Origin of the sequence: Labrys miyagiensis (genome assembly GCF_030160835.1) — a bacterium.
Taxonomy (GTDB): domain Bacteria; phylum Pseudomonadota; class Alphaproteobacteria; order Rhizobiales; family Labraceae; genus Labrys; species Labrys miyagiensis.
This window is the reverse complement of the sequence record NZ_BSPC01000058.1, coordinates 1-56,933: the sequence shown is the minus strand read 5'-3', so window position 1 is coordinate 56,933 and position 56,933 is coordinate 1. Positions and strand designations below refer to the sequence as shown.

50 protein-coding genes and 1 tRNA gene (1 of these 51 running past the window's edge) are annotated in these 56,933 nt (G+C 63.2%); 37 read left to right on the top strand and 14 right to left on the bottom strand.

All coding sequences use genetic code 11. The features are described from left to right. The 3 genes from QQL24_RS25445 to QQL24_RS25435 form a co-directional block, all read right to left on the bottom strand. Nucleotides 1-168, bottom strand: partial view of a hypothetical protein gene (locus QQL24_RS25445; protein ID WP_284315099.1) — the start only. 177 nt of this gene lie to the left of the window's left edge; 168 of the gene's 345 nt are visible here — the first part of the coding sequence; the start codon lies at nt 166-168; its stop codon lies off the left edge, out of view. A gap of 371 nt (nt 169-539) precedes the next feature. Then, on the bottom strand, nt 540-1,829 hold the full coding sequence (locus QQL24_RS25440; RefSeq protein ID WP_284315098.1) for a glycerate kinase type-2 family protein: 1,290 nt from the start codon (nt 1,827-1,829) through the stop codon (nt 540-542). Nucleotides 1,830-1,972: 143 nt separating this feature from the next. Next, nucleotides 1,973-2,596: a CGNR zinc finger domain-containing protein gene (locus tag QQL24_RS25435; RefSeq protein ID WP_284315097.1), complete on the bottom strand. Its 624-nt coding sequence runs from the start codon at nt 2,594-2,596 to the stop codon at nt 1,973-1,975. A gap of 97 nt (nt 2,597-2,693) precedes the next feature. Here QQL24_RS25435 and QQL24_RS25430 point away from each other — a divergent pair, with 97 nt between their 5' ends. The 3 genes from QQL24_RS25430 to QQL24_RS25420 all read left to right on the top strand — a co-directional run bounded on the left by QQL24_RS25430 (nt 2,694) and on the right by QQL24_RS25420 (nt 5,232). Continuing rightward, complete coding sequence (locus QQL24_RS25430) at nt 2,694-3,635, top strand: DMT family transporter (protein WP_284315096.1); 942 nt, start codon at nt 2,694-2,696, stop codon at nt 3,633-3,635. An 806-nt stretch (nt 3,636-4,441) separates the two neighbouring features. After that, nucleotides 4,442-4,843, top strand: coding sequence for a response regulator (locus QQL24_RS25425; protein WP_284315095.1), 402 nt, complete (start codon nt 4,442-4,444; stop codon nt 4,841-4,843). Next, entirely contained in the window at nt 4,840-5,232 is a 393-nt protein-coding gene (locus QQL24_RS25420; RefSeq protein ID WP_284315094.1) for a response regulator, read from the top strand. The genes QQL24_RS25425 and QQL24_RS25420 overlap by 4 nt, the downstream gene beginning before the upstream one ends. Before the next feature lie 52 nt (nt 5,233-5,284). Here the strand turns inward: QQL24_RS25420 and QQL24_RS25415 are convergent. Continuing rightward, nucleotides 5,285-5,359, bottom strand: a tRNA-Val gene (locus QQL24_RS25415). Nucleotides 5,360-5,520: 161 nt separating this feature from the next. Then, a complete protein-coding gene (locus QQL24_RS25410; RefSeq protein ID WP_284315093.1) occupies nt 5,521-6,216 on the bottom strand; it encodes an HAD-IA family hydrolase in 696 nt (231 codons plus the stop codon). A gap of 169 nt (nt 6,217-6,385) precedes the next feature. Between QQL24_RS25410 and QQL24_RS25405 the strand changes: the two genes are divergently transcribed. The 21 genes from QQL24_RS25405 to QQL24_RS25305 all read left to right on the top strand — a co-directional run bounded on the left by QQL24_RS25405 (nt 6,386) and on the right by QQL24_RS25305 (nt 32,769). Next, entirely contained in the window at nt 6,386-6,742 is a 357-nt protein-coding gene (locus QQL24_RS25405; RefSeq protein WP_431310757.1) for a hypothetical protein, read from the top strand. Nucleotides 6,743-6,939: 197 nt separating this feature from the next. Continuing rightward, entirely contained in the window at nt 6,940-7,638 is a 699-nt protein-coding gene (rpiA, locus tag QQL24_RS25400; protein ID WP_284315238.1) for a ribose-5-phosphate isomerase RpiA, read from the top strand. A 20-nt stretch (nt 7,639-7,658) separates the two neighbouring features. Continuing rightward, nucleotides 7,659-8,342, top strand: coding sequence for a DUF2059 domain-containing protein (locus tag QQL24_RS25395; protein WP_284315092.1), 684 nt, complete (start codon nt 7,659-7,661; stop codon nt 8,340-8,342). Between the two features lie 127 nt (nt 8,343-8,469). Continuing rightward, a complete protein-coding gene (gor, locus tag QQL24_RS25390; protein ID WP_284315091.1) occupies nt 8,470-9,831 on the top strand; it encodes a glutathione-disulfide reductase in 1,362 nt (453 codons plus the stop codon). Nucleotides 9,832-9,865: 34 nt separating this feature from the next. Then, entirely contained in the window at nt 9,866-11,068 is a 1,203-nt protein-coding gene (locus tag QQL24_RS25385) for a tetratricopeptide repeat protein (RefSeq protein ID WP_284315090.1), read from the top strand. Between the two features lie 150 nt (nt 11,069-11,218). Further along, nucleotides 11,219-12,796 (top strand): toll/interleukin-1 receptor domain-containing protein, encoded by a 1,578-nt coding sequence (locus QQL24_RS25380; protein WP_284315089.1) that lies wholly within the window; start codon nt 11,219-11,221, stop codon nt 12,794-12,796. A gap of 11 nt (nt 12,797-12,807) precedes the next feature. Then, nucleotides 12,808-15,636, top strand: a complete 2,829-nt coding sequence (locus tag QQL24_RS25375) for an nSTAND1 domain-containing NTPase (protein ID WP_284315088.1) — start codon at nt 12,808-12,810, stop codon at nt 15,634-15,636. A gap of 135 nt (nt 15,637-15,771) precedes the next feature. Beyond that, nucleotides 15,772-17,157 (top strand): class II 3-deoxy-7-phosphoheptulonate synthase, encoded by a 1,386-nt coding sequence (locus QQL24_RS25370; protein WP_284315087.1) that lies wholly within the window; start codon nt 15,772-15,774, stop codon nt 17,155-17,157. 201 nt (nt 17,158-17,358) lie between these two features. Continuing rightward, nucleotides 17,359-18,255: a metallophosphoesterase gene (locus tag QQL24_RS25365; protein ID WP_284315086.1), complete on the top strand. Its 897-nt coding sequence runs from the start codon at nt 17,359-17,361 to the stop codon at nt 18,253-18,255. A gap of 186 nt (nt 18,256-18,441) precedes the next feature. Further along, a complete protein-coding gene (locus tag QQL24_RS25360) occupies nt 18,442-19,323 on the top strand; it encodes a metallophosphoesterase (RefSeq protein ID WP_284315085.1) in 882 nt (293 codons plus the stop codon). A 349-nt stretch (nt 19,324-19,672) separates the two neighbouring features. Then, nucleotides 19,673-20,593, top strand: a complete 921-nt coding sequence (gene ppk2 / locus QQL24_RS25355) for a polyphosphate kinase 2 (RefSeq protein ID WP_284315084.1) — start codon at nt 19,673-19,675, stop codon at nt 20,591-20,593. Between the two features lie 235 nt (nt 20,594-20,828). Continuing rightward, nucleotides 20,829-22,025, top strand: a complete 1,197-nt coding sequence (locus QQL24_RS25350; protein ID WP_284315083.1) for a glycine C-acetyltransferase — start codon at nt 20,829-20,831, stop codon at nt 22,023-22,025. Nucleotides 22,026-22,071: 46 nt separating this feature from the next. Beyond that, nucleotides 22,072-22,323 carry a type II toxin-antitoxin system Phd/YefM family antitoxin gene (locus QQL24_RS25345; RefSeq protein WP_284315082.1) on the top strand — a complete coding sequence of 84 codons (252 nt, stop codon included), beginning with the start codon at nt 22,072-22,074 and terminating at the stop codon, nt 22,321-22,323. Beyond that, nucleotides 22,323-22,736, top strand: coding sequence for a type II toxin-antitoxin system VapC family toxin (locus tag QQL24_RS25340; protein WP_284315081.1), 414 nt, complete (start codon nt 22,323-22,325; stop codon nt 22,734-22,736). The genes QQL24_RS25345 and QQL24_RS25340 overlap by 1 nt, the downstream gene beginning before the upstream one ends. 9 nt (nt 22,737-22,745) lie before the next feature. Beyond that, complete coding sequence (gene tdh, locus QQL24_RS25335; RefSeq protein WP_284315080.1) at nt 22,746-23,774, top strand: L-threonine 3-dehydrogenase; 1,029 nt, start codon at nt 22,746-22,748, stop codon at nt 23,772-23,774. A 254-nt stretch (nt 23,775-24,028) separates the two neighbouring features. After that, nucleotides 24,029-25,093 carry a multiple monosaccharide ABC transporter substrate-binding protein gene (gene chvE, locus QQL24_RS25330; protein WP_284315079.1) on the top strand — a complete coding sequence of 355 codons (1,065 nt, stop codon included), beginning with the start codon at nt 24,029-24,031 and terminating at the stop codon, nt 25,091-25,093. Between the two features lie 173 nt (nt 25,094-25,266). Next, nucleotides 25,267-26,799 carry a multiple monosaccharide ABC transporter ATP-binding protein gene (mmsA, locus tag QQL24_RS25325; protein WP_284315078.1) on the top strand — a complete coding sequence of 511 codons (1,533 nt, stop codon included), beginning with the start codon at nt 25,267-25,269 and terminating at the stop codon, nt 26,797-26,799. Continuing rightward, nucleotides 26,799-28,001 (top strand): multiple monosaccharide ABC transporter permease, encoded by a 1,203-nt coding sequence (gene mmsB / locus QQL24_RS25320; protein WP_284315077.1) that lies wholly within the window; start codon nt 26,799-26,801, stop codon nt 27,999-28,001. The genes mmsA and mmsB overlap by 1 nt, the downstream gene beginning before the upstream one ends. 81 nt (nt 28,002-28,082) lie before the next feature. Further along, complete coding sequence (locus QQL24_RS25315) at nt 28,083-28,430, top strand: diacylglycerol kinase (protein WP_284315076.1); 348 nt, start codon at nt 28,083-28,085, stop codon at nt 28,428-28,430. 39 nt (nt 28,431-28,469) lie between these two features. Then, nucleotides 28,470-30,203, top strand: a complete 1,734-nt coding sequence (locus QQL24_RS25310; RefSeq protein WP_284315075.1) for an NAD+ synthase — start codon at nt 28,470-28,472, stop codon at nt 30,201-30,203. A gap of 556 nt (nt 30,204-30,759) precedes the next feature. After that, nucleotides 30,760-32,769, top strand: a complete 2,010-nt coding sequence (locus QQL24_RS25305) for an SPFH domain-containing protein (RefSeq protein ID WP_284315074.1) — start codon at nt 30,760-30,762, stop codon at nt 32,767-32,769. A gap of 265 nt (nt 32,770-33,034) precedes the next feature. Here QQL24_RS25305 and QQL24_RS25300 read toward each other — a convergent pair whose 3' ends face one another. The 3 genes from QQL24_RS25300 to QQL24_RS25290 all read right to left on the bottom strand — a co-directional run bounded on the left by QQL24_RS25300 (nt 33,035) and on the right by QQL24_RS25290 (nt 36,498). Continuing rightward, nucleotides 33,035-34,990, bottom strand: coding sequence for an oxidoreductase (locus QQL24_RS25300; protein ID WP_284315073.1), 1,956 nt, complete (start codon nt 34,988-34,990; stop codon nt 33,035-33,037). Nucleotides 34,991-35,083: 93 nt separating this feature from the next. Beyond that, the gene (locus tag QQL24_RS25295; RefSeq protein WP_284315072.1) at nt 35,084-35,413 is read right to left on the bottom strand and encodes a hypothetical protein; all 330 of its coding nucleotides are present in this window, start codon (nt 35,411-35,413) and stop codon (nt 35,084-35,086) included. Between the two features lie 224 nt (nt 35,414-35,637). Beyond that, nucleotides 35,638-36,498, bottom strand: coding sequence for a MipA/OmpV family protein (locus QQL24_RS25290; protein WP_284315071.1), 861 nt, complete (start codon nt 36,496-36,498; stop codon nt 35,638-35,640). A 364-nt stretch (nt 36,499-36,862) separates the two neighbouring features. On the opposite strand from QQL24_RS25290, the gene gltX reads away from it, so the two are divergent. Next, nucleotides 36,863-38,197, top strand: a complete 1,335-nt coding sequence (gene gltX / locus QQL24_RS25285) for a glutamate--tRNA ligase (protein ID WP_284315070.1) — start codon at nt 36,863-36,865, stop codon at nt 38,195-38,197. A gap of 219 nt (nt 38,198-38,416) precedes the next feature. Then, nucleotides 38,417-38,932 (top strand): CreA family protein, encoded by a 516-nt coding sequence (locus QQL24_RS25280; protein ID WP_284315069.1) that lies wholly within the window; start codon nt 38,417-38,419, stop codon nt 38,930-38,932. A 109-nt stretch (nt 38,933-39,041) separates the two neighbouring features. On the opposite strand, the gene QQL24_RS25275 is transcribed toward QQL24_RS25280, so the two are convergent. Next, the gene (locus QQL24_RS25275) at nt 39,042-39,341 is read right to left on the bottom strand and encodes a hypothetical protein (RefSeq protein WP_284315068.1); all 300 of its coding nucleotides are present in this window, start codon (nt 39,339-39,341) and stop codon (nt 39,042-39,044) included. Between the two features lie 557 nt (nt 39,342-39,898). Beyond that, nucleotides 39,899-40,024, bottom strand: a complete 126-nt coding sequence (locus tag QQL24_RS25270; protein WP_284315067.1) for a hypothetical protein — start codon at nt 40,022-40,024, stop codon at nt 39,899-39,901. Nucleotides 40,025-40,407: 383 nt separating this feature from the next. Between QQL24_RS25270 and QQL24_RS25265 the strand changes: the two genes are divergently transcribed. From QQL24_RS25265 to cimA, 4 genes are all read left to right on the top strand, one after another. Then, entirely contained in the window at nt 40,408-40,629 is a 222-nt protein-coding gene (locus tag QQL24_RS25265; RefSeq protein WP_284315066.1) for a hypothetical protein, read from the top strand. Nucleotides 40,630-40,849: 220 nt separating this feature from the next. Continuing rightward, nucleotides 40,850-42,292, top strand: a complete 1,443-nt coding sequence (gene cysS, locus QQL24_RS25260) for a cysteine--tRNA ligase (protein ID WP_284315065.1) — start codon at nt 40,850-40,852, stop codon at nt 42,290-42,292. Beyond that, the gene (locus QQL24_RS25255; protein ID WP_284315064.1) at nt 42,292-42,795 is read left to right on the top strand and encodes a GNAT family N-acetyltransferase; all 504 of its coding nucleotides are present in this window, start codon (nt 42,292-42,294) and stop codon (nt 42,793-42,795) included. The genes cysS and QQL24_RS25255 overlap by 1 nt, the downstream gene beginning before the upstream one ends. Then, nucleotides 42,792-44,390, top strand: coding sequence for a citramalate synthase (gene cimA, locus QQL24_RS25250; protein WP_284315063.1), 1,599 nt, complete (start codon nt 42,792-42,794; stop codon nt 44,388-44,390). Before QQL24_RS25255 ends, cimA begins: the two co-directional genes overlap by 4 nt. An 88-nt stretch (nt 44,391-44,478) precedes the next feature. Here the strand turns inward: cimA and QQL24_RS25245 are convergent, their stop codons facing one another. Further along, nucleotides 44,479-44,700, bottom strand: a complete 222-nt coding sequence (locus QQL24_RS25245) for a hypothetical protein (protein WP_284315062.1) — start codon at nt 44,698-44,700, stop codon at nt 44,479-44,481. Nucleotides 44,701-44,999: 299 nt separating this feature from the next. On the opposite strand from QQL24_RS25245, the gene QQL24_RS25240 reads away from it, so the two are divergent. Beyond that, nucleotides 45,000-46,007, top strand: coding sequence for a dihydroxyacetone kinase subunit DhaK (locus QQL24_RS25240; RefSeq protein WP_284315061.1), 1,008 nt, complete (start codon nt 45,000-45,002; stop codon nt 46,005-46,007). 44 nt (nt 46,008-46,051) lie between these two features. Beyond that, complete coding sequence (gene dhaL / locus QQL24_RS25235; protein ID WP_284315060.1) at nt 46,052-46,693, top strand: dihydroxyacetone kinase subunit DhaL; 642 nt, start codon at nt 46,052-46,054, stop codon at nt 46,691-46,693. Here dhaL and QQL24_RS25230 read toward each other — a convergent pair. Beyond that, nucleotides 46,683-47,270, bottom strand: coding sequence for a YceI family protein (locus tag QQL24_RS25230; protein WP_284315059.1), 588 nt, complete (start codon nt 47,268-47,270; stop codon nt 46,683-46,685). The genes dhaL and QQL24_RS25230 overlap by 11 nt on opposite strands. Nucleotides 47,271-47,514: 244 nt before the next feature. On the opposite strand from QQL24_RS25230, the gene QQL24_RS25225 reads away from it, so the two are divergent. After that, nucleotides 47,515-47,919 (top strand): hypothetical protein, encoded by a 405-nt coding sequence (locus QQL24_RS25225; RefSeq protein WP_284315058.1) that lies wholly within the window; start codon nt 47,515-47,517, stop codon nt 47,917-47,919. Nucleotides 47,920-47,940: 21 nt separating this feature from the next. Here QQL24_RS25225 and QQL24_RS25220 read toward each other — a convergent pair whose 3' ends face one another. Both QQL24_RS25220 and QQL24_RS25215 read right to left on the bottom strand, forming a co-directional pair. Further along, the gene (locus QQL24_RS25220) at nt 47,941-48,543 is read right to left on the bottom strand and encodes an LOG family protein (protein WP_284315057.1); all 603 of its coding nucleotides are present in this window, start codon (nt 48,541-48,543) and stop codon (nt 47,941-47,943) included. 61 nt (nt 48,544-48,604) lie between these two features. Then, nucleotides 48,605-50,020 carry a COG3904 family protein gene (locus QQL24_RS25215; RefSeq protein WP_284315056.1) on the bottom strand — a complete coding sequence of 472 codons (1,416 nt, stop codon included), beginning with the start codon at nt 50,018-50,020 and terminating at the stop codon, nt 48,605-48,607. Nucleotides 50,021-50,433: 413 nt separating this feature from the next. Between QQL24_RS25215 and QQL24_RS25210 the strand changes: the two genes are divergently transcribed. The 4 genes from QQL24_RS25210 to QQL24_RS25195 all read left to right on the top strand — a co-directional run bounded on the left by QQL24_RS25210 (nt 50,434) and on the right by QQL24_RS25195 (nt 56,861). After that, complete coding sequence (locus QQL24_RS25210; protein WP_284315055.1) at nt 50,434-52,122, top strand: LysM peptidoglycan-binding domain-containing protein; 1,689 nt, start codon at nt 50,434-50,436, stop codon at nt 52,120-52,122. Nucleotides 52,123-52,305: 183 nt separating this feature from the next. After that, a complete protein-coding gene (locus tag QQL24_RS25205; protein ID WP_284315054.1) occupies nt 52,306-54,213 on the top strand; it encodes an ABCB family ABC transporter ATP-binding protein/permease in 1,908 nt (635 codons plus the stop codon). A gap of 167 nt (nt 54,214-54,380) precedes the next feature. Beyond that, nucleotides 54,381-55,478 carry a TRAP transporter substrate-binding protein gene (locus tag QQL24_RS25200; RefSeq protein WP_284315053.1) on the top strand — a complete coding sequence of 366 codons (1,098 nt, stop codon included), beginning with the start codon at nt 54,381-54,383 and terminating at the stop codon, nt 55,476-55,478. Between the two features lie 624 nt (nt 55,479-56,102). Continuing rightward, on the top strand, nt 56,103-56,861 hold the full coding sequence (locus QQL24_RS25195) for a bestrophin-like domain (protein WP_284315052.1): 759 nt from the start codon (nt 56,103-56,105) through the stop codon (nt 56,859-56,861). Nucleotides 56,862-56,933 lie beyond the last annotated feature (72 nt).

Sequence of the window (56,933 nt, the reverse complement as noted above, 5' to 3'; positions counted from 1 at the left end):
CGAGATCGGGTTCTCGCGTCTGTCGCGGGATTCCCGCATGGCGATGCGGGTGGGGTCGAAGGCTGGCTGCATGCCCCGGGCCGAGAAAATCTCGGCGGCCGAGCGTCCGTTGGTGTTGCGGGCGGCGTAGCTGGCCCAGTCATGCGGGTTCCATCTGCCGTGTCCCATGGTCTGTCTCCTTGCTCCGGCGGCTCGGTGCCGCCGATGGAGGGAGGTGTACAGTATTAAATTTCAAAATGCAATTTGTATTTTGATATTTGATGTGTGGAAAGGCACGAAAGAGGCCGAGGAGAGCGCGACGCGAGCCTCCCCCACGGAGCTGGGGGAGGTGGGCCGGCGAAGCCGGCTCGGAGGGGGTGTGGCCCGACGGGCTCGACCCAAAGGGAGAGGGTTCAGCCTCTCTCGATGCACCCGAGCCTTGTCCGGTTATTTGTCCGCAAGCGGGCCACCCCCCCTCCGTCATTGCTTCGCAATGCCACCTCCCCCAGCTTCGTGGGGGAGGCTTCCCGCGCCTCTTTCTCCAAGCGCGCCCGCTGGTCCTATCCAACCAAAATCACCCTCAGATCATTCACATTGGTGAAGGTCGGCCCAGGCGCCACGAGATCGCCGATGGCTTCGAAGAAGCCCGTCGAGTCGTTGTTGGCGAGATAGGCCTCCGGATCCACGCCCCCGGCTCGCGCGCGGGCGAGGGTGGTGGGGTCGATGATCGCGCCGGCCGGATCGGTGGCGAGGCCGCCGCCGCCATCGGTGCCGTCCGTATCAGCGGCAAGGGCGCTGATGCCGGGCTCGCCGCCCAGCGCCAGGGCGAGAGCGAGGCTGAATTCCTGGTTGGGGCCGCCGCGGCCCTTGCCGGTGATGGTCACCGTCAGCTCGCCGCCCGAGATGAGAGCGGCCTTGCGCCCGGCCGCCTTCAAGGCTCTCGCTTGCTTCGCCTGGTCGGCGGCGACGCTGCGCGCCTCGCCCTCGACATTGGCGCCGAGCACCACCGGTTCATAGCCATGCTGCGCAGCTATCTCTATCGCAGCGGCGATCATCTGGGCGGGCGTCGCGACGATGTGGAATTCGCTGTTGGCAAACACAGCATCGCCCGGTTTCGGCGTCTCATTGCCTGCGTCTTCGAAAAGGCTGCGCGCGGCGCCGAGCGGCGTGTTGAAACGATCGGCGATGGCAAGCGCCTGGGCGTTGCTGGCTGGATCCGGAACGGTTGGTCCGGAGCCGATGATGGCGGGATCATCGCCCGGCACGTCGGAGACGGCGAGCGTCAGGAGCCGTGCCGGGTGGGCCGCCTGCGCCAGCCTTCCGCCCTTGATGCGCGACAGGCGCTTGCGCACTACGTTGATCTCGCCGATCGCCGCGCCCGAGCGCAGGAGGTGGCGGGTGATGGCACGCTTGTCGTCGAGGGTGAGATCGCCTGCCGGCGCCACCAGATTGGCCGAGGCGCCACCCGACAGCAGCACGAGGACGAGATCGTCAGGCCCGGCGGAGCGAGCGGCTTCGAGCGCGCGCGTGGCGCCCTCCACGCTGCCGGCATCCGGAACGGGGTGGCCGGCCTCGATCATCGGGATGGTCTTGAGCGGGCGGCCATAGCCATGGCGCGCCACCGCAACGCCGCTGATACGTCCGGTCGGCAGGCCGAGCCCGGCATAATGGGCTTCTGCGACCTCGGCCATGCTGCCGCCGGCCTTGCCGGCCGCGATGATCACCAGGCGCCCGGTTGCCGGCAAGGACGGCAAGTGGGAAGGCAGGAAGCTGGCCGGATGGGAGGCGGCGACGGCGCCCGTGAAAATGGCATCGAGGACGGCGCGCTGCGTGTCTGCATGATCCGGCATGAGGTGGTCGGGCTCCCCTGGCTCGCTTTGCTTGTTTTCGGCGCAACGATGCGACGTCTGGCATTACCCCATGGAAGCGGGATCAAGCCAGCGCGTCCATCGCATTTTCTTGCAATGATTTTCGCCTGGTGGAAGAGGACGGCTCACGCTTCGGGCCTGTCTTTCTGGCGGAAGCGGCGCACGCGCATGGCTGTGCCACAGGTCTCCTCCGAGCACCATAGCCTGCGGCCGCTGCGCGAGGTATCGAGGAACAGCCAGCCGCAGTTCACGCCATGGCATTCGCGTATGTCGCGGCGGCTTGCGCGCGCGGCGAGCAGATCGGCCGCCTCGAAGGCGACGCGGTAGAGGACGGCGTCGAGATCAGCTTCGTCACGCCAGGCCCAGTGAAACGAGCCTGCCTCCTGCCGCAGCTCGCGATGCTCTCCGGCCTGGCGCAGGATGGCATTGAGCTGCTTCGCGTCATCCGAATTCAGGGGCGCAGCCTCGGCTTCGCTGAGGAAGAGGGCATGGAGGCTCTGCCTCAGCGCCCGTGCCCGCATCAGAGCAGCTTCAGCCTCAGCGGGAGCGTTGGCCGCCTTGGTGCGTAACACTGCCGCGAGCCCGGCACCGACAAGATCGACGCGTTCAGCCCAGGCCACCAGATCCTCATAGCGGACCAGAAAATCCGGCCCCCAGCGGTCGCGCCAGGCGTCGACCGTGTTGATGAAATCCAGCGCCGGGTGCCCGCCCAGCAGGCGGATCGCGGCAATGTCGGTGTGCGGCGTCATGGGCTCAGCTTCCTGCATGGGAACTAAAAACTCAAGCGTGTGTTGTAACGTATATAATGATATATAACCGTTACATTCGTTTGTCATGAGGCTCGTGATGCCCAATCGCAACCTGTTGCTTTTCCTGGCGCTCTGCGCGATCTGGGAGACCACCTGGATCGGTATCAAGGCAGGCGTGGAAGCCGTGCCGCCCCTGCTGTTTGCGGGCACCCGTTTCATAACCGCCGGCGCCATCCTCCTGGTGATCTCATGGCTGGGGGAAGGGCTGCCTCGCATCGCCGTCGCCGATCTGCCGCGCCTGGCGGCGACCAGCCTCCTGATGATCACCCTGTGTTATGCTGCGCTGTTCTGGGGCATGGTTCATGTCGATTCCGGCACGGGTGCGGTGCTGGAAATGTCGCTGACGCCGGTCGCGCTGATGGGATTCGCCCTGGCTCTGGGCGAGGAAGGCTTCGACCGGCGGCGGCTCGGCGCTCTCCTGCTCGGCATCGTCGGCCTCGTGATCCTGTTCGGGCCGACAGCTTGGCAAAGCTGGTCGTCGAACCGGGGTGAGGCTGCCGGCCTTCGCCTTCTGGGCGCCGGTGCGGTCGCCTCCGCGGCCGTGAGCTATGGCTGGGGCTCCGTCATCGCGCGACCTCTGCTGCGCCTCTATCCCTCGGCTCTGATTGCGGCCAGCACAACTCTCATGGGCGGTGCGATCCTGCTCGGGCTGTCGCTCGCCTTCGAGCCCGGCGCCATCGCCGCCCTGGCGGGGCGATGGGGCGCGGCGGCCTGGGCGGGCTGGCTGTTCCTGGTGCTGTTTGGATCGTTGCTCGGCTATACCATTTATATGCGCCTGCTCCGCGACATTGGCGCCACACGCGCGGGAAGCTACGCGTTCGTTTCGCCCGTTATCGCGGTGTTGCTGGGCATGGTCTCTTTCGGCGAACAGGTGCGGCTGCCCGACATCATCGGCATGAGTATCATGCTGACTGCCGCCGGACTCGCCATGTTCGAAGGAAAGCAGAAGGTCATCGCCAACACGGTGGGCAGCGGTTGACAAGAAAGCGGCCGATATTCTCTTGAATATCGGCCGCTTATCCCTGTCGTTTCAACCCCGTTCCTTACTGCTGCTGCGCCGGAGGCGTTGTGGCTGGAGGCGTTGTGGTCTGAGGCGTCGGCGTTGTGGGGGCGGGTGTTGCGGAGTTTGGCGCTGGAGCCGTCGACTTGTGCGCGATGGGTTTCTTTACATGCCTGCGGTGATGGTAGTGATGCCCCGGCTGCGATTGGCGAAGCCACTTCGGCCCCGTGTGGACGCCGGGCATGCCGTACCATTTGCAGCGTGCATTACGCTGCGGGGCGTTGCAGGTAGGATCCCGCACGGTCTGTACCAAGGATGGATTGTCCTGTGGTGCCAGCGGCATGGCAGAACTGGAGTTGGCGAGAGCAAATGTCGCCCCTGCGACTATGGCGGCGGCAAAAAGTACTTTCATGGGAGTTCCTCCGCATTGGAATGCTCAGTCCAACGCCATGTCGATATGAAAGTTCCTTAGCGGTTGTAAAAATTTCACGGATTTTTTTCTTTTTCGTGACGAAATGGTTTGGTTGCGCAGGCGTGTCCGAAGAAACCGCGCCGGCGAGGAACCGTTTAGGCAGGCTTTCATTGGCAGGCCAATGCTTCGCCCGCATAATTCTTTGTTTTATCGCGGATTCTTGCCGGAAAACCGAGGGACACTTTTCCGAAATCTGCTTAGGGTCCGGTAGAACTTGGGCCTGAAAGTCTAAGGGGCGGGATTGATTTTCCCCAGCCGTTGGAACCCCCACTCCTGTCACGGGTTTCAGCCTGACCCGGAGAATTACTCACTGATGGTGCCCCAGTCAGAGCCCCAGCACAAAAGGCCCAGCATACTCGTGGTGGAGGATGAAGCGCTGATCCGCGCCATCCTCTCCGACGAACTCAGGACCGCAGGCCTTACCGTGGTGGAGGCGACCAGTGCGGATGAAGCCTTGTCCTATCTGAAGACGGCCGGGATGGTGGATCTCATCTTCACCGACATCCAGATGCCGGGCTCGATGAACGGGCTCGAACTGGCGCGCCGCCTGCGGGCACAGAACCCCTCGCTTCCCATCATCATCACCTCCGGCAATACCGGCCCGAAGGGGGCGGAGGGCATCGGCCAGTTCATGCCAAAACCCTACGACATGGAACAGGCCGTCGAGATGATCTGCTCGACACTCGGCGTCTCGCCATCCGGAGGGCGCACATGAGCGAGGCGTGCATCCTGCTCGTCGAGGGGGATATCCTTATCCGCACGCCTCTCGCCGAATATCTGCGCGAATGCGGCTACCGTGTCGTGGAGGCGGCTGCGGCGAGCGAGGCGCGGGAGCTCCTTGTGCACGGCACCATCCCTGTCGATATCGTGATGATCGCTGTCAGCGCCGAGGAGCGCTCTGGCTTCGAGCTCGCCACCTGGGTGCGCAGCAACACGCCAGGCTGCGAGGTCGTGCTGGCCGGTACGCTGGCCAAGGCCGCGCAAAAGGCCGGCGATCTTTGTGAAGAAGGGCCAGCTCTCGGCAGGCCCTATGATCACAAATTCGTCCTGGAGCACATCAAACGCCTGATGGCGGCGAGGCAACGGGACAAGAGTGACAAATGAACGCCAGCCTGCAAAACAGGCGATGGCTATCTGATCCGATTTCAGAGATTGATGGTGGGCGCGACAGGGATTGAACCTGTGACCCCTCCCGTGTGAAGGGAGTGCTCTCCCGCTGAGCTACGCGCCCCCGAAGGGAAGCGCCTATTTGTATAAAGCCGGGCGCGCTGTCAAGCGGTTGTCGCGTCAAATATCGGGGGCGGCATCGAAAAGCGAAGAGGATAGCCGTCTCCGCCCGATCCTCTCTGCGGCCGCGATGCGCTTGCCCAATCGGGAGCCCGCTTGGGATGATCAGGAAGCTGCGACCCGTTTCGCGTACTGGGCATTGATCGCATCGATCGCCGGAATGAGCGCGTTGAAATGCGAGATCACCCGGGTGGCGCCGAGCTCGACGGCGGGAATGTCGGTATAGCCGAAATCAACGCACACCGATGGCAGGCCGGCGCTGATGGCGGTGTCGATATCCGTCTTGGAATCGCCCACCATGATGGCACTGGCCGGGTCCCCGCCCGCAGCCGCGATCGACAGAGTGAGGTGGCGGGCGTCCGGCTTGAACCAGGCGAAGGCGTCGCGCCCGCAGATCGCGCTGAAATAGGGCGAGAGCTTCAGTGCCTCGAGAAGGCGGACGGAATGGGACGTCATCTTGTTGGTGCACACGCCGAGGATCAGGCCGCGCGCCTTCAGCGCCACCAGGGCCGGCTCGACCCCTTCGAAGGCCACCGTTTCGTCGGCGAGGTGCTCGTTATAGTGGTCGAGGAAGTCGCGGTAGAGCCTATCCATGCGCGCGGTCTCGACCGCCTGGCCGTTGGCCGCGAAGCCGCGCTCCAGCAGAGCACGAGCGCCGGCGCCGAGCAGGCTATGGGCTTTCTCCACCGGCAAAGCAGGAGTACCTTCGCGGGCGAGGATGAAGTTCAGCGTGCCCATGAGGTCGCGCGCGCTGTCGACCAAAGTGCCGTCGAGATCGAAAATTACCGTTTGCGGCCGCATGCGCTATTCTCTCTAAGATTTGCTGATTTCCGGGCCGGTCTGGAAAATGCCACGAGCGGCTGGCAAGCGATCGCCAGAAGGTCCTGCGATTCGGGATAGCCCTGCTATCCCGATTCGTTCAATTCTCTGCGTTACCGAGCAGCCCGTCCCTTAAAAGAAGAGCCGCCTCATGATGATCCGTTCTTTCTGCCTTGCTGTCCTTCTTCTAGTAGGCGGGCCGGCCTTGGCGGGCGATTATGCGTTCGTGGCCGCGCCGCAAAAGGACCTCAACCGTATCTACCGCGTCGACCGGCTCACGGGCGAGGTAGGAGCCTGTCAATATGGCGTGAAGGAAGACAATAGCGGCGTGACGCTGTGTTTTCCCCCGGGCGAGGGCGCCGGCAAGCAGGAGCCGGGGGACTATACGCTAATCGCCTCCAACCATGAGAAGGAGAGCGCGGTATTCCGCGTCGAGCAGCGCACCGGCGCGATGAGTGTCTGCTATGTATGGAAGGATCAGGTGATCTGCACGCCGCCGGCGCGGTGAGAGTTCTTCCTGGGTGCGCGAACGTCCAGTCCACATTCTCGAAACGCGGCGCTTGTACGAGAGGAAGGGGCGGACGCGACGTCTGCCCACCCGGGGAAAAACCCTGTGCCTACCCGCCACATTCCCAAACTTAACTGATGCAAACCGCGGCAAAGCCGCTATAACGCCGCCTGACCCTGGAGAGGAATGCCGTGCCGATGACCCCTGACGACATGAAGCGCGAAGCAGCCCGGGCCGCGCTCACCCATGTCGAGAGCGGCATGCGGCTGGGCCTCGGCCATGGTTCCACCGCCAAGCATTTCGTCGACCTGCTCGGCGAAAAGGTTAGGGATGGCCTGCGCGTTCTCTGCGTCCCCGCCTCCGAATTCACCCATGACCAGGCGCAGGGCCTCGGCATTCCGCTGACGACGCTGGACGAGACGCCGGAACTCGACCTCTGCGTCGACGGCGCCGACGAGATCGGGCCGAACCTGTCGCTGATCAAGGGCGGCGGCGGTGCGCTGCTGCGGGAGAAGATCGTGGCGGCGGCCGCCCAGGCCATGATCGTCATCGCCGACGATTCCAAGGTCGTGCCCACTCTCGGGCGGTTTCCATTGCCGGTCGAGGTCACCCCGTTCGGTTTCGGCGCGACCAGGGTCGCCATCGAGAAGGCGGCGGCAAAACTGGGCCTTTCCGGTGCATTGACTCTGCGCACGAGGCCGGATGGCCTTGTTTTCGTCACGGATGGCGGGCACCACATCCTCGATTGCCACTTTGAAAAGATCCTCGATCCGGCTGCCCTGGCCGCCGGCCTTTCCACCATTCCCGGTGTCGTCGAACACGGATTGTTTCTCGGATATGCCAAGGGCGCCTATGTCGCCGGCAATGCGGGCGTCCGCTTCATCGGGCCAGCCTGACTTGTGATGGGAGTTCCATAATGCTTCGTCAACGCCGTATTTTTGCCTTGGCCGCCGTGGTCGCGGGCTTGCTTGCAGGCTCTGCTGTGCTGCCGGCCTATGCGCAGGATGCGACCCAGGCGCCTGCAGCCGATGTGCCGACCGCTGGAGCCCCCGCCGCGCCGGCTGCCTCCACCCAGCCCGAACCCAGCGCCGAGCGCCTAGCCCTCGCCATCCAGTTCCTGAAGGTCTCGGGCCTGACCACGGGTTTTGACGACATCATCCCCCAGTTCATGACCCAGGCGAGCCAGATCTATGCCAGCCGCCGGCCGGAACTGCGCGGCATGATCAACGATGCCGCCATCTCGCTGATCCCCGAATTCGTCAAGAAGCGCGACGATCTCGACAAGGCGCTCGCCCGTTTCTACACGACGAAGTTCAACGACGACGAGCTCAAGCAACTGGTGACGTTCTACCAGACGCCGGTGGGTGCCAAGTTCTCGAAGGAACAGCAGAATATCCTGCGTGATTCCGTTCCAGTCGTCGGAAACTGGACGCGCGATCTGCAGGACAGCATCATGCTGCGGCTGCGCCAGGAGGTGCAGAAGCGCGGCGGCCAACTCGGCGGACCCGATGATGGCGCGACCGCCCAAGGCAATGCTCCGACCGCCCCGGGCAGCACCCCGCCGGCCGGCAATGGGCAGGCTCCCGCGCAGAACCCCTGATCAGGAATGGCAGTATTGCCGTGAAGCGGGATTGATCGGCTCAGTCCCGCTTCTTATTTTCAGCTCTCCCGCAACGCGTCTCCACGCATGTCTTCTTTCTGAAGGCATCCGACCCTAGGCCCCCGCCATGTCGCAATTCGACTATGATCTCTTCGTGATTGGCGCGGGATCGGGCGGGGTGCGCGCGGCGCGTATCGCCGGCTCGCATGGTGCGCGTGTGGCGATTGCCGAGGAGTTCCGGGTCGGCGGCACCTGCGTCATCCGCGGCTGCGTGCCCAAGAAGCTCTATGTGTTGGCAAGCCGTTTCGCCGACGAATTCCGCGATGCCGCCGGCTTCGGCTGGAGCGTGCCCGAACCGGAATTCTCATGGGCCAGGCTGGTCGCAGCCAAGGAAGCCGAGATCAGCCGGCTGGAGCGGGCCTATTCCTCCAATCTGGAGAAATCCTCGGTCGCGACCTTCCCGACCCGGGCGGTAATCACCAGCCCCCACACGATCCGCCTCGATGGCGAGCGCCTCGTCACGGCCTCTAAGATCCTGGTCGCCACCGGCGGGCGACCCATCAAGCCGGCCATTCCCGGGGCAGACCTCGCCATCACGTCCAACGAAGTGTTCGACCTGCCGTCGCTGCCGGAAAGCATGCTGATCCTAGGCGGCGGCTATATCGCGGTGGAATTCGCCTGCCTCCTGCAACGCCTGGGCGTGAAGGTGACGCTGGTCTATCGCGGCGAGACCATCTTGCGCGGCTTCGACGAGGATATACGGCGCGTCGTTTCGGAGGCAATGGTTGCCGCCGGCATCGAGATACTCGTGGGAACCAATCTCGCCAGCATCGCGGCCGATGCTTCCGGGTGCAAGAAGGCCGTTCTCACCAATGGCCAGAGCCGCATTGTCGGCGAGGTGATGATCGCCACCGGTCGCCGCCCGAACACCGAGGGCCTCGGCCTGGAGACGGTGGGTGTCGAGGTGAATGCAGCCGGCGCCATTGCCGTCGACGACCAGTCGCGTACCACCGCGCCGCAGATCTGGGCCGTGGGCGATGTCACCAACCGCATCAATCTCACGCCGGTCGCCATCCGCGAGGGTCATGCCTTTGCCGATACGGTGTTCGGCAACAAGCCCTGGCTTGCCGATCACCGCCTGGTACCGAGCGCCGTGTTCTCGACGCCGGAGGTGGGCACGGTCGGTCTGACCGAGGACGAGGCGCGGGCGGAGTGCGGTGGCGGCGTCCTGATCTTCCAGACCTCCTTCCGCGCCATCAAGGCGACCCTGTCGGGCAGCGCCGACCGCGTCTTCATGAAGCTCGTGGTCGACAAGGTCAGCGACAAGGTTCGGGGCGTGCACATCGTCGGCGAGGGCGCCGCTGAGATGGCGCAGCTTCTTGGCATCAGTGTCAAGATGGGCGCCACCAAGGCTGATTTCGACGCCACGATGCCGTTGCATCCCACTGCTGCCGAGGAGTTGGTAACGCTCCGCACGCCAGTGCGCTAAAGGATCTCGGGCGGATGGCGCTGGAGAGGGCGTGATGCGGGCTGCTGCGGCGATCTTCGGCATCATAACGATAGGCCTTACCCTGCAGCTGCAGGCAGCGGCGGCTCTCAACCTCACCCCGCCGCATGGCAAACATGTCCGGCCGATGCGGGCTGAGCCGGCCAAGCCGCAGAACATCGAGCCGGTGACCGATTGCGACCGCACTGCCGCGAGCCCCGAGGACAGCCAGAAAGTGGCCGATGGCGTGCCCCTCGAAAGCCTCGACGGGGCGCTGGCCGTGGCGCAATGCCAGCAGGCCGCTGACCGCTATCCCACTATCGGGCGCTTGTTCTACCAGCTTGGCCGCGGGCAGGAAAAGCTCGGCAATGATACGCTCGCCCTGCAGTCCTATCGCAAGGCCGCCGAAACAGGCAGCCTGATTGCGGCCTTTTCCGCCGGGGTGCGCGAGCGCGACGGCATCGGCACGACGCGCGACGACCAGGAGGCCAACCGCCTCTTCAAGCTCTGCGCCGACCAGGGCGATGCGGATTGCCTCAACTCGCTCGCCTTTCAATACCAGGCGGGCAGGGGTGTTCCTGCCGACGCCGCTCAAGCGATCCAACTCTATCGCCAGGCGGCGGCCAAGGGGCTGGTGGCGGCCAATGTCAATCTCGGCTTCCTCTATCGCGACGGCGATGGCGTGCCGCAGGACTATGCCGAGGCGGCCCGCCAGTTCCAGGTGGCGGCCGACAAGGGCGATCCCGCCGGCGCCGGCAACCTCGCCCAGCTCTATCAGAACGGGCAGGGCGTACCCAAGGACGAGGCCAAGGCCGTGACCCTGTTCCAGCAGGCCGCCGACCACGGCGACGATGACGCGCTGATCAAGCTTGCCTTCGCCTATCTCAACGGCACAGGTGTGTCGAAGGACGAAGCCAAATCCGTGGCCTACTACCAGCAGGCGGCCGATCACGGAAACACCGACGGCATGGCGGGCCTTGCCTTCGCCTATGCCAATGGCCGCGGCGTTCCCGTCGATAACAAGCTGGCGGCGCAATGGATGGTGCGTGCGCTTGCGGCCGGCAACGACTACACCTACGACCAGCTCACCAATCACTGGGTGGGCTGGACCCCCGACACTCGCATGGCCATCCAGTCGATCCTGGCCGACCGGGGACTTTACAGCGGAAGGATCAACGGGGATCTCAATCGCGAGACGCTGAAGGCGATCCGTGTGCTGGCGGGGCGGGAAGGCGGATAAGTCTTCAGAAAATCCCGTTCGGACGAGCGATTCTGCCCATTCGTGATCTCAGTGTGAAACGCCGCCCCCAGAAATTGGCCGTTTGATTGCGCGGAAGAGAAATCCACAGTACTTTCCGTATAGATTACGTGTCCGTCAGCAGTGAGGCGGATGATGCCAGAAAAGCCTGTCCAGATCTTCATGTCCTATGCGCGCGACGACGACGCGCTGCCGCCTGAATTGCAGAGCAGCGAGGCTCGGGGCTTCGTCACGTCCTTGCTCGGGCAGATTGCTTATGAATGGCAGGACAAGGGCGGTCCCAGCCCCACCATCTGGTGCGACATCCGCCGCGTTGCCAGCGGCGAACCTTTCGATACTCCGATTACCAGTGCCATCGACCAGTCGTCGCTGCTGCTCGTCGTCCTGTCGCGCAACTGGATGGAAAGCGAGTACTGCCGCGGCGAGCTCGCCGCCTTCACCGAGCGCTGGAAGAGTGATCCCAACATACGCGAGAGGATCATCATCATCGGCAAGAACCATGTCGATCCCGACAAGCGCCCTGCGCTGCTGCAGAACCAGGTGGGCTATCTTTTCTACGCTCGGCAGGAAATGGACGACATCGAGCCGGAGAAAGACTTCTTCGCACGCGGCAAGGTGCGAGATGCTCGTTATTTCGAACAGGTCACTACCCTCGCAGGTTTCTTGTTGCGCCGCGCTGCGCGCCTTGCCGATCGCGAACGGCGTCCGGATCCGGAGGCGTCACCCCAGCCACCCCAGCCACCCCAGCCCTTCGCTGCCGCTCATGAGCCCCCGCAGAACCGGCGCATCGTCTATCTCGCCAAGCCGGCCGGCGACATGGTCGAGGCCTATGGCCGGCTTGTCCGTGAGCTGACCGGGGCCGGATATGGCATCGTGCCCGATCCCAAGGCGGACCTGCCTGTCGATGCCAGCGCAACCGATGTCGTCGACAAGGCGTTGGCGCAGGCCCATGTCGCCATCCATCTGCTCGGCCAGCGGCCCGGCTTTGCGCCCGAGGGACAGGAACCGATTGCAAAGCTGCAGCTCCAACGGGCAGCGCGGACGCTCACCGTGCCGGCTTCCGAAAGGCCTGATGGCATCGCCTTCAAACGCGTCGTCTGGGCACCGAAGGTCGCAAATGCCGGTGAATGGGATAACGAGCGCGACCCGCTCGCCGTTCTCTCCCAGTTCGATGGCTATGTCGAAGGTGATGTGGTGGAGGGAGCGACGCTCAGCCGTTTCGTCGAAGCCCTCGGCCATCTCATAGGAGCGCCGGTGATCCGGGCCAGGGGCTTGGACAAGCTGGAGCCGAAATCGCGCATCTATGTCTATTACGACGCTAGGGACGCCGAATTTGGCTACAACGTCGCCAAGGCACTGAAGCAACGCAACCTCACTCCCATGTGGCCGACCATCGACGGTACAGATGCCGAGAACAGCCAGGTCCATCACAACAATCTGCGCGAATGCGATTCCGTGCTGCTGTGCTGGGCTACTGCGCCCGATACCTGGGTTCGGGCAAGCTCCAGCGAACTGGCCGACTGGAAAATGCTCGGCCGCAGCCGGATGTTCGATTGGCGCGGCCTGATCGCCGGACCTCCGCCGGGCCTGCCCAAACGCATGTTCGTCGATTTCCGCTCGGGCGACGAGATCGACGTCGTCGTCGACCTGACGACTCATCAAGAGCCGCCGAAGCCAGATGACCTGAACCAGTTGCTCTCTGCCCACTGACCGGAGCAGAAATGGCCAGTTTGGAAGGATCCGGACTTTCGAAGGAACGTCCCTTCCCGGGATTACGGCCGTTCGATGCTGCCGACCATGACTATTTCTTCGGCCGCGAGAACCAAGTCTACGCGCTTTATCGCCTTGTCACCCGCAGCCATTTCTCAACCGTGGTGGGCAGTTCGGGAAGCGGAAAATCCTCGCTGGTGCGTGCCGGCCTGTTGCCGCTCCTTGCCAAGGAAGCCGGCGAGAGTGGCGGGCGCAACTGGATCTACAAGGAGATGCGCCCCGGGGACGCGCCGCTTGAGCGCCTCATCAAGATGTTCTGCAAGATCGCCGCCGACCTCTCCACACAGGACGAGCAGGCCATCGCGACAGCCCGCATGGACCGCATCGCCTATCGGCTGCGCGCATCGAGCTACGGAATTGTCGATGCACTGGCCGAGATTCCCGGTGCCGGCGACCGTTCGATCCTCCTGTTGATCGACCAGTTCGAAGAGCTGTTCCGCTTTTCGACCTCGCTGGCCGGGCGGGATCGTTCCGAGGAGGCGCGCCAGCGAGACGAGGCCGCCCATTTTGTCCAGTTGCTGCTGGAGGCGAGCCGCTGTCCCGATTACGATATCCGGGTTCTTCTCACGATGCGCTCGGATTTCATAGGCGATTGTTCGCGCTTCCACGGGCTTCCCGAGGCTGTAAGTGCGGCGCAATTCCTCGCGCCCGCCCTTGATCGTTCGCAGCGCGAGGCGACCATACGCAATCCCATCGCCAAGGCCGACGGCAGCATCGACGCCGTGCTCGTGGAGCGGCTGCTCAACGACAGCGATGACGAACTCGATCAACTCCCCGTGCTGCAGCACTGCTTGCTGTGCCTGTGGGAATGCGCCGGTCGAGCGCAGGGACGGGATGGATCTTCCGGTCGACAGATCACGCTGCCCATGTATGGGCAGATAGGCGGACTGGCAGGAGCGCTGTCGGGACATGCCAACGAGATCCTGGAGAAGGATCTGCCCAATCTCACCGCCACAGTGGAGCATGTCTTTCGTGCGCTGTGCGAGTTCGATCAGCAGGGACGGATAACACGCCGCGCCCTGCCGTTTGAGCGCCTCGTTGCAGAAACGGGAGACGAGGAGGCGGATGTACGCAAGGTGGTCGACCGCTTGCGCGCCGATGATTGCTCCTTCCTGACGCCTCCATTGTCCATGGTGCAGGAACTGGCGCCGCACACACGCATCGATGTCGGCCATGAAGCCCTGCTGCGCGGCTGGGAAAAGGTGAGCGGCGAGCCCGGGGCTACTGGGGAACGGGACGACCTCCGGGCGGCCGGCTGGCTCCGGGAGGAGCGGCGCGACGGGCAGCTCTATCAGGTTCTGCTGTCGATGGTCGACAATGATCAGCCGGATCAAGCCAGGATCCCGTCCGATCAGGTCGACCGGTTCGCGAAATGGTGGAAGAAGCGGCCACGCACGCAGGCCTGGACCGAGCGCTGGGGCGGGGATCGCGATGCCGTCGACCGCCTCATCAAGCAGAGCCTGCGTCTCCGCGACGAGGAAGAAGAGCGCCGATTAGCCGACAAGGTGGAACAGAAGCGTACGCGCAAGCTCCGTGCCGTTCTGGGCGGCGTTTGCGCGGCTTTGATCCTGGTCGGCGGAGCCAGTGTCTTCATCTGGACTCAATATCGGCGCGCCGACGCGGCCGCGACGGTGGCGAAGAAACAGGCCGAGGCAGCTGGACTGGCGATGTCCGTTGCCATCAACGCCATCTCCGATTCCTATCAGCGCGGCGCCGTGACCACCGAGAGCGCCGCTGCTATGCTCAAGAGTATCCAGGAGGCGGCCGAAGACCTGCCCGAACTGACACCCCTTGGCGCGACGCAGAAACTCGGACTTTTGCTCACCATATCCGATGCGCTGAAGTCGCTGGGCAACAATCAGAAGGCCTATGATATCGCCCAGCGCGTGAGCTTGGCCGCGGGAGGGTATGTCCAGGCCGAGCCGCACGAGCAGAAATATCAGATTCTGCTCTATTCGAGCTTGTTCCGCCTTGCGGACGCCACCACCAGCCTGAACTACTCCTCCGATAGCCTGAAGAAGGTGCTGCCGCTTTATCAGCAGGCCCAGGACATCGGCCGCCAGCTCGCCGTGGAGAACCCGGGCGACGGGAAATTTGCCGACAATGTCACTTTTGTCACCAACAAGGTCGGAGAGACGCTGATGCTGTTGGGCGATCTGGATGGCGCGCGGGCACAATATGGCGATGCGCTCGACAACGCCGGCAAGCTCGTTGTCGCGCAACCGGCCAATGACAATTGGAAAGCCTCTCTTGCTTCCACGCAGTCCAAGATGGCGACGCTTCTCCTCAAGCCTGCGACGCCCGATCTGAAGGGCGCGCTTCGGAATACCGATGCCGCGATCGCCATTCAGAAGGATCTCCTCACCCGGCACGCAGACGACAAGGTCATCTCGTCCAATCTCGCAGGCTCCTATCGAACCCGTGGGGATGTATTGAAGGCGATGGCACTCCCCAACGATGCCCTGCAGAGCTATGGCAGTGCCCTCGACATCGTTGCCAGGATTTACCAGAAGGATCCGAAAAACACCTTCTGGGGCCTCCAGCTTGCCAACAGCCACAGCCGCATCGCGGCCGTGCTCGCCGACCAGGGCAACCTCGAAGATGCGGCCAATCACTATCGCCAGGCCGTGGTCATCTGGCGCGATCTGACGAGCAAGTCTCCCGGCAGCCCGGTCTGGCTCCAGCAGCTCAAGACGGCCGAGAGCAAGCTCGCTGCGGTCGAGGCGGCCCGCCAGAACCCGCCCGCACCCGCTGCACCGGCATCTGTGCCGGATAATTGAACGGCAGGATCCTCGCAAATAGGCGCATGAGAGAGGCGCCTCAACGCTGGTTTTCGACACTGGTTTTCTTGGCCGCGTACGCGTATAGAACCCGCCTTCGCCGGCCCGGCCGGCCCCAAGACAGGATATTGAGTTATGTCCGAGCGTTGGACCCCGCAGAGCTGGCGTTCCAAGCCGATCCAGCAGGCGCCCGCCTATCCCGACGAGAAGGCGCTCAGCGATGTCGAGGCGACGCTTGCCACCTTCCCGCCGCTGGTCTTTGCCGGCGAAGCGCGCAAGCTCAAGCGCGATCTCGCCAAGGTGGCGAAGGGCGAGGCCTTCCTCCTGCAGGGCGGTGACTGCGCCGAGAGCTTCGCCGAGCATGGCGCCGACAATATCCGCGACTTCTTCCGCGTCTTCCTGCAGATGGCCGTGGTGCTCACCTTTGCCGGTTCCTCGCCGGTGGTGAAGGTCGGCCGCATCGCCGGCCAGTTCGCCAAGCCGCGCTCCGCGCCGATGGAGAAGATCGGCGATGTCGAACTGCCCGTCTATCGCGGCGACATCGTCAACGGCACCGAGTTCACCGCCGAGGCCCGCATTCCCGATCCGCGCCGTCAACTGGAGGCCTATCGCCAGTCGGCTGCCACGCTCAATCTGCTGCGCGCCTTTGCCGGCGGCGGCTATGCCAACCTTGCCCATGTGCATCAGTGGATGCTCGGCTTCGTCAAGGATTCGCCGCAGAGCTCGAAATACCAGGCGCTCGCCGGCCGCATTTCCGAGACGCTCGACTTCATGCGTGCCTGCGGCATCGATCCCGAGCTGCATCCGGAAATGCGGGTGACGGATTTCTATACCAGCCACGAGGCGCTGCTGCTCGGCTTCGAACAGGCGATGACGCGCATCGATTCCACCTCGGGCGATCCCTACGCCACCTCCGGCCATTTCATCTGGATCGGAGACCGCACGCGCCAGCTCGACCATGCCCATGTCGAGTTCTTCCGTGGCGTGAAGAACCCGATCGGCCTGAAATGCGGCCCCTCGCTGAAGCCGGACGAGTTGATCAGGCTCATCGATGTGCTGAACCCGGACAACGAGGCCGGCCGCCTGACGCTGATCGCCCGCTTCGGCCACGACAAGGTCGAGCAGCACCTGCCCGAGCTGATCCGCGCCGTGAAGCGCGAGGGGCGCACCGTGGTATGGTCCTGCGATCCCATGCACGGCAACACCGTCAAGGCCACCAATGGCTACAAGACGCGGCCGTTCGACCAGATCACCGGTGAGATCAAGAGCTTCTTCGCAGTTCATGAGGCGGAGGGCAGCTATGCCGGCGGCCTGCATCTGGAGATGACCGGCAAGAACGTCACGGAATGCACCGGCGGCGCCCGCGCCGTCAGCGAGGCGGACCTCGCCGATCGCTACCACACCCATTGCGACCCGCGCCTCAACGCGGACCAGGCGCTGGAGGTGGCGTTCATGGTGGCCGAACTGGTCAAGAAGGAGCGCTCCGGCCAGGTGAGGCCGCGCATCATCGCAGCAGAATGAGGTTCGGTGTGCCGGTCTTCGGACCGGCATGGAAGCATCGCACTTTCTGGGAGAAGTTGAGATCCTGCGCCGGTCTGAAGACCGGCACACCGAACCTGTGCCTCCTCGACACAGGCTTTCCTTCGATCCTGCACAAGTTCATCGTCAGGCCGTCACGCGGCTGAGGGAGTGTAGCCCGGTCAAGTCCTGGTCCGGGTCCTCATGCTTTCACGCCGCCGCTTTCTCCTCTCCGTCGGCCTCGCCACACCCTTGCTGTTCGGCGGCTATGCCTTCGGCGTCGAGCCCCTTCGCCTGGTCGTGACGCCGTACCGGATCACGCCGGATCGCTGGCCGGCCGGGCTGTCCCTGCGCATTGCGGTGGTGGCCGATATCCACGCCATGAACCCCTGGATGAGCCCGGCGCATATCGCCAGCATCGCGGCTGTGACCAATGCCTTGAAACCGGACATCGTGCTGCTGGCCGGCGATTACGAGGCCAGCATGCCGCCCTATGGCATCGGCTCCTATGTCTCGATGGAGGACTGCGCCGAGGCGCTTTCGATCCTCGAGGCCCCGCTCGGCGTGCATGCCGTGCTTGGCAATCACGATGTTGGCCGGCGCGGCAACTGGGGCGAGAATGTCCGCCGCGCCTTTCCCGTCCACGGCATTCGGGTGATGGAGAATGAGGCGCTGCGCCTTGAAAAGGACGGCAAGCCGTTCTGGCTGCTCGGGCTCGGCGATCAGTGGGGCGGGCGGGGCGGTCGCGGCCTCGATGATCTCCCGGCAACGCTCGATCGCGTGTCCGACGAGGCACCGGCCATCCTCCTCGCGCATGAGCCCGACATCTTCGCCGATCTCCCGCGCCTCGACCGCCAGCGGCGCATCGCGCTGACCATCAGCGGCCATACCCATGGCGGCCAGGTCAAAATTCCCTTCTACGGTCCGCGCTCGATCCCTTCGCGCTATGGCAGGCGCTACGCCTATGGCCATGTTGTCGAGGACGACAGGCATCTGGTGGTCTCAGCAGGGCTCGGCATGACGGGCATTCCCATCCGATTCGGCGTGCCTCCGGAGATCGTGCTGATCACGCTCGGGCCTGCCGGCGCGGTTGCAGCCTAGCAGCAATACCATGCGCTACGCGTGCGACGCTGAGGCTCCTTGCCATTGCCGCCATTATGCAGTGCCTTATAATTGCTGCGCTGCATCATTATTTCACGGCTTCTGCATGGCTCCGCCTCGGAATTGCCGTGAGGAAACGGTTGAATCGCGGCGCCCTGGAAGCCGGGCAGTTTACTGGAAGTCTGAATGATCACCCGACGCCATCTCCTCAAGGCCGGTCTTGCCACGCCCTTCCTGTTCGGCGGCTACGCCCTGGCGGAGCCCCAGCGCCTCATCGTGACCAATTATAAGGTCTCGCCCCGGCAGTGGCCCGCCGATTTGCGGCTCAGGATTGCGGTGATCGCCGATATCCACGCCATCAACCCCTGGATGACCACCGCCCATATCGCGGAGATCGTGCGGGCGACCAATATGCTGCAGCCGGATATCGTGCTGCTGGCCGGCGACTACGAGGCTGGCATGTCCCGCTTCAAGGTCGGCTCTTGGGTTTCGATGTTCGATTGCGGCAAGGTTCTCTCGCAATTGCAGGCGCCACTCGGCACCTACGCCGTGCTCGGCAATCACGATATCGGGAACAATGACGGCAACAATGTCCGCCAGGGCTTCGCCGCCCACGGCATTCCCGTGATGGAGAATGTCGCCCGCCGCATCGTCAAGGATGGCAGGCCGTTCTGGCTGCTCGGCCTCGGCGACCAGTTCGGCGATGGCGGCCGCTGGGATCCAGGGCGCGGGCATGACGACCTGCCGGGCACGCTGAAACAGATCGGCGACGACGCACCCGCTATCCTGCTCGCCCATGAGCCTGACATTTTCGTCGATGTGCCGGACCGTGTCGCCCTGACGATCAGCGGTCACACCCATGGTGGCCAGATCCTCCTCCCTGGCTACGGACCGCTCATAGTGCCCTCGCGCTATGGCACACGCTTTCGCTATGGCCATATCATCGAGAACGACAGGCACCTCATTGTCTCCGGCGGCCTGGGCACCACCGGCATCCCCATGCGCTTCGGCGTGCCGCCCGAGATCGTGATGATCACCCTGGGGGCAAATCCTGCGGCAACCGCTTAGAAAGTTGCAACCCGTACAAGGTTGTGAAAGACCGCGAACTCGTCAGATAAATGCGCTGGAGTTCGGGCCCGCGCACATGAACGCGATCATGCATACGCCCGCGGGCTATATGTGATATCTCGATTGGTCCGTGATGCCCGAGACCGTCAGCGGCAACACCAACGCCCCGGCCATGGCGATCGCCCATCGCGCGGTGGAATGGCTCAAGGCGGGGTGAGTCGACGTGAGGCAGGCGAGGAAGGGATGGAATCGCCTGTCACATAAGTGAAATAATCCTGCAATAGGGCCATCATCGCAGTATGGGCGAATAGCGCCTGAAGCCCATCAGGATTTGCGCAGGAGCACTCCCATGACAACACCAGACGAGACGAAGCTGTCTCTCGACCGCATCCATCAGGAAATCGCCGATGGCTATGACGAGGAGTTGGAACTGGAGTTGGAGGAGGCGCGCCTCGACCACATCGTCTCGGAAATCCCCGGTTATGAGGAAGCGGATACGCTCGACCGCAAGGTCTATTTCCGCGAGCTGTTTCGCCTGCAGCATGAACTCGTCAACCTGCAGGACTGGATCCAACACCAGAAGCTGCGCGTGGTCGTGCTCTTTGAGGGGCGCGACTCGGCCGGCAAGGGTGGCGTGATCAAGCGGATTACCCAGCGCCTCAATCCACGTGTCTGCCGCGTCGCCGCGCTGCCCGCCCCCAATGAGCGCGAGCGTACCCAATGGTATTTCCAGCGCTACGCCGCCCATCTGCCGGCCGCAGGGGAAATGGTCCTGTTCGATCGCAGCTGGTACAACCGTGCCGGCGTCGAGCATGTCATGGGCTTCTGCACCGATGCCGAATATGAGGAATTCTTTCGCTCGGTGCCGGAATTCGAGCGCATGCTGGTGCGTTCGGGCATCATCCTCCTGAAGTACTGGTTCTCGATCACCGACGACGAGCAGGCCTTCCGCTTCAACATGCGTATCCATGATCCGCTGAAGCAGTGGAAGCTGAGCCCCATGGACGTCGAATCCCGCCGCCGCTGGGAAGACTATACCCGCGCCAAGGAAGTGATGCTGGAGCGTACCCATATCCCCGAGGCGCCCTGGTGGGTGGTGGAGGCCGTGGACAAGAAGCGCGCGCGCCTCAACTGCATCACGCATCTGCTGTCGCAGGTTCCCTATGGCGACGTTGAGCATCCGCCGGTGATCCTGCCGCCGCGCGAGCGCCATGAGGACTATGTGAGGCACCCCGTGCCGTCGGAGATGTATGTGCCGAAGGTGTATTGAGGGGCTGGTCATCCCGTGCGCGATGCAGCGCGAAGTGCTGCTTCGCAGACACGGGACCGCCATCAAGATCAGGCTCTATTCGTCGTGCGGTCCCGGATCGGCGCCGTGCTGCCTTGCAGCACCGCTTGTCCGGGACGACACGCTCCCCATGCTCTTTTGGCATGGTCTCATCATTTGAAGCGCGACCGGTTTTGGCTTAGGCCTGTTGCCCTCCGATTCCAGAGGGACGATTCCGATGCCGCTGCTCGATCACGTCAAATCCACCCTCGCCGAAATCGAGGCGGACGGGCTCACCAAGCGCGAGCGCGAGATCGCCGGACCGCAGCGGGCGCGCATCGAGGTGGCCGCCAACGGCAGGCAGCGGCCGATGCTCAATCTGTGCGCCAACAACTATCTTGGCCTGGCCGACAATGCCGAAATCATCGCGACGGCCAAGGCCGCGATGGATGGCCACGGCTTCGGCATGGCCTCGGTGCGCTTCATCTGCGGTACGCAGACCCTGCATCGCGAGCTCGAACGCACCATCGCCCGCTACCTCAACAAGGACGACGCCATTCTCTTTGCCGCCTGCTTCGATGCCAATGGCGGCGTGTTCGAGCCGCTGCTCGGCGCCGAGGACGCCATCGTCTCCGACAGCCTCAACCACGCCTCGATCATCGACGGCGTGCGCCTGTGCAAGGCCAAGCGCTACCGTTTCGCCAATGGCGACATGAACGACCTCGAGGTCCAGCTCAAGCAGGCCAAGGCCGACAACGCCCGCCACATCGTCATCGCCACCGACGGCGTGTTCTCGATGGACGGCTATCTCGCCGACCTCAAATCGCTCACCGATCTTGCCGGCCGCTATGGCGCCAACGTGATGGTGGACGATTGCCACGCCACCGGCTTCATCGGCCCGGAGGGCAGGGGCACGCCGGCCCGCGCCGGCGTGGAGGACAAGGTCGATATCCTCACCGGCACGCTCGGCAAGGCGCTGGGCGGAGCGATGGGCGGCTATGTCGCCGCCAGCCAGCCGATCATCGATCTCCTGCGCCAGCGTGCCCGGCCCTATCTCTTCTCCAATTCGCTGGCTCCGCCGGTCGCCGCCGGTTCCATGAAGGCGATCGAACTGGCGAAAAAAGGCGATGATTTGCGTGAGCGCCTGTTCGCCAACACCAGGCGCTTCCGTGCCGGCCTCGAAAAAGCCGGTTTTGAGCTGCTGCAGGGCGAGACGCCGATCATCCCGGTGATGCTGCACGATGCCCGCCGCGCCCAGGACATGGCGAAGGCGCTCGATGAGCGCGGCGTCTATGTCGCCGGCTTCTTCTTCCCGGTTGTGCCGAAGGGCAGGGCGCGCATCCGCACCCAGATGTCGGCGGGGCTCACCGATGCCGATATCGACTTTGCCATCGACGCCTTCACCGATGCCGGAAAGGCTTTGGGCGTGATCTGACTTGCACTATGTAGTATTGTAACTACATTAGCCGCGGAGGCATCTCATGAAACATATGACAAGCCGGGAATTCAATCACGATATCGGCAAGGCCAAGCGCGCGGCCGAGGAGGGGCCCGTGATCGTCACCGACCGGGGGCGGCCCGCCTATGTTCTGTTGAAATATGAGGATTATCGCAAATCTGGGACGAATGGGCTGACCATGTTCGATCTGCTCTATGATCCCGAGGCAGGCGACTTCGATTTCGATCCACCCCGTTTGCAGGACAGCGGACCTCGGTCCGTCGAGTTTGATTGATGTATCTCATCGATACGAACGTGTTGTCAGCGTTGCGTCGGCCTGACAAGGCGGATCCTACTTTCAAGGGTTGGGTGCAGGCGACCCCGCCGGAAGAAATGTATCTTTCCGTGCTGAGTGTTTACGAAATGAAGTTTGGCGCCTTGCGCGTGGCGCGCCGCGATCCGCGACAGGGAGGCGATCTGAACCGGTGGATCGAAAAATTTGTGCTCAAAGCCTTTGCGGATCGAATTTTCGATGTGAGCACCAGCATTGCCTTGCGGTGCGCCGCATTGCATGTGCCGGATCCCCGACCCGTCACGGATTCACTAATTGCCGCAACTGCGCTCGAGCACCAGCTCACGGTTGCGACCCGCAACGTTTCTGATTTTCTGCCCATGGGCGTACGCGTCCTCAACCCCTGGCAAGCCTGAAAGCCTCGCATGAAAGCCCTCGTCAAGTCCAAGCCGGAGCCCGGCATCTGGTTTTCGGACAATGAGCCGACGCCCACCCTCGGCCCCAACGACGTGCTGGTGAAGGTGCACAAGACCGGCATCTGCGGCACCGACATCCATATCTACAAATGGGATGCCTGGGCGCAGAAGACCGTGCCCGTGCCCATGGTGGTCGGCCATGAATATGCCGGTGAGATCGTCGAGATCGGTTCGGCCGTGCACAGCCTCAAGATCGGCGAGCGCGTCTCGGGCGAGGGGCACGTCATCGGTATGAAGAGCCGCGCCACGCGGGCAGGGCGCTTCCATCTCGATCCCGACACGCGCGGCATCGGCGTCAACATGCCCGGCGCCTTCGCCGAATATGTGAAGGTGCCTGCCTTCAACATCGTGCCCCTGCCCGAGGAGGTCGACGACGAGCTCGGTGCCATCCTCGATCCGCTGGGCAATGCCGTGCATACGGCGCTCTCCTTCGATCTCGTCGGCGAGGACGTGCTGATCACCGGTGCCGGGCCGATCGGCATCATGGCGGGCGCCGTTGCCCGCCATGCCGGCGCGCGGCATGTGGTGATCACCGACATCAATCCGGTGCGGCTCGAGCTTGCCGCCAAGGTTGCCGACATCGTGCCGGTGAACGTCGCCAAGGAGGATCTGCGCGACGTGATGGCCCGCCTGAAGATGAAGGAAGGCTTCGACGTCGGCCTGGAGATGAGCGGGGCGCCGGTGGCCTTCCAGCAGATGCTCGACGTCATGCTGATGGGTTCGAAGATCGCCATGCTCGGCATTCCCGCCACGCCCTTCGCCGTCGACTGGAACAAGATCGTCTTCAAGATGCTGACCATCAAGGGCATCTATGGCCGCGAGATGTTCGAGACCTGGCACAAGATGCTGGCCATGTTGCAGAGCGGCCTCAACGTCCGCCCGGTCATCACCCATCGCCTGAAGGTCGCCGATTATCTCGAGGGATTCGAGATCATGTCGCGCGGGGAGTGCGGCAAGATCGTGCTCGACTGGAGCTGAAAAGGCACGCCGTTGCCCGTCAAGGTTGTGGATGACTCCCGGTCCGCTGTGGGTAAACCGATTTTCTGTTGGCGGAACAGCGACCAACACCTTTCGGATTTGTAATACCAATTGACAAGCCTCGGAAAGCTCTTATCAATCCGGCGCGTAGCTCGGTCTTTCTCGCCTCGGGGCGCATGGTAAAACCAGCTGGACGTAATCGTTTTCATATGCAAGGCGATTGCGGTCGATAAACGTCAACTTGGGAGAGAGACGTGAAAATTCTGAAATCCTTGCTTTTGGCCGCCGCCCTCGGCGCGGTTGCCATCGCTTCGCCTGCCTTCGCGCAGGACAAGGGGCCGGTGGGCATCGCCATGCCGACCAAGACTTCTGAGCGCTGGATCGCCGACGGCGACAACATCGTCAAGCAACTGCAGGCCAAGGGCTACGCCACCGACCTGCAATATGCCGATGACGATATTCCAAACCAGCTCGCCCAGATCGAGAACATGATCACCAAGGGTGACAAGGTTCTGGTCATCGCCGCCATCGACGGCACGACGCTGGCCGACGCGCTCAAGGAAGCAGCCTCCAAGGGCATCAAGATCATCGCCTATGATCGCCTGATCCGTAACTCGGAGAATGTCGACTATTACGCGACCTTCGATAACTTCAAGGTCGGCGTGCTCCAGGCCGGATCGCTCGAAACCGCTCTCGGCCTCAAGGACGGCAAGGGACCGTTCAATATCGAGCTGTTCGGTGGCTCGCCCGACGACAACAATGCCTTCTTCTTCTACAACGGCGCCATGTCGGTGCTGCAGCCCTATATCGACAGCGGCAAGCTGGTCGTGCAGTCCAAGCAGGCCGGTATGGACAAGGTCGGCACGCTGCGCTGGGACGGCTCGGTCGCCCAGGCCCGCATGGACAACCTCCTGAGTGCCTTCTACACCGACAAGAAGGTCGACGCTGTTCTGTCGCCTTATGACGGCCTGTCGCGCGGCATCATCGCTTCGCTCCAGGCGGCCGGCTACGGCTCCGGCGACAAGCCGATGCCATTCGTCTCCGGCCAGGACGCGGAAGTGGCTTCTGTGAAGCTGATTCGTGACGGCGTACAGTATTCGACCATCTACAAGGATACCCGCGACCTCGCCAAGGTTACTGTGACCATGGTCGACTCCGTTCTTTCCGGCTCCAAGCCCGAGATCAATGACACCAAGACCTACGACAACGGCAAGAAGGTCGTTCCTTCCTATCTGCTCAATCCGGTTCTCGTGACGAAGGACAACTGGAAGCAGGTCCTGGTCGACGGTGGCTACTACACCGAAGATAAGCTGAAGTAAGCGGCTGCCATCGCCGAGGCATTTTCAAGCGAAGTTGATACCAATTCGCGTGAGGGAAATGCGTCAAACCAGAAAGATAGAGTATCTTCCGATCCAGCTCGATCGGGAGATACACTTGTTTATCGGGCGGCTGGCACGACCGTGTCGGCCGCTTTTTTGATAGGTTATGCGATATGGCGGCCATTCTCGAAATGCGCGGCATCACCAAGACCTTTCCGGGGGTCAAGGCGCTCAACAACGTCAATCTGACTGTAAACGCAGGGGAGATCCACGGCATCGTCGGCGAGAACGGCGCCGGCAAGTCGACCCTGATGAAGGTGCTCAGCGGTGTTTATCCGCATGGCAGCTATGAGGGCGAGATCGAGTTCCAGGGGCAGGAATGCCGGTTCAAGGACATTCGCCATTCCGAAGAACTGGGGATCATCATCATCCATCAGGAGCTGGCGCTTGTGCCCTTGCTCTCGATCGCTGAAAACCTGTTCCTCGGCAATGAGCAGGCCTCCGGCGGGGTGATCGACTGGCCACAGACCTACGCCCGCAGCCGTCAGGTGCTGGACAAGGTCGGCCTCAAGGAGCATCCGGATACGCTGATCACCAATATCGGCGTGGGCAAGCAGCAACTCGTCGAGATCGCCAAGGCGCTGTCGAAGAACGTCAAGCTGCTGATCCTCGACGAGCCGACGGCCAGTCTCAACGAGAGCGACAGCGACGCCCTGCTCGATCTTCTCCTGGAGTTCAAGGCCCAGGGCATCTCCTCGATCCTGATCTCGCACAAGCTCAACGAGATCTCCAAGGTCTGCGACGAGATCACCATAATCCGCGACGGCGCGTCCATCGAGACGCTCGACTGCAAGAGCGAGGCGATCAGCGAGGACCGCATCATCAAGGGCATGGTCGGCCGCGAGATGGCGGATCGCTATCCCCAGCGCGAGCCGCGCATCGGCGGCCCGGTGCTGGAGGTGCGCAACTGGACTGTCTACCACCATGAGCATTCCGACCGCCAGGTGGTGAAGGGCGTGAACCTTACCGTGAACAAGGGCGAGGTCGTCGGCATTTCCGGCCTGATGGGCGCAGGGCGGACGGAGCTTGCCATGAGCATCTTCGGGCAATCCTACGGCCAACGCATCAGCGGGCAGGTGCAGATACACGGCAAGCCGGTGGACGTCTCCACCATTCCCAAGGCCCTGGAACACGGCCTTGCCTATGTCACCGAGGACCGCAAGCAGCTTGGCCTGGTCCTCGAAGAAGACATCATGAAGAACATCACCCTCAGCAATCTGAAGGGTGTGTCCAACCGCTCCGTCATCGACGACATCAAGGAATTGCGGGTGGCGAATGAGTATCGCCGCAAGTTGAACATCCGCTCGCCCAACGTTTTCCAGAAGACCGTGAACCTATCGGGCGGAAACCAGCAGAAGGTCGTGCTCAGCAAATGGCTATTCTCCGACCCCCAGCTGCTGATCCTTGACGAGCCGACGCGCGGTATCGACGTCGGCGCCAAATACGAAATCTACAGCATCATCAACCAAATGGTTGACGAAGGCAAAGCCGTGCTGATGATTTCGTCCGAGATGCCGGAACTGCTCGGCATGTGTGACCGGATCTACGTCATGAACGGGGGACGGTTCGTCGGTGAATTTCCTGGCGCCGAGGCAACACAAGAAAAGATCATGCGCGCTATCATGCGTGCGGAGGGACGACAATAATGACAATGAATAGCACGGTCTCGCAGGCCGCTTCCCCGAGAAAGTCCATCGTCGATTACATTTCCAGCAATATCCGAGATTACGGCCTCCTGATCTCGCTGCTGATCATCGTCGGCTTCTTCCAGTACATGACCGAGGGCCGCATGTTGGCGCCCTCGAACATCAACAACATTCCCAACCAGAACGGCTACGTCATCGTCATGGCGCTCGGCATGATGCTGGTGATCGTGTCGGGGCATATCGATCTGTCGGTCGGCTCGGTCTGTGCCTTCACCGGCGCGGTCTCGGCCGTGCTGATGGTGAACGTCCACGTGCCTTGGCCGCTTGCCGCCATCCTCACCCTGGCGGTCGGCGCCGTGATCGGCGGCGTGCAAGGCTATTTCATCGCCTATCTGCGCATACCCTCGTTCATCGTGACACTGGCGGGCATGCTGGTGTTTCGAGGCCTGACCTATCGTTTGCTCGGCAACACCAATGTCGGCCCGCTGCCGGCAACCTTCAACCAGCTCAGCGCCGGCTGGATCACCGATCCTTTCGCGGTGCCTGGCTTTTACGTGACCACCTTCGTGCTGGCGGTCATTGCCGCCGCGGCTTTCATCATCCTCAACATCAAGGGAAGGATGACCCGCATCAAGCACGGTGTCGAAGAAGAGCCCTCGACGATCTTCGTCGGCCGCAGCATCCTGATGGCAGCGGTCACGCTTTACGTCGGCTATCTCCTGGCCGAGTATCGCGGCCTGCCCACGGTGCTGATCATTTTGCTGGTCCTGACGCTGCTCTATGTGTTCGTGACCACCCGCACGGTGATCGGCCGTCGCATCTATGCGCTGGGTGGCAACGAGAAGGCGGCCAAGCTCTCGGGCATCAACACCAACCGGCTCATCCTGCTCACCTTCCTCAACATGGGCGTCCTGGCGGCGCTTGCAGGCATGGTCGTGACCTCCCGTTTCGGCGGCATGGCGACTCCCAAGGCCGGTGACGGCTACGAGCTCGACGTCATCGCGGCCTGCTTCATCGGCGGCGCGTCAGCCTCGGGCGGCGTCGGCAAGATCACCGGCGCGGTCATCGGTGCCTTGCTGATGGGCGTGATGAATGTCGGCATGTCCATTCTCGGCCTCGGCATCGACGACCAGAAATGGATCAAGGGCCTCGTCCTGCTCTTCGCCGTCTGCCTCGACGTCTACTACAAGCGGAAGCGCTGAGACCCCTCTCAGGGTACGCAATCGTAACTTGGCGATTGCGTACTCTCCCGCTACACGCGTTCCCCGGCGGGGAGCGCGGCAATGGATCGAATCGTCAAGGCCTTCTTCAACTCGGCCGCTGGCCTGAGCCATGCCATGCGTTACGAACTGGCGGTTCGCCAGGAGGTGTTGGTTCTCCTCATCGCCATCCCGGTGAGCTTCTTCCTGACCGACAATTGCTGGAAACGCCTCGCTTTGGTCGGCGTGCTCCTGATCGTGCTGATGGTCGAGCTGCTCAACACCGCGATCGAAGCGCTGTCGGACCATGTAACGCCCGATGCCCATCCCCATATTCGTATCGTCAAGGATCTCGGTTCGGCGGCCGTCTTCATGGCGTTGACGCTCGCCGGCCTGACCTGGCTTGTCGCGCTGGTCGAAAGGCTGGTGTAAGGAAGGCCGATAGCGTTTTCTTCGTTCATAGAATCGATCATGAGCACCGATATTCTTCGTATCGCCATTGCCCAGCTCAAGCCGACGCTGGGCGATCTCGCCGGCAATGTCGCCAAGGCCCGCGCCGCCCGCGCCGAGGCCCACAAGCAGGGCGCCGACCTCGTCCTCTTCACCGAGCTCTTCATCTCCGGCTACCTGCCCGAGGACCTGGTGCTGAAGCCGGCCTACCAGGACGCCTGCCGCGCCGCGCTTGAGGATTTTGCCCGCGATACCGCCGATGGCGGCCCTGCGGCGCTCATCGGCCTGCCCTGGAACGAGAAGGGCAAGCTGCACAATGCCGTGGCACTGGTCGATAATGGCATCATAGCCGCCGTACGCTTCAAGAACGACCTTCCCAACTACGGCGTGTTCGACGAGAAGCGCGTGTTCCAGCCGGGACCCATGCCCGGCCCGATTTCTTTCCGCGGCGTGCGCCTGGGCGTACCGATCTGTGAGGACATCTGGGGCCACGATGTCGTCGAGTGTCTGGTCGAAACGGGGGCGGAGATCCTGCTCGTGCCCAATGGCTCGCCCTATCATCGCGACAAGTCGGATGTGCGTCTCAACGTCGCCGTGGCGCGCGTCGCCGAAAGCGGCCTGCCGATCGCCTATGCCAACGAGATCGGCGGCCAGGACGAGGTGATCTTCGACGGCGCCTCCTTCGTCATCAATGCCGACCATACCCTCGCCGTGCAGCTTCCCGCCTTTCGCGAGGCGGTGGTCACCACCACCTGGCGGCGCCGCGGCAATGGCTGGAGCTGCGACAAGGGCACGATCGAGCCGGTCGAGGAGGACGAAGAGGCCGACTATCAGGCCTGCATGCTGGGCCTGCGCGACTATGTGAACAAGAACGGCTTCCCCGGCGTGGTGCTCGGCCTCTCCGGCGGCATCGATTCGGCCATCGTCGCGGCCATGGCCGTGGATGCGCTCGGGCGGGAGCGCGTGCATTGCGTGATGCTGCCCTTCCACTACACCTCGCCGGAATCGCTGAAGGACGCCTATGAATGCGCCACCGCGCTCGGCGTGCGCTATGACGTGGTGCCGATCGAGGTGCCCGTCACCGGCCTTGAAAGCGTGCTGGAGCCGATCTTCAAGGGCGCTCCCCGCGGCATCGCTGAGGAGAACATGCAGAGCCGCACGCGCGGCACCATCCTGATGTCGATCTCCAACAAGTTCGGCGCCATGGTAGTGACCACCGGCAACAAGTCCGAGATGTCGGTCGGCTATTGCACGCTCTATGGCGATATGAACGGCGGCTACAACCCGATCAAGGATCTCTACAAGACCGAGGTCTATCGCCTCTCGGCGCTGCGCAACCGCTGGAAGCCGGTGGACGCCATGGGCCCTTCGGGCGTGGTCATTCCCGAGAACATCCTCACCAAGGCGCCGACGGCCGAACTGCGCGAAAACCAGAAGGACCAGGATTCGCTGCCGCCCTACGATGTGCTCGACGACATCCTGCGCTGCCTGGTCGAGCAGGAGATGCGGGTGGCCGAGATCGTCGGCCGCGGACATGACGAGGAGACGGTGCGCAAGGTCGAGCGCCTGCTTTATCTCGCCGAATACAAGCGCCGCCAGGCCGCGCCGGGCGTGAAAGTCACGGAGAAGAATTTCGGCCGCGACCGGCGCTATCCGATCACCAACCGCTTTCGAGACAAGGGCGCGGGGCTGAAGCCGGATGCCGCGCTTTACCGGATCGCGAGCGGCAGCAGCGTCGAAGCCATCGACGTGTGAGTTGGCGGACTGACCTTTGGGGCGGCGCTTCATCTGGTGGCGTTGCGGTTCCATGCCGGTCTGAAGACCGGCACACCAACACGACGCTGCCAGAGGAGGCGCCGCCCTCGAGGTCGGCACAGAGTTGAGTGACGCGTCCGCAACCTCATCCTATTGCTATGTCCTAATTGCATATCAGACCTGTACCGATTGTGCCTCTATCCACGCGCCGCGCTGGTAAAATACTTGTGTTGACGTTCTCAATGGGAACGTAGATGGCCCGGGTTCCCAGATACCCGGGAAAAGGAGCAGAGGCCTTCCTCTACGGCGCGCCGCAAATGGCTGTGCACAGCGGTCTTGAGGACCGTCCTTTCAAAACACCTTCCACAAAGGTTGCGTTCGCAACCGATCTACGCCCGCCCGAACAATTCCTTGCCCGCGATCACGCCGATCGCAGGTTCGTGTTGTCACGAGCGAAACGGGCCGCTTGTCTTCCTCACGGTAAGACCCGCAGCCGGCGCCCCGCCTCGAAGCAAAGCCGAGGCTGTCACCGTGCATCCCATCCATGGACAAGCTCATGCTTGACTTGCTTCAAGGCGAACACGCCGACCTTATCCTCCTCCTGGCCAAGATCGTCGGTGTTCTCATCGCTATTGCCCTTTTCGTGCGGGTGAGCGGCATCGTCCGTTACATCCCCAATGACCGGCTCGGCGTGCTGGAGAAATTGTGGAGCTTCCGCGGCTCCGTCCAAAGTGGTTTCATCGCCCTGCGCGGCGAAGCCGGCTACCAGCCTGATGTGCTGCGCGGCGGCTTCCACTTCTTCATGCCCTTCCAGTTCCGCATCCATCCGGTGTCGCTGGTGACCATCCCGCAGAGCGAGATCGGCTATGTTTTCGCCCGCGACGGTGAGCCCTTGCCGCCGACCCAGACGCTCGCCAACAACGAAGTCGCCAATGATTTCCAGGATGCGCGCGGCTTCCTCTCGAATGGCGGCCAGAAGGGTCCGCAGCGCAAGATCCTGCGCGAAGGTACCTATGCCATCAACCTTGCCCAGTTCGTGGTGCTGACGCGCGACAGCATCTATGCCGTGCGCCTCAATACCTCGGAAAAGACCTTGTTCGAGAACATGTCGACCTTGATCGCCGAGCGGTCGGGGTTCCAGCCTGTGGTGATCAAGGACGCGCAGGACGTCATCGGCGTCGTCACCGTGCATGACGGCCCGTCCTTGCCCGATGGCGAGATCATCGCACCCACTGTCGGCAGCGCGACCAATGACCCAGACTTTCACAACAATTTCCAGGATACCGAGAAATTCCTCCGCGCGGGCGGCTATCGTGGCCGGCAATATCAGGTGCTTGCCGATGGCAGCTATTATCTGAACCGCCTCTTCGCCACGGTCGAACTCGTCAACAAGACGGTGATCGAGGTCGGCACGGTGGGTGTCGTGGTGTCCTATACGGGACGGCGTGGCATCGACCAGTCGGGCGAAGCCTATCGCCATGGCGAACTGGTGGATCCCGGCTATCGCGGCGTGTGGACGACTCCGCTGTTGCCGGGCAAATACGCCTTCAACACCTATGCCGGCAAGATCGTCGCGGTGCCCACCACCAATTTCGTGCTGAAATGGACCAAGGAGCAGTCCGGCCCGCATCGGCTGGACGAAAATCTCTCGGAGATCAGCCTGATCACCCGCGATGCCTTCGAGCCCCTGTTGCCGCTCTCAGTGGTCGTGCATATCGACTACCGCAAGGCACCTCTGGTGGTGCAGCGCTTCGGCGACATCAAGAAACTGGTCGAGCAGACCCTCGACCCGATGGTCTCGGCCTATTTCAAGAACATCGCCCAGACCAAGACCCTGATCCAACTCCTGCAGGAGCGCAGCGACATCCAGCAGAAGTCCGGCGACGAGATGCGAGCCAAATTCGAGGGCTATAGCCTCGAACTGCAGGAGGTGCTGATCGGCACGCCGCATGCCGGCACCGGCCAGGGCATCGAGCAGATCCTGATACAGCTGCGCGAGCGGCAGATCGCGGTGGAGAAGGTCGAGACCTACAAGCTCCAGGAAGTGGCGGCCGTGCAGGAAAGAACGCTGCGCGAAAAGCAGGCCATGGCCGAGCAGCAGACGCAGATCACGGCTTCCGCGCTCTCCATCCAGGTGCGCGAGAACGAGGGCAAGGCCAAGCTGGCCCAGACCCGCCAGGAGGCCGAGACCATCCAGGTCACCGCCAAGGCCAATGCCGAGCGGGCACGCCTCGAAGGTGGCGGCGAGGCCGACCGCATCCGCTTCATCGGTTCGGCGGATGCCGACAAGATCCGCGCCATCGGTCTCGCCCAGGCCGAGGCGACGGACAAGCAGGTCCAGGCCTATGGCGGCCCGCAATACCAGTTGAACAGCCAGGTGCTGATGCGCTTCGCCGAAGCCATCGAGAACGGCAAGCTGCCGCTCGTGCCGAATATCATGGTGGGCGGCGGCAAGGGCGAAGGGGGCAGCGGCAACCTCGTCGAGATGCTGCTGGCCATGCTGGTGGCCGAGCGCACAGGGACGCCGCAACGGCCTGCGGCGCCCGCGGGTGAGCGCGCGAACTGAGGAGGAAAGGGCGCAACGCAAAGCCTCCCCCACGAAGCTGGGGGTATCGCGCACACTTTGTGTGCGCTGGGCATCGCGAAGCAATGACTGAGGGGGTGTGGTCCAACGGGCGGTAACCCAACAGCAGAGGGCTCTGATTCATAAAAGAATCCGAGCCTTTTCCTTTATTGTCGTCCTCGTCGGGCCACACCCCCTCCGAGCCGACTTCGTCGGCCCACCTCCCCCACCTTCGTGGGGGAGGCCAGTCGCGCCCTGCTCCGTTGGGTTATATCGCCCAACCCGCCTTCAAGCCCTCCAGCACCGCCTCTTCCGCCGTCCTCGGCGTCAGGCAGTCGCCGATCACATGCAGTTCACCCTCGAAATCGCTCAGCTCCGCTTCCAGCGTGTTCACCGCATCATGCCCGAGCGAGGTCACCAGCGTGTCCACCCCCTCGATGATGATCGGCTCGCGGCCGGTGACATGGGCGAGGTAGACGGTCTGGCCGTCGACGCCGTAGAGGTCGGCATAGGGGATGACCTCGACGCCGAGATCATGCAGCACGCCGGCGGTCTGGTCGCGCACATAGGCCTGGATGCGCTGGCCGGGCATGTAGCCATTGACGGCGAGGCGGACCTTGCAGCCGGCGCGAGCGAGTTTCTCGGCGACACCCATGCCGATCCAGTCGCAACGCCAGTCCGCCACCAGCACAGAGGCGCCGACATTGGCTTCGTCGCGCAGCACCTGCCAGGCATCGACGACATGGGCGCTCTCGGCGCCCGGCAGCTCAGGATGGCGCGGCGTCGCGCCGGTCGCCAGTACCACGGTGTCGGGCTTCTCGCGCAGGATCAGCGCGGGATCGACCCTGGTGCGCCTGACGATCTTGACGCCGGCGCGCTCCGCTTCACCCGTGAGGTTCGACACGATGGTGCCGAATTCGAGCCGCCGCGGCAGCAATTGTGCCAGCAGGGCCTGTCCGCCCAGGCGCTCTGAGGCCTCGAAGAGCGTGACCTTGTGGCCGCGCTCTGCCGCGATGGCCGCAGCCTTCAGCCCGGCCGGGCCACCGCCGGCCACCAGCACGCGCTTGGGGTTGCCAGCGCGCTTCATCGTGCCGTAGGTGAGCTCGCGGCCGGTCTCCGGATGCTGGATGCAGGAGATGGGCACGCCAAGCTGGAAATGCCCGATGCAGGCTTGGTTGCAGGCGATGCAGGCGCGGATATCATCGAAGCGGCCGGCCTCGGCCTTGCCGGGCATGTCGGGATCGCAGATCAGGGCGCGCGTCATGCCCACCATATCGGCCTCGCCCTGGGCGACCAGGCGCTCTGCATCCTGGGGCTGGTTGACGCGGCCGGCGTAGAAGACGGGCGTCTTGACCTGGCGCTTGATCGCCGCCGCCACCGGCGCGCCATAGGCGCTGGCGAAGGCCATGGCGGGTGCGATATGGACGGCGCCGCCGAAACTGGCCGAGGAGCCGATAGTGAGGTTGAAATAGTCGAAGGCGCCGTCGAGTGCGACCAGCGCCTCGCTCACCTCCTCGGTGGTGAGGCCGTTGAGGTCACGGTCCTCAGCGCTGAAGCGCAGGCCGACGACGAAATCCGGAGCGGTCTGTCGGCGTATGGCCTCGACGATCTCACGGAGGAAGCGCAGGCGGTTCTCCAGTGAACCGCCATACTGGTCCTCGCGCAGATTGGCGCGCGGATTGACGAACTGGGCCGGCAGATAGCCATGGCTGCCGACGATCTCGACCCCATCGAGGCCGGCGGTTTCGAGGCGTTTGGCCGCCGCGCCATAACCCTCGACGATCTCGGCGATCATGCGTGTGGTCATGGGGCGCGGCATGACATGGAAGCGCTGGTTGGGCACGGCCGAGGGGGCATAGGCGACCGGCGCCGTGCCCTCGGCCGTCTCCATGATCTCGCGGCCGGGATGGAAGAGTTGCCCGAACACGGTGGCGCCCTCGGCGTGACAGACATCGGCGAGGCGCCGGTAGCCGGGAATGCAGTCGTCGCTGGTCGCCATCAAGAGATGGGAGGTGTAGCGCGCCGTCTCGTGCACGCCGGCGACCTGCAGCACGATCAGGCCGACGCCTCCTTTGGCGCGAGCCTGCTGATAGGCGATCAGGGCATCGTTGGGCACGAAGGCGGTGGGCAGCGTGGTGTCGTGGCCCGTTGACATGATGCGGTTCTTGATCCGCGTGTTGCGGATCGTGAAGGGCGAATAGAGATGGGGGAGGGGATGGCTCACGCGGCCTCGGCTTGATGCTCCGGCCGATTGCCTCAGCCGGGGAGACTATCAAACAGGAGGCGCTGCATTTTCAAGGCGCAAACGCGCCCCCCTTTATGTGCCCGCCTTGTCCTCGAGGGCCTTTATGCGCTCGTCGAGGTCATGAAGCCTGTCCTCCCACTGGATCTCGAAGTTGGTCCGCGCCCCGAGCATCTCGCCACGAATGATCGTTTCCAACTCGACGGTCTGTTCATGGAACCGCCGATCGATGCTCGTCAGGCGGCCCTCGATGAGATCGAAACGGTTCTCGATCGCATTGAAGCGGTTGGAGTGATGGCCGAGGATTTCCACGATGCGAGACAGCAAAGTCCCTTGATCGCGCAACGGCTTGCGGATTTCCTTGAGAACCTCGGTCATCAGGCTGTTGTCGACGTTTTCACTCATGAGAAAGCTATATCATGCGCCCGCGCCGAAGCGCCAGTAGCTCGGCCCTGGTCCAAATTTGCGCTCGCCAATAATATGCACCAAGGCCCGGCGATAGCCGTCGGGATTTCGAACGCGCCGTGTGCCGGTGTTGAGTGTCAAAGGCAACACCCTAGCTCAGGCTCGTGGCGAGCAGAGCCGCCCCGCTATGCACCTGCGTCGTCAGGTCGTCCCTGACGCCAGTCCTACATGCCAGGGACCGTGAAATCGAAGCGGTAGGTTGCCGACACGCCCAGCAGCAGCTGGTTGTCGTTGCCGCGCTCCCTGACCAGGCTCGAATCGGCCGCCGGGCCAGTGAGGCGGCTATATTCGGCGAAAGCGCTGGTGGTAATCTTGTCGGTGGTCTTCCATGTCACGGCGCCGCCGACGCCGACCGATTTGATGCCGCCGCCGTCGGGATGATAGATGTCGAGGCCGGAAGCCAGCGACTCCGCCAGCGATACGCCGTAATAAGCCTCGTAGTAGCCCTCGCTCGCGGCCGAGATGCGCGGGCCGCCGGAGATGCGCCAGGTCGGCGTGATATCGTAGAAGGCATCAGCCGAGAGATCGGCGACCACGCCGTGATACGCGCGGATGCCCTCGCGGACTTCGGCGCGCAGGCGCAGCCAGTCCGACGGGTAATAGTTCATGAACAGGCCGAGTTCGCCGCCCCACGGCACGTCCTTGAGGCCCTTGAGGTCGTTGGATGCCGAATCGGTGCGCTCGTACAGGATCTTGGCAACGGGACCGATCTGGAAATTGCCCGTGTCGAACACCGCCAAACCGGGATTGTCGTTGCGAGAGGTGAACACCGGGCCGGCGCCCGAGCGGCCCAGCGACACCATCGGCGCCGCCAGGAAGCCCATATTGCTGGCGCCTTCATAGCTCGGCCCCACCGTGGCCTGGGCGCCCAGAGTCAGCGACCATCCTCCGGCGAAATAGGTGTCCCAGAAGCCCGTGGGCGTGTAGGGCGAGGGGGTGGGCGTGGATTGGGCCAGTGCCGGCGAGGCCAGCGCGCAGCCGAGAGCTGCGGCTGCGATGGTCGTCTTCAACAGGGTACGCAACATCACTTCTTTCCAGGCTCTGCCCGCATCACAGTCCTCGGCAGGCTTTGCCCGACATTGCCTGCAACGTGACAACAAAGAATGAATGAAGGCTTGGAGTTCCAATGGTATTCCCTAACGTCATGTTCTTGATGCGGGGAGCATCAACAGTGCCGCGTCATCGCATCACGATGACAGGTCCATGGCGGTTACGGTCAGCCTGCCGAATATCCAGAAGGCAGGCGCGGAAAGATTGGTGGCGCCCCTTATAGACGTGATGTCATTTTTGTGGCCAGCAAAAACGACTCTCTTTGTACCTATAATCTTTCCTTCAAAATCGGGGCCGCGGGGTATAGGAGACAGCGTTTCGTCAAATCGAAGGCCCGTTATGCCACCCGTCGTCCGATTCGCGCCGTCCCCCACCGGCTACATCCATATCGGCAATATCCGCACCGCCCTGCTGAACTGGTGCGTGGGCAAGCGTGTCGGCGGCCAATTCATCCTGCGCTACGACGATACCGACACTGCCCGCTCCCGGCAGGAATATGCCGACGCCATCAGGCAAGACCTTATCTGGCTCGGCATGGTGCCGGATCTCGAACTGCGGCAGTCCGATCGTCTGTCCCTCTATGACACCACCACCGCCAGGCTGCGGGCGGCCGGGCGCCTTTATCCCTGCTACGAGACCGAGGAGGAACTCGACCGCCGCCGCGCCCTGCAGAAGGCGCGCGGCCTGCCGCCGGTCTACGACCGTGCCGCCCTCAAACTCACCGATATGCAGAAGGCGGCCTTGGAGGCGGAGGGGCGCCGCCCGCATTGGCGCTTCCTGCTCAACCATCGCCGGGTGGAGTGGGAGGATGGCGTGCGTGGCCCGGCCCATATCGACACCTCGTCGCTCTCCGATCCCGTGCTGGTGCGCGCCGATGGCAGCTATCTCTACACGCTCACCTCGGTGATCGACGACATCGATCTCGGCGTGACCCACATTATCCGCGGCGAGGACCACGTCACCAACACCGCCGTGCAGATCGAGATTTTCGAGGCGCTGGGCGGCAGGGTACCTGTTTTCGCGCATCACAACCTCCTCACCACGCTGAGCGGGGAGGGGCTCTCCAAGCGCACGGGCGCCCTTTCGATCCGTTCCCTGCGCGAGGACGGCTTCGAGCCGATGGCGGTGTCGAGCCTTGCCCTTCTCACCGGGACATCGGAAGCCGTGCGTCCCGTCGCCTCGCTCGAGGAATTGGCCAAGCTGGTCGATCTCTCGCGCATCTCTCGCGCACCGGCCCGCTTCGATCCGGCCGAGATCCAGGTGCTCAACGCTCGCTTGCTGCATGAGACGCCCTATGCCGAAGTGGCGGATCGGCTGGTGGCGCTCGGCGTTGGCGGCGGCGAGACATTCTGGCAGGTGGTGCGCAGCAACATCGTCAAGCTGGCGGAGACGAAGAACTGGTGGGACGTGGTGACCGGCCCGGTCGCCTCCGATGTGGAGGATACCGCCTTCCTGTCGCGCGCCGCCGCGGTCCTGCCGCCCGGGCCCTGGGATGAGACGACCTGGAGCATTTGGACCGACGCGGTGAAGGCCGAGACCGGCGCCAAGGGCAAGGCGCTGTTCATGCCGCTGCGTCAGGCGCTGACCGGGCTCGATCACGGGCCGGAACTGAAGGGATTGTTGCCGCTGATCGGCCGGGAGCGGGTGTTGGAGAGGTTGAAGAGGGAGTTCTGACAGGAGGGCGGTTCCATGCCCGTCTGAAGACCGGCACACCGGGAAGGGCGTTTTGGTGTGCCGGTCTTCAGACCGGCATGGAAGCACCGCCCTCCCGGGGCTGCGCCCAACCGCTCATTCTCGACAGTCCCTACATCACCCCTACATCACCCCTCCGTCACCTCCCTCTGGAACGACTCGCCTCCCCATCCCATATGCAGGCCGATGAGGAGGCACTGGATGCTGCGCAAGATTGTCTTCGGCCTGGCTGCGATCGCCGCCCTGGCTTCAACGCCCGCCCTGGCCCAGAGCCAGGATCCCGACCTGATCTTCAAGAAATCGACAGTCTGGAAATTCCTGACGCCGGATGACAAGCTGGCCGTCTATGGCATCGACGATCCCGATGTCGACGGCGTTGCCTGCCATTTTACCATCCCTGAGAAGGGCGGCCTCAAGGGCATGTTCGGTGTGGCCGAGCAGGTCTCCGACATCTCGCTGGCCTGCCGCCAGATCGGGCCGATCAAGTTCAAGTCGAAATTCGAGCAGGGCGCCCTGGTCTATCGCCAGTCGCGCTCGTTCTTCTTCAAGAAGATGCAGGTGGTGCGCGGCTGCGACGTCAAGCGCAACGTGCTGGTCTATCTCGTCTATAGCGACAAGCTGATCGACGGTTCGCCGAAGAACTCGACGTCCTCGGTCCCGGTCATGCCCTGGAATGGCGAGCCGGCGCAGAAATGCGGGGACTTCGTTACGGATTAACCTGGGAGCGCGGACATCTTGTCCGCTCTTGGAACCGTGGCGCTGGCGGGAAAAGGAAGAGCGGACATCGCGGCATGAAGGCATGTCGCTGTGATGTCCGCGCTCCCAGTCACTTCTCGCAGGTAATCACAACCGCATGCGGTTGCGCGACGGCGACCTGGGTCGGGCCGTTGATCGAACCGGTGATGTCGGCTTCGCTCTGGCGGCGATAGTCGATTGCCTTGGAATAGCCATTGGCGACACACCATTCGGTGGCGATGGGTGCACCACAGGCCGCGCCGCTCTCCAGGCAGGTGTCGACGCCATAGCCGTCATCGTTGGCGACGACAAAGGAGGCAACGTTCTGGGCAAAGGCGGGTGTGGCGAAGGCCAACGCAGCCGCAAACAGGGAAATAGCAGGAAGTTTCATCGAAATACGCGCTCGTGAACGGGTGCTGCCCCGTTCAATATCGGAGCCTGACTACCATCGCAGTGCGCTTTTAAACATCCGTAAATCGACGTGGAGAAACTTTGGCGGAACCATGTTGCCGCTGTGCATCACTAAGGGATCGTTAAAAAACAAGTGCTTCAAGCGCGACGCTTGCGCGCCTCTCCCGCTCTTTGAAAACCGGCTTGCCGATTCACTGATTTTTCTAACGATCCCCAAGCGTCAGCCTCTTTCGTGTCAGCGCCTTTTGCTTCCGCCGTTTTCTCACCCCAATGCGCAAGCGCTCTCGTTCCCACGCCCTTTCGGGCTGGGTTGATGAAGAGACCGGGCGATGGCGGCTGCGGAGCAGCCGTGAAGGCAAGATCATGGAAGATGCAGGCCGCACTGTCGGTGCAGGCCGCCATCGCCCCGTTCCGGTTGCCTGGCGCGCTGACAAGGCGTGCAAGGCCACCTGTTTTTCCGCCTTCCGAAGGCGGAGGCGAGCCGGGAGCGGATGGCACGGACCATCCGAACCTGACCAGCCGGCTCGGCGAAGGGGCTCAGCGCTGCAGTCCTGGCCGGACAGTGGCATGAGCCGTCTTCACCGCATCGGCGGGACGGGGGACAAAGGCGTTGCCGGGCTCAAGCCCTTCACGCTTCGTCCAGGGATCACAGGGCACTTCCATGGGGTGCCGATCCCGTCTGTCCCGCACGTCACCCCTGGAGGCCGGCTTCGAGAGAAGCAGGACCACCGTGCGCCTACCGCTTGGATAGGCTGTCGGGGTGGATGGAGGCGTTCGGAGCCGGGTTGATCATACACCGGCTGCTGACGCCTCATTCCGTTAGGGAATAAAGCATGGGGATGAACAAAAGTCAAGACTGGTTCTATGTTTGTCCAACGCACTTGAGTGAATGTCCTTATGGTCATCCCGTGCGCACTGCACCACTGCGTGGTGCAGTGCGCACGGGATGACCACGAAAGCGTTCGCCCGATTGCCCGGTTCACCACCGGCGCGGCCTCCCCCCGATGTGACGATGTGTACGCTTGGCGCAAAGCAAGGGATGAGAAATGCAGATGCGTGACGATCACACCCGACGCCACCTCAATGTCGACGAAAAGCAGGCGCTAAAGGCGGAAGCGATCCATCGGTTCTTACAGCAATATGCTCGGAAGGCCCAAAAGGGGACTGAACCGAACGACAGGAAGTATTCGAGAGACGTCGAGCGAAAAGTCCGGCAAATGAAGCCTCAGGAGTTCGACTCTTTTTTGCGTTACGGCGAGGAGGAGTGAATACTCGCCGAGCTGAAAAGGCAGATACCGATCGAACCAGGATACGATCCCGAGGCGCCCCATCTTGACTTCCGCGCCTGCTTGGCACATTGGTCCCGCCCATGACAAAGACGGCCATCCTTTCGCGGATTATTTGCAGCTAGCAGAAACGCTGGCTGGCGCCGTCATTCGCCCAAAATCTTGAGCGCAGACGCCCCTGGCCAGCCAAGGTGGGGAACGCATGACTTTACGGCTCTACGATACGCGCACGCGCGCCAAGGTCGATTTCCACCCGGTCGATCCCGATCACGTGCGCCTGTATGTCTGCGGGCCCACGGTCTATGACTTCGCCCATATCGGCAATGCCCGCCCGATCATTGTGTTCGACGTGCTGTTCCGCCTGCTGCGCCACATCTATGGCGCCGAGCATGTCACCTATGCCCGCAACATCACCGACGTTGACGACAAGATCAACGACAGGGCGGCCGAGCGCGGCATTTCCATCCGCGAACTGACGGACGGCACGCTGGCCCAGTTCCACCAGGATATCCGCGCGCTGGGCGTGCTGATGCCCGGCGAGGTCAATCAGCCCGGCCAGCTTCCGCAAATGGTCGAGCCGCGCGCCACCGATCATATCGAGGAGATGAAGGCGCTCATCGAACGGCTGATCGCGCGGGGCGTCGCCTATGTCGCGGAGGAGCATGTGCTGTTCTCCGTACATGGGATGGAAAAGCTCGCGGAGGTGCCGCGCTATGGCTCGCTTGCCCGCCGCTCGCTCGACGAGATGTTGTCGGGTGCCCGCATCGATGTTGCGCCCTACAAGCGCGATCCCATGGATTTCGTACTCTGGAAGCCCTCGCACGGCCATCAGCCTGGCTGGCCGAGCCCGGCCGGCATCGCCACCCCGGGCCGTCCTGGCTGGCATATCGAGTGCTCCGCCATGGCGACCGCCAAGCTCCTGGAGCCCTTCGGCGGTGGCCTTGCTTGCGACGATCCGGCCCGCAACATCTTCGACATCCATGGCGGTGGCATCGATCTCGTCTTCCCGCATCACGAGAACGAGATCGCCCAAAGCTGCTGCGCCTTCGGCACGCCGGTGATGGCCAATGTTTGGATGCACAACGGCTTCCTGCAGGTCGAGAGCGAGAAGATGTCCAAGAGTCTGGGCAACTTCATCACCATCCGGGAACTGCTGGCGAGCGACAAGTTCGGCGGCCGGGCCTGGCATGGCGATGTGCTGCGCTTTGCCATGCTGCGCACCCATTACCGCCAGCCTATCGACTGGACCGTGCAGGCCCTCACCGAGGCACAGCAGACCCTGCTGCGCTGGTATGAGGACGCACCGGCGGACGGCGGCATCGATGCGGGTGTGATCGAGGCGCTTTCGGATGACCTCAAGACGCCGGCGGTGCTGGCGCGCCTGCACCAGATCGAGAGCCCGGCCGACCGCGCGGCGACCCTGGCCTTCCTCGGCTTCAGCAACGATGTGGCGGCGCTGAAGGGCGACACCGCGATCAGCGAGGCCCTGCGAGGGGAAGTCGAGGCCCTTCTTGTCGCGCGAAAGGCGGCTCGGGCAGCCAAGAACTGGCCGGAATCGGACCGCATCCGCGATGAGCTGACAAGGCTCAACATCGCCGTCAAGGACAACAAGGACGGCACCACGAGCTGGGAGGTCAAGGTCTGATGGCACAGGCAATGCCGAAACCGGGGCTTCGCCCCTTCCTCCCGGCGGATGGGCCGATCCTGGCCGAAATCTTCCGCGCCAGCATCCATGAGCTGACCGGGGAGGACTATTCCGAGGGCCAGCAGGAAGCCTGGGCCAGCGCGGCCGACGATGAAGAAGCCTGGAGCCATCGGCTCGCGGGCTCCCTTACGCTCGTCGCCACGGTCGGCGGCTCGCCCATCGGCTTCATCGCGCTCAAGGGCAAGGAAATGGTGGACCTGCTCTACGTCCATCCAGCCGTGGCGGGGCAGGGCGTGGCCGCCATGCTCTACAACGCCGTCGAACAACTTGCCAAGGCGCGCGGTGTCACGGCGCTCACCGTCGATGCCAGCGATACGGCCCGTGACTTCTTCCAGAAGCAGGGTTTTTCGGCCGAGCGGCGCAACACGGTGACGCTGGGCGACGAGTGGCTCGGCAACACCACCATGAAGAAGACGCTTGTCGCGCCGGGAGCGGCTTCGTGACGACGCGTGACCGGCTCTATCTCTTCGACACCACCCTGCGCGACGGCGCCCAGACCACGGGCGTCGACTTCTCCCTGCCGGACAAGCAGGCGATCGCCCGTCTGCTCGACGATCTCGGCGTCGACTATATCGAGGGCGGCTATCCCGGCGCCAATCCGCTCGACACACAATTCTTCAGCCAGGACAATGGCCTGAGGGCGACGTTCACCGCCTTCGGCATGACCAAGCGTGCCGGCCGCTCGGCAGCCAACGATCCCGGCATCGCCGGCCTTCTCGACGCGAGGGCGGATGCGATCTGCTTCGTCGCCAAGAGCTGGGATCACCAGGTGCGAGTGGCGCTCGGCATCAGCCTGGAAGAGAATCTCGACAGCATCCGCGACAGCGTCGCCACCGCCAAGGCGCGCGGGCGCGAGGTGCTGCTCGATTGCGAGCATTTCTTTGATGGCTACAAGGCCAATCCCGACTATGCACTTTCTTGCGCCCGGGCCGCCTATGAGGCCGGCGCGCGCTGGGTGGTGCTTTGCGACACCAATGGCGGCACGCTTCCCCACGAGGTCGAACATATCGTCGGCGAGGTCGCGAAGGTCATCCCGGGCGACCATCTCGGCATTCACGCCCATAACGACACCGAGCAGGCGGTGGCGAATTCGCTTGCGGCTGTGCGCGCGGGCGTGCGCCAGATCCAGGGCACGCTCAATGGCCTCGGCGAGCGTTGCGGCAATGCCAACCTCACCTCCCTAATCCCCACGCTCCTGCTCAAGCCCGATTATGCCGAGCGCTTCGAGATCGGCGTCGACGGGCACAAGCTCGAGACGCTGACGCGCGTGTCGCGCAAGCTCGACGAATTGCTGAATCGCACGCCCGACCATCATGCGCCCTATGTCGGTTCCTCGGCCTTCGCCACCAAGGCCGGCATCCATGCCTCCGCCGTGGTCAAGGACCCCTCGACCTATGAGCATGTCGCGCCGGAGAGCGTCGGCAACCGGCGCAAGCTCCTGGTCTCCGATCAGGCCGGCAAGTCGAATATCCTGGCCGAACTCGAACGCCTCGGCCTGACCATCGACAAGGATGATCCGCGCCTGATGCATCTGCTCGGCGCGCTGAAGGACAAGGAAGCGCAGGGCTATGCCTATGAAGGCGCCGACGCCTCCTTCTTCCTGCTGGCCAAGCGCATCCTCGGCACCGTGCCGGAATTCTTCTTCATCGAGCGCTTCAGCGTGAATGTGGAACGGCGCTGGAATGCCCGGGGCGAGCTCGGCAGCTATTCGGAAGCCATCGTCAAGGTGAAAGTGGGTGGGGACGAGCTGATCTCCGCCGCCGAGGGGCAGGGCCCGGTCAACGCCCTCGACATCGCCCTGCGCAAGGATCTCGGCAAATACCAATCCTATATCGAGGATCTGAAGCTGGTGGACTACAAGGTCCGCATCTTCCAGGGCGGCTCGGACGCGGTGACCCGCGTGCTCATCGAGTTCCAGGACAAGGCCGGCGAGCGCTGGAGCACGGTGGGCGTCTCCGACAACATCATCGATGCTTCGTTCCAGGCCCTGACGGATTCGATGACGTACAAGCTCCTGAAGTCCGGCGCGGAAGTTTGAGGTTGACGGAAAATTTGCATCCCATTCCCAGGATCATCTAGCTCAAAGCCGCGATCGCTTTTTCACGGGATATCCTTCTGGAAGTCCGTTAGCGCCATGACTCTTCCCCGGCCTGCCGGAGCGCATTTTCCAGCCTGGCTGCGAAGGCGATGCCGGCCATGCCGCCATATTTTTCGAGCTGATGACCGATATTACGCGCTTCGACGGCGGGATCGCTACTGATTGGAATGGTCCAGAAGATGGCGCGCGGAAAATCACGCCTTGCCTCAACGGTGAGGCGAGCGAGATCTGTTTGTTCATCCTTTTGCATCGTCGCGTTCATCATGGGCACGAAGATACTGCGTGGGCATGGAGATTCAAAGATATCCGGACATGCCGGGAGCGGTTGGGGCAATCAGGGAGTGGGGGACACCATGCTTCCGTCCGATCTCGCCTCATCGATCACAATACAAACAACCAGCCATTAGGTGCGTGGTGATGAAAATCTGATGCGGCCCCTTTTCTCGGTGCCACGTCGTTCTTGCCCTCTGGCGCATTCGCCTTCAGGTTCTCCCCATGGCAGTGAGTCTCCCGCTTCGGCGAGGCGAGCCAGGCCTCGGGAGGAACGCCTTGCCCACCAAGAAGCTCATCAACGATCCCAAGAACATCATCGAGGAGATGCTCGAAGGCGTGGTGCGGGCCCATCCCGGCCACATCAGGCAGGTGCCGGGCAGCCCGCGCTCCGTGGTCGCCGTCAATGGCCCACGCCAGGGCAAGGTCGGCCTGGTGATCGGCGGCGGCTCCGGTCATGAGCCGACCTTCCTCGGCTTCGTCGGCAAGGGCCTGGCGGATGCCTGCGCGGTCGGCAATGTCTTCGCTTCGCCACCGCCCGATCCGATCGTGGAATGTGCCAAGGCTGCGAGCCGCGGAGCGGGCGTGCTGTTCATGTATGGCAATTATGCCGGCGACGTGATGAATTTCGACATGGCGGCCGAGATGGCAGCAATGGACGACATCGAAGTCCGCACCGTGCTCACCACCGACGACGTCGCCTCGGCGCCCCTGGATCAGAAGTCCAAGCGGCGCGGTGTTGCCGGCAATTTCTTCATCTTCAAGATCGTTGGCGCGGCCTGCGACAAGATGTGGTCCTTCGACGAATGCGAGCGCGTGGCGCGCAAGGCCAATGACCACACCTTCACCATGGGCGTAGCGCTCTCGCCCTGTTCGCTGCCGCACACGCTCAAGCATAATTTCGAGATCGGCGAAAACGAGATGGAAATCGGCATGGGCATCCATGGCGAGCCGGGTGTGGCCCGCGAGCCGCTGCGCAGCGCCGATGCGGTGACCGATGAGATCATGGACCGCATCTTCACCGAATTGCCGACACGCGAAGGCGGCAAGGTCGCCGTGCTGGTCAATTCGCTGGGCTCCACGCCGCTGATGGAACTCTATGTCATGAACCGGCGCGTGCATCAGCGCCTCGCCGAAAAAGGCATCGTCGTCCATGCCACCTGGGTCGGCAATTATTGCACCTCGCTGGAGATGGCCGGCGCCTCGATCACCCTCCTCGCCCTCGACGAGGAACTGACCGAGCTCCTCGACCACCCCTGCGACTGCGCGATGTTCCGCGCGGGCTGAAGTCCATCCTCTCGTCAAGAATGCCACTCCCGCGGACCGAAGCGATGACCGAGTTCACTACCGCCAGACTTATTCAGATGTTCAATGCCATCGCGCGGGCGATCGAGGCCGACAAGGACCGCCTATCGGCTCTCGATGGCGCGATCGGCGATGCGGATCACGGCGTCACCATGGACATGGGTTTCGCCGCGGTGACGCAGGCGCTGGCCGGTCTCGACCCCGTCACGACCGAGCCGACACAGGTGTTCAATACGGCAGCGAAGTCCTTCCTCAATGCGGTCGGCGCGTCCTCGGGCCCGCTTTATGCCACGGCCTTCATGCGGGCTGGCGCTGCCGTCAAGGGCAGAGCGAGCCTCGACCGGGACGCAATGGTGGCCGCCACGGCCGCGATGGCGCAAGGCATCCAGGATCGCGGCAAGGCCGAGCCTGGCGAGAAGACCATGGTCGACGCCTGGCTTCCCGCCGCCGAGGCCCTCCAGGCCGCGGCCGTCGAGGGACAATCGCTGCAGGCCTGCCTGCGCGCCGCGGCCAAAGCGGCTGAGCAGGGCGCGGAGGCGACCAAGGCGATGCTGGCGTCCAAGGGCCGCGCCTCCCGTCTCGGCGAGCGCGTCCTCGGCCATATGGATCCCGGCGCGGCGTCGGCGGTGGTGATCCTCGACGCGATGGCGGCGAGCGCTACGGCCTGATTCCCTCGGCATTGATGGCGATGTCGACCTGATCGCCGATCAGCGGCAGGAAGGCTTTCATGCCGAAATCCGAGCGCTTGATCCTGGCCGAGGCAGTAAAGCCGGCCACCACGCTGTTCCCGCGCAGGAAGTCCGGTGCCATGCGGTTGAAGGTCACCTTGAGCACCACCGGTTTCGTCACGCCGAGCAAGGTGAGGTCGCCCGTGACATCAGCGGTGCGGGCGCCACGCTTCCTCACGGCCGTGCTCCTGAATGTCATGGCAGGAAACTTCGCCACATTGAAGTAGTCGGCCGAGCGCAGATCCTCATCGCGCGCGGCCGAGCCGGTATCGACGCTGCCGGTGCCGATCGTCACCTCAACGCTGCTCCCCTCGGGCTTCTTCTCATCGAGCGTCAGCGTGCCCTTGATGTCGTGGAACGTGCCGGTGATATGGGAATAGCCGAGGTGATCGATGGTGAAGATGGTCTGGGTGTGGTCGGGATCGAGCCTGTAGAGGTCGGCGGCAGTGGCCGAAGGAAAGGGGGCGGAACCGGCCAGAAAAGCTGCCGCCGTTAGTTTGGAGATGCAATGCTTCATGGGCTTTCCGTACTCGCCTCAAAGCGGTGGGCCGAGATGAACACGCGCATGACAGGTTTTATTCAGCGCGCCGGAACCTTGGCAAGGCGCATGATGTCGTGGCAGGCGACTTTGCCAGCCGACACGACAACTTCGGGTTTGTTCACAACCCGAACGTTCCATGATTTCCTGACCCAGTGTCGGAAAACTCGAAGTCCAAACCAGATCCACCTGCCGGGGGACGCCCTGTGCCGCCGAGGCCGTCATGCTGAAGAAAGCTACATTGGCATTCGCGCTGATCATGGCATTGATCGGCGCCCAACGGGCTGCGGCCGAAACCATCGATGTCTTCGATGACCACGGCGGCAGCGTCGCCCTTTATGCCCAGCGCTGGCAAGGGCTGGCGGCGCGCGGTATCGATGTCCGCATCGTCGGGCCCTGCCAGTCGGCCTGCACCGTATTGCTGGGCTATATTCCCCGGCAGCGCATCTGCGTGACGCCGCAGGCGCGGTTCGGTTTTCACACCGCCCTTCGCCCGGATATGACCGACTTGCTCTGGCGTGGTTACGCCGCGGATATCCGCGGCTGGATCAATGCACGGGGTGGCTTGACGCGTGATTTCAAATGGATGGGCGCGCCGGACGTCTACCGCTATTTCCGCAAATGCTGATCCCGACGGAGCGGTGATGGCTTACAGCGTTCCCGGCGCGACATGCAACTGCATCTCGGCCTGCGTCAACTTCTCGATCGCAGTCCTGAGCATCGGCACCACGTCCTCGGACTTGCTGGCCACCAGCACGTCGACGGTGGTTTCCGGACGGATAAAGCCTTCTTCGCGCATATGGTCGAGGATTTCGAGAAAGCGCGTCCAGAAGCCGTCGATATTCACCAGCACGATCGGCTTCTTGTGCTGGCCGAGCTGGGCCCAGGTCAGTTGCTCCACCAATTCCTCGAGTGTGCCGACGCCGCCGGGCAGGGCGACGAAGGCATCGGCGCGCTCGAACATCAGGCGCTTGCGCTCATGCATGTCCTTGGTGACGATGAGCTCTTCCACATCGGTCAGCATGCGTTCGCGGCGCTTCAGGAAGGTGGGGATGATGCCGGTGACGGTGCCGCCATTGTCGATGACGGCGCGAGCGACGCTACCCATCAGGCCGACATCCCCGCCGCCATAGACCAGGCGGATGCCGCCGGCAGCCATGTCGGCGCCGAGGCGCTGGGCGCCCGCGACATAGGAAGGGCGGATGCCACTGCTGGAACCGCAATAGACGCAGATCGATTTTAGTTTTGTCATGCCCCGGTTTTGCAACGCAGCATCTTCGCGGTCAAGCCCGATGGGTGGGCAGCAACGGCGCTCATTTGGCCGCCTGCGCCTGCCCGCAGATGTCCGCCAGCATGGCATGCGCGGTCATGAAGCGGCTTTCCGTCTGCAGCACGATCTTGCCTTCCTCGAACGCGCCACCGGGCCCGGCCTTGAGATCGAGCCAGAGGACGTCGGTCTGCCGGAGCGTGCAGAATTCCTCCACGGGAACGGCGATCGTCAGCGACTGGACCGAGCCGGCGGTGATATTCGGTGGGCTTTCGCGCCGGGGCTGGTCGCCGATCTGCAGGCCTGCGACCAGGCTCGTGGTCGGGATGGGGCCAGCCGCGTTTCGGGGGGTGAAGTCGACGATGACCGCCGGCGTACCCAGATGCTGGTGGACGGTGACATCCACCGTGACGTCGTTGCCGTGATAGCGACCGAGCGGTATGTCGCTGTCGGCCGAGACATAGGTCTTCGCGCCGGCGGCCGCAGGGGGCGGTGGGCTGGCCGGCGCCGGAGGCACCACCACCGGCACGGTCGGGACCGATATGGTCACGCTCGGGGCCGACGGGGCGGGCGCGGAGGCCAGGATTGTCTTGCCTCCGAGCTCCCGGTTGATGGCGAGGACCTGCGAAATGCCATCCTCCCGATCGGTCATCATGTGGGTCGAGTCGAGTTCGTCGCCGTTCAGCCAGTGGATGCTGTCGGAGGAGGTGGTCTGAAGGATGGCGTTGATCTTGTCGCCGATGCCCATCTCCGCAAAATAGCGCGCGGCACGGTCATAGGTGGATTTGGGCGTCGCCACTTTCGCGATGGTCTGGGAGATGACCTTCTGCTTCACCAGTTTCTGGCTAATGACAACCACGCGCCCGTTCACCAGTGCGCGCCGGCGCAGATAGGTGTTCATATAGCGCGTCGTTGTAAGGTAGTTGGTGAATTGGTGCACCCCGACAAAGGCGGTGTAGGGCACGTGTCGGGCCTCGCCGGCGGCAAGCAGGAAGGCGCAGCTCGAGGCGCATTCGGACGCATAGCTCTGTGGCGAGCCCTTGCGGCCGGTCAGGGCGTTGTCGCTGCACTTTTTGTCCTTGGGATCGCAGGGGTCGAGGATGGTCTTGTTGACCGTGACATCGAGGTGATTGGCCCGAATCAGCCGCCCCAACGTGATTCCGGCCTCGACCTTGCCGCCGCGTGAATTGACGAAGACGGGGAGCTTGCGCTTGCCGGCCAGTTTCAGCACCCGCTTGAGCAGCGGCGGCGTACCGGCCACGATGTCACCCTGCATCATGATCCATTCGGCGCAGTTCGGTTCGCAATTGCTCGAATGATCGCGTACAATGGCGATATGCATCGGGTCCATAGTTTGGGCCGGATTGTTCGGCTTTGATTTGACCGGTTTGACGGGCGCTGCCGTAGCGATGGACAGCACCGACAAGATCACAGTGAGCAAGACCAGCAGCGCCCTGGACATGAAGACTTTCCGGCTTGGCGAAGTTGGAAAAAAACATAGCGCGATCTCCGCATGAACTCATGAGAATAATGAGATTCGAGCTATGAAAATCGCGAGGGGATGTACGGCACGGCGATGCGCGCTCCGGTTGTGGGGCGGGAGCGCGGGCGGTGCTTGAGGGGATTGGCAGCACAGGCCGGTCGGCAGTCAAACAAAAAACTGTCACCTTCAAAACAACACATTGATTACCAAGGATAAAGTAGGTCATAGGTAGGCTTCGCCGCTTTCGATCCTTTCATTCGGGGCTGCGATTTGCGATTTTACAGAAAACCGGGGCTGGCGTTCGGCGGGCGTTTCTTGTCGTTGGCCTTGCGATACGGCACCGGGCATGACACCAATCGTTTCGATGCGCGTGCTTGCATCGGGAGTGCGTGATGGCTGTGGGCTGGAAGAGTTTTGGAATAGTGGGAGCGGCGAGCGTCGTGAGCGTCGGCACGCTGTACAGCGTGCTGGTTCGGGAACCGGCCACCACCACCCCACCTGCGCCCCTGACCAATGCTGCTCCCGGCAGCCAGCCCGCGGCGCCCACCCCTGGCAATCCGCCTGCCGCGTCCCAACCGCAGCAGAACGCACAGGCACCGATCGCGCCCCAGAGCCAGGCATCCGCGCAACCTCAGGCGCCCAAACCCGGCACGCCCAGTCCGGCCGCTGCCACGCCGACGGGCCAGTCCGATGCCGCCAAGCCTGCTGCCGGCACGACGGCTGCACCCGCGGCTGGAGCCAAGCCCGCCGATACCGCTCCGGCGGCGAAAGAGCAGGTTCTGCCGACCTTCGATATCGCGCGGATCGAGCCTGGTGGGGACGCCGTGATCGCCGGCCGCGCCGCGCCTGGCGCGACAGTGGAACTGCTGCGCAACGGCAACACCTATGCCCGTGCTGTTGCCGACGACAAAGGCCAGTGGGCCATCGTGCCGCCGACCCTGCCGAAGGGGCCCTGCGAGTTGGCCTTGCGCACCACCTCGCCCGATGGCCGGGTAACCCAATCGGAGCAGAGCGTTTCGGTTCGCGTGCCCGAACAGCCCGGTGAGGAATTGGTCGTCGTCCTGAACAGGCCGGACCAGCCCTCGAAGGTGCTAACAGATGCCGTGCCTCCGACCGGCAAGGCCATCGCCAATTCGCAGGTCGCCGCAGCCCCGCCCACACAGGGACTGCCGGCGGGCGATGGCCCCACCGTGACCAATTCCTCTTCGCCGACCCCGAGCACGCCCAAGGCCGGCGCCGGCAACACACCCTCGCGCGCCAACGCCTCGATCCGCACGGTGGAAGCCGATGAGAACGGCCGTTTCTTTGTCACCGGCATGGCCGAGCCGGGCTCTTCGCTGCGTATCTATCTCAACGATACGCTGGTCACCACCGTGACCGCGGCCAAGGACGGCACGTTCGGCATGACCATCGAGAAGGGCATGTCGCCGGGAGATTACAAGGTGCGGGTGGATGATGTCGCCGCCGGCACCGGACAGGTGCTGACCCGGGCCGAGGTTCCCTTCGCCATGGCCGAGAAGACGCCCGGCAGCTCCGCTCCGGCCGTGGTGGCTGCTGCCTCCACGCCGGGCAAGTCGGCGGCCCCCGGCGCAGCCGTGCCTGTGTCGGCATCTTCGCCCGTAGCAACGCGCGGGGTGTCTGGATCGGCCACGCCGCAGCAGGCCCAGCCTGCCAGCGTAGAGGCGCCCGGCACCACACCGTCCCCCGGCGTGCCTGCCGCATCTGGCCAGCCGGGCCAGGGGGCTTCACCGGCCGCCGCCGCGTCCGAGGGCAGCAACCCGGTCTTGCCCACAGCCACCATGCCGGCTGCCGCGACGCAGGCCGCACCAGGCAATAAGCCCGTGCGGGTGGGCGACGCGGGGCCGGCCGCGGCAACGCCGCCGCCTTCCATGGCCGTCATCCCGGAAATCCGCACCACCACCATCGTGCAGGGCGACAATCTCTGGCGGATCTCCCGCAAGATCTACGGGCAAGGCATCCGCTACACCTGGATCTACGACGCCAACACCAACCAGATCCGCAACCCCAACCGGATCTATCCCGGCCAGGTCTTCGTGATGCCGGAAAAGAAGGTGCCGTAGGCCTTTCCGCGGGAATGGGTGGCCATTTTTCGCGTATCGATCGGCGCATGATATCTGCTTGAGCGCGAATTTGCGCGGCATAAGCTTGCAGTCGCTTCGATACAGACCTAACTACGCAGCGACATTCCAAGAAATACCCATGCTGCTGGGAGTGCCCAGTGCTCCTTCGCTGAAAGCCTGTCCATGCCGCCCGATAATGCCGCCGCTCGCAAGCGCATCAGCGCTGACCGGGGCGCTTTCCTCCACACCATGAAGCAGCTATGGCCCTATATGTGGCCGGCCGAACGGGCAGATCTGCGCATGCGGGTGGTCTGGGCCTTCGTGCTCCTGCTCCTGTCCATGGTCGTCACCTTGATCATGCCCTATACCCTGAAATGGGCGACCGACGGGCTGGCGGCACTCAATGGCGGCAAGGTGTTGACCGGCTCCGCGCTCGCGATCTGGCTGGCCGGCCTGCCCCTTTCCATGCTGGTGGCCTATGGCGTGACCCGTGTCCTGAGCACGTCGATCTCCCAGTGGAAGGACGGCATGTTCGCACCCGTCTTCCTCTATGCGGTGCGACGCCTGGCCATCGAGACCTTCCAGCACATCCACAATCTCAGCCTGCGCTATCATCTGGAGCGCAAGACGGGCGGCCTGTCGCGGGTGATCGACCGCGGCCGGACCGGCATCGAGAACATCGTCCGCTTCGCCACCATCAATATCCTGCCGACCATCGTGCAACTGGTGCTTTACCTCGGCATGCTCCTGCTGCAGTTCGACTGGCGCTACGCCACGATCGTATTGGTGACGACGGCCATCTATGTCTGGTTCACCATCAAGGCCACCGATTGGCGCATCGATATCCGGCGCGAGATGAACGAATCCGATACCGACGCCAACCAGAAGGCGATCGACAGCCTGCTGAATTATGAAACGGTCAAATATTTCTCGAATGAGGATCGCGAGCTTGCCCGCTATGACCGTGCCTTGGCCGGGTATGAGAAATCCGCCAACCGCACCTATATGACGCTGACCTGGCTCAATATCGGCCAGGGCATCATCTTCACCTTGGGCATGACGGCGTCTGTCCTGCTGGCGGGCTTTGGCGTTTCCAGGGGCGTCAATACGGTGGGCGATATCATCCTGCTCAACGGCATGTGGCTGCAACTGGCGACGCCGCTGAACTTCCTCGGCTTTGCCTATCGCGAAATCAAGCAGGGCATCACCGATATCGAGACCATGTTCGAGCTTCTCGACAAGGAGACCGAAGTCCAGGACAGGCCGGATGCCAAGCCGCTGCAGGTCAGCGAAGGGCGCGTCACCTTCGACAATGTGGTGTTCAACTACGATCCCGACCGTCCCATCCTGCAGGGGCTCTCGTTCGATGTGGCGCCTGGCGCCACGGTGGCAATCGTCGGTCCATCGGGCGCCGGCAAGTCGACCATCTCGCGCCTGCTGTTCCGCTTCTACGACGTCAATGACGGTCGGGTGCTGATCGATGGTCAGGATGTGCGGGACGTGACGCAGAAATCCCTGCGCGCCGCCATCGGGATGGTGCCGCAGGACACGGTGCTCTTCAACGACACCATCCGCTACAATGTGCGCTATGGCCGCTGGGATGCCACCGATGCCGAGGTGGAGGAGGCGGCGCGCCTCGCCCAGATCGACACCTTCATCCGCCGCATGCCCAAGGGCTACGAAACGGAAGTGGGCGAGCGTGGCCTGAAGCTTTCCGGTGGTGAGAAACAGCGTGTCGCCATCGCGCGTACCATCCTCAAGGGCCCGCCGGTGCTGGTGCTCGACGAGGCGACCTCGGCGCTCGACTCCTATACCGAGATGGAGATCCAGGACGCGCTGGAGCGCATTTCGCAGAACCGTACCACTCTGGTGATCGCCCATCGCCTTTCCACCGTTGTGAATGCGGATGAGATCATCGTGCTCGACAAGGGCGTGATCGTGGAGCGCGGCAACCACGAGGAACTTCTCTCCCGTGGCGGCGTCTATGCCGGCATGTGGAACCGGCAGCGCGAGGCCGACGAAGCACGCGAGAAGCTGCAGCGTTCGCAGGATGAAGGCTCGCCGGTTTATCGGGATGCGTTGGCGGGGTGACGGGGAGCGCCGGCTTTCCAGCCGGCATCTTCCATCCATCGAACACCTTCGTTTACAAGAGCCGGCCGGAAAGCCGGCGGTCCCAGGGGGCCTTCATCCCCAGTTCATCTTGGCCGCTGTTTATTCACCGCGCTGGGAGCCCAACACCGCCCCGTTAAGGACAGATCATGTCGACCCGCCGCCGTTTTCTCGCTGGAGCCGCTGCCGTCACCGCCAGTGCCCTGGCCGCCCCCGCTCTGGCCCAGAATCTCATCGAATGGCGGATGGTTACGGCCTGGCCCAAGGGGCTGGCCGGCGCGGGCACCGGAGCGCAGCGCCTGGCCGATCGCATCGGCGTGCTCACGCAGGGCCAGCTCACCATCAGGCTCTATGCGGCCGGCGAACTGGTGCCTGTCGACCAGAACATGACGGCGGTGATGTCCGGCGATGCCGAGATGTCGCACGACATGTCGGCCTATTACATTTCAAAATCGCCGGCCTTTGCCTTCTTCTCCGCCATTCCCTTCGGCCTGATGGCGCAGGAGTTCAATGCCTGGATCTATGCTGGTGGCGGGCGCGGGCTGTGGGACGAACTCGGCGAGCGCTTCGGCATCCGGGCCTACGCTGCCGGCAATACCGGCGCGCGGCTCGGTGGCTGGTTCCGCAAGGAGATCAATACCGTCGAGGATCTCAGGGGGCTGCGCTTCCGCATCGGCGGCCTGGCTGGGCAGGCCCTCGCCAAGCTCGGCGTCAACCAGGTGCTGATGCCGGGCTCCCAGATCCTGCCCAAGCTGCAGTCCGGCGATCTCGACGCGGCAGAGTTCATGGGGCCGGTCAACGACCTTTCCTTCGGCTTCCAGAATGCCGCGAAGTTCTGCTACTGGCCAGGCTTCCAGGAGCCCTGCGCCGCCCTGCAATTGCAGGTGAACAGCGCCAAGTTCGATGCCTTGCCGACCACCCACAAGGTCGCTATCGAGGTCGCCTGCACCGAGGAGAACACCCGCTCGCTCGCCGAATACAATGCACGCTCCCCGATCGCCATCGCGCAGGCCGTGACCGAGCAGGGCGTGATGCTCAAGCAGTTCCCCGACGAAGTGTTCAAGGCTTTCGGCACGGCGAGCGGCGAGGTGCTGAGCGAAATGATCGACAATGGCGACGACCTCACCAAGCGCATCGCCGCCTCCTATTTCGCCTTCCGCCAGGCGACGCTGCTGTGGACCCGCATCGGCGACCAGGGCTACACCAATATGAGGCTGCTCGATTACAACTACCCCAAGGGCGGCTGAGGTTCGAAGCGGGCGACTAAGATCGAGTCGAAGAAAACCCGTGCCAGCGTAGGCGCACATTGCGGTTCGATGCCCGTGGTCGGATGAGCCCTGGCGATGATATACCGACCTGCCGTGGGGACCGGCGTGGACGGCACGATGACGACCCCGGACACGGCAATCGCCTCGCCCGCCAGGCCGGTAGGAGGAGAGCCGCATGCCCATAGTGTCGTAGAAGCTGTCCTGTGCCTGCGCGGGAGAGGTTGCGAACGACAGCAGCCATGCAACAGCGAGCGCAAGAAGGAGTGCGGCGAAGCGGGGCAGGGGACAGCGAAATTGCGCCCTGTTGGGGATAGCCGCACCGCGGCAACCGCCTCAGCCGATGGTGCGCAGAAAATCATGACCCTCCCCGCGTGAAGCTGGCATCTTCAAGTTTATCTTATCCATGCCCCACCTCGGATCTTATCTTTGTCTTGAGTGCTCTCGCCAAAAATAACCAGCGGCGCTGGATGGTGGCATATTCTTGTGCTCTGGAGTCCCGCATGCGCGGAGGCTTGAGCCATTATGGTTGTCAGGATAATTTAAATTCTTGAGGGAACGTGACAAATACTGTTCCATGTCTTTGATGTTGCGGAATGTAGATTGATGAGCGCCGTCTGGATCAGCCTGGCCTCCTTCCTTGCGATCTTTTGCAGCGCATTGGCCGGTGTTGCCGTCGCCCAGCACCTGCCCGAACCGCATCTGAGTACCGAAACGCGCACGGCCGTCTCCGTGTCGATGGCTGTCGTCGGAACGCTGGCGGCGCTGGTGCTTGGCCTGATGATCACCAGTGCCAGCAATTCGTTCAAGCAGCGCGCCGATGCGATCGACAGTCTGGCCATCAACATCGTCAAGCTCGACCGGGTCCTGCTGCGCTATGGCCCGCAGGTGCATGACATCCGCGTCACGCTCAAGGCCTATGCCGAGAACAAGGTCTCCCAACTCTCCAATCCGCTGTCCGCCGAGGGCGGCGATCTCCAGACCCTGAAGGAACTCGAGGCGATCGAGGACCAGATATCCAATCTGACACCGGCGACCGAGCACGAGCGCCAGATCGTCGCGCGCGCTCTCTCCATCACGCAGGCGATTTCGGAAGCGCGCTGGCTGCTCGTCGAGAAGACAGGCATCGCGGTGCCCCCGGCCTTCCTGATCCTGATGATCTTCTGGCTGGCGCTGCTCTTCGCCAGCTTTGGCCTGTTCGCGCCCAAGAACGCGACCGTGATCATCGTTCTCCTGCTTTGTGCCCTCGCAATCTCCGGCGGTGTGCTGATAATCCTGGAGCTGGGAACGCCGACCAGCGGGCTGATCCGTGTCTCGGTCGAGCCGATGCGCTCTGCCATTGCTGAGATCGGTTCGGGACTGTGATGGCCGAGATCTAGTTGTGGATTGTCATGAGGTTGTTCCCGGTTAAATTGAGACGACTGATTGGTGTTTTAA

What these genes read in the sequence shown, in the direction of transcription:
- QQL24_RS25350 (WP_284315083.1), top strand. Translation starts at nt 20,829, where the DNA reads ATGCCGCTGCTCGATCACGTCAAATCCACCCTCGCCGAAATCGAGGCG.
- QQL24_RS25405 (WP_431310757.1), top strand. Translation starts at nt 6,386, where the DNA reads ATGATGATCCGTTCTTTCTGCCTTGCTGTCCTTCTTCTAGTAGGCGGG.
- rpiA (WP_284315238.1), top strand. Translation starts at nt 6,940, where the DNA reads ATGACCCCTGACGACATGAAGCGCGAAGCAGCCCGGGCCGCGCTCACC.
- QQL24_RS25315 (WP_284315076.1), top strand. Translation starts at nt 28,083, where the DNA reads ATGGATCGAATCGTCAAGGCCTTCTTCAACTCGGCCGCTGGCCTGAGC.
- QQL24_RS25340 (WP_284315081.1), top strand. Translation starts at nt 22,323, where the DNA reads ATGTATCTCATCGATACGAACGTGTTGTCAGCGTTGCGTCGGCCTGAC.
- tdh (WP_284315080.1), top strand. Translation starts at nt 22,746, where the DNA reads ATGAAAGCCCTCGTCAAGTCCAAGCCGGAGCCCGGCATCTGGTTTTCG.
- QQL24_RS25360 (WP_284315085.1), top strand. Translation starts at nt 18,442, where the DNA reads ATGATCACCCGACGCCATCTCCTCAAGGCCGGTCTTGCCACGCCCTTC.
- dhaL (WP_284315060.1), top strand. Translation starts at nt 46,052, where the DNA reads ATGACCGAGTTCACTACCGCCAGACTTATTCAGATGTTCAATGCCATC.
- QQL24_RS25280 (WP_284315069.1), top strand. Translation starts at nt 38,417, where the DNA reads ATGCTGCGCAAGATTGTCTTCGGCCTGGCTGCGATCGCCGCCCTGGCT.
- QQL24_RS25210 (WP_284315055.1), top strand. Translation starts at nt 50,434, where the DNA reads ATGGCTGTGGGCTGGAAGAGTTTTGGAATAGTGGGAGCGGCGAGCGTC.
- QQL24_RS25370 (WP_284315087.1), top strand. Translation starts at nt 15,772, where the DNA reads ATGTCCGAGCGTTGGACCCCGCAGAGCTGGCGTTCCAAGCCGATCCAG.
- QQL24_RS25275 (WP_284315068.1), bottom strand. Translation starts at nt 39,341, where the DNA reads ATGAAACTTCCTGCTATTTCCCTGTTTGCGGCTGCGTTGGCCTTCGCC.
- cysS (WP_284315065.1), top strand. Translation starts at nt 40,850, where the DNA reads ATGACTTTACGGCTCTACGATACGCGCACGCGCGCCAAGGTCGATTTC.
- QQL24_RS25395 (WP_284315092.1), top strand. Translation starts at nt 7,659, where the DNA reads ATGCTTCGTCAACGCCGTATTTTTGCCTTGGCCGCCGTGGTCGCGGGC.
- QQL24_RS25200 (WP_284315053.1), top strand. Translation starts at nt 54,381, where the DNA reads ATGTCGACCCGCCGCCGTTTTCTCGCTGGAGCCGCTGCCGTCACCGCC.
- mmsB (WP_284315077.1), top strand. Translation starts at nt 26,799, where the DNA reads ATGACAATGAATAGCACGGTCTCGCAGGCCGCTTCCCCGAGAAAGTCC.
- gltX (WP_284315070.1), top strand. Translation starts at nt 36,863, where the DNA reads ATGCCACCCGTCGTCCGATTCGCGCCGTCCCCCACCGGCTACATCCAT.
- QQL24_RS25375 (WP_284315088.1), top strand. Translation starts at nt 12,808, where the DNA reads ATGGCCAGTTTGGAAGGATCCGGACTTTCGAAGGAACGTCCCTTCCCG.
- QQL24_RS25345 (WP_284315082.1), top strand. Translation starts at nt 22,072, where the DNA reads ATGAAACATATGACAAGCCGGGAATTCAATCACGATATCGGCAAGGCC.
- QQL24_RS25420 (WP_284315094.1), top strand. Translation starts at nt 4,840, where the DNA reads ATGAGCGAGGCGTGCATCCTGCTCGTCGAGGGGGATATCCTTATCCGC.
- QQL24_RS25245 (WP_284315062.1), bottom strand. Translation starts at nt 44,700, where the DNA reads ATGCAAAAGGATGAACAAACAGATCTCGCTCGCCTCACCGTTGAGGCA.
- QQL24_RS25305 (WP_284315074.1), top strand. Translation starts at nt 30,760, where the DNA reads ATGCTTGACTTGCTTCAAGGCGAACACGCCGACCTTATCCTCCTCCTG.
- QQL24_RS25205 (WP_284315054.1), top strand. Translation starts at nt 52,306, where the DNA reads ATGCCGCCCGATAATGCCGCCGCTCGCAAGCGCATCAGCGCTGACCGG.
- QQL24_RS25270 (WP_284315067.1), bottom strand. Translation starts at nt 40,024, where the DNA reads ATGGAAGTGCCCTGTGATCCCTGGACGAAGCGTGAAGGGCTTGAGCCC.
- QQL24_RS25425 (WP_284315095.1), top strand. Translation starts at nt 4,442, where the DNA reads ATGGTGCCCCAGTCAGAGCCCCAGCACAAAAGGCCCAGCATACTCGTG.
- QQL24_RS25410 (WP_284315093.1), bottom strand. Translation starts at nt 6,216, where the DNA reads ATGCGGCCGCAAACGGTAATTTTCGATCTCGACGGCACTTTGGTCGAC.
- ppk2 (WP_284315084.1), top strand. Translation starts at nt 19,673, where the DNA reads ATGACAACACCAGACGAGACGAAGCTGTCTCTCGACCGCATCCATCAG.
- QQL24_RS25265 (WP_284315066.1), top strand. Translation starts at nt 40,408, where the DNA reads ATGCAGATGCGTGACGATCACACCCGACGCCACCTCAATGTCGACGAA.
- QQL24_RS25380 (WP_284315089.1), top strand. Translation starts at nt 11,219, where the DNA reads ATGATGCCAGAAAAGCCTGTCCAGATCTTCATGTCCTATGCGCGCGAC.
- QQL24_RS25255 (WP_284315064.1), top strand. Translation starts at nt 42,292, where the DNA reads ATGGCACAGGCAATGCCGAAACCGGGGCTTCGCCCCTTCCTCCCGGCG.
- QQL24_RS25290 (WP_284315071.1), bottom strand. Translation starts at nt 36,498, where the DNA reads ATGTTGCGTACCCTGTTGAAGACGACCATCGCAGCCGCAGCTCTCGGC.
- QQL24_RS25440 (WP_284315098.1), bottom strand. Translation starts at nt 1,829, where the DNA reads ATGCCGGATCATGCAGACACGCAGCGCGCCGTCCTCGATGCCATTTTC.
- QQL24_RS25310 (WP_284315075.1), top strand. Translation starts at nt 28,470, where the DNA reads ATGAGCACCGATATTCTTCGTATCGCCATTGCCCAGCTCAAGCCGACG.
- QQL24_RS25220 (WP_284315057.1), bottom strand. Translation starts at nt 48,543, where the DNA reads ATGACAAAACTAAAATCGATCTGCGTCTATTGCGGTTCCAGCAGTGGC.
- gor (WP_284315091.1), top strand. Translation starts at nt 8,470, where the DNA reads ATGTCGCAATTCGACTATGATCTCTTCGTGATTGGCGCGGGATCGGGC.
- QQL24_RS25230 (WP_284315059.1), bottom strand. Translation starts at nt 47,270, where the DNA reads ATGAAGCATTGCATCTCCAAACTAACGGCGGCAGCTTTTCTGGCCGGT.
- QQL24_RS25195 (WP_284315052.1), top strand. Translation starts at nt 56,103, where the DNA reads ATGAGCGCCGTCTGGATCAGCCTGGCCTCCTTCCTTGCGATCTTTTGC.
- QQL24_RS25435 (WP_284315097.1), bottom strand. Translation starts at nt 2,596, where the DNA reads ATGACGCCGCACACCGACATTGCCGCGATCCGCCTGCTGGGCGGGCAC.
- QQL24_RS25225 (WP_284315058.1), top strand. Translation starts at nt 47,515, where the DNA reads ATGCTGAAGAAAGCTACATTGGCATTCGCGCTGATCATGGCATTGATC.
- QQL24_RS25385 (WP_284315090.1), top strand. Translation starts at nt 9,866, where the DNA reads ATGCGGGCTGCTGCGGCGATCTTCGGCATCATAACGATAGGCCTTACC.
- mmsA (WP_284315078.1), top strand. Translation starts at nt 25,267, where the DNA reads ATGGCGGCCATTCTCGAAATGCGCGGCATCACCAAGACCTTTCCGGGG.
- QQL24_RS25365 (WP_284315086.1), top strand. Translation starts at nt 17,359, where the DNA reads ATGCTTTCACGCCGCCGCTTTCTCCTCTCCGTCGGCCTCGCCACACCC.
- QQL24_RS25215 (WP_284315056.1), bottom strand. Translation starts at nt 50,020, where the DNA reads ATGTCCAGGGCGCTGCTGGTCTTGCTCACTGTGATCTTGTCGGTGCTG.
- QQL24_RS25295 (WP_284315072.1), bottom strand. Translation starts at nt 35,413, where the DNA reads ATGAGTGAAAACGTCGACAACAGCCTGATGACCGAGGTTCTCAAGGAA.
- QQL24_RS25430 (WP_284315096.1), top strand. Translation starts at nt 2,694, where the DNA reads ATGCCCAATCGCAACCTGTTGCTTTTCCTGGCGCTCTGCGCGATCTGG.